This is a genomic window from Colwellia sp. BRX8-4 (assembly GCF_014077345.1).
Classification (GTDB): domain Bacteria; phylum Pseudomonadota; class Gammaproteobacteria; order Enterobacterales; family Alteromonadaceae; genus Colwellia_A.
The window spans coordinates 1-57,671 of sequence record NZ_JACGVS010000016.1 but is presented as its reverse complement, the minus strand read 5'-3'; the positions used below and the strand labels follow the sequence as shown (position 1 = coordinate 57,671).

At 38.0% G+C, this 57,671-nt stretch carries 53 protein-coding genes and 1 other RNA gene (1 of these 54 running past the window's edge); 36 read left to right on the top strand and 18 right to left on the bottom strand.

Features of this window, described 5'->3' with window-relative positions; genetic code table 11:
* Positions 1 to 1,078: the 3' portion of a hypothetical protein gene (locus H4J56_RS13895; protein WP_182259496.1), read on the top strand. The gene continues 680 nt to the left of window position 1, outside the view; 1,078 of the gene's 1,758 nt are visible here — the last part of the coding sequence; its start codon lies beyond the left edge, outside the window; its stop codon occupies positions 1,076 to 1,078.
* Between the two features lie 291 nt (positions 1,079 to 1,369).
* Here the strand turns inward: H4J56_RS13895 and H4J56_RS13890 are convergent, their stop codons facing one another.
* Together H4J56_RS13890 and H4J56_RS13885 are read right to left on the bottom strand one after the other, a co-directional pair.
* On the bottom strand, positions 1,370 to 2,308 hold the full coding sequence (locus H4J56_RS13890) for a DMT family transporter (protein WP_182214069.1): 939 nt from the start codon (positions 2,306 to 2,308) through the stop codon (positions 1,370 to 1,372).
* Positions 2,309 to 2,529: 221 nt separating this feature from the next.
* The gene (locus H4J56_RS13885; RefSeq protein ID WP_182259495.1) at positions 2,530 to 2,985 is read right to left on the bottom strand and encodes an Lrp/AsnC family transcriptional regulator; all 456 of its coding nucleotides are present in this window, start codon (positions 2,983 to 2,985) and stop codon (positions 2,530 to 2,532) included.
* A gap of 207 nt (positions 2,986 to 3,192) precedes the next feature.
* Here H4J56_RS13885 and ctlX point away from each other — a divergent pair, with 207 nt between their 5' ends.
* The 4 genes from ctlX to H4J56_RS13865 all read left to right on the top strand — a co-directional run bounded on the left by ctlX (position 3,193) and on the right by H4J56_RS13865 (position 10,040).
* On the top strand, positions 3,193 to 4,113 hold the full coding sequence (gene ctlX / locus H4J56_RS13880) for a citrulline utilization hydrolase CtlX (protein ID WP_182259494.1): 921 nt from the start codon (positions 3,193 to 3,195) through the stop codon (positions 4,111 to 4,113).
* Between the two features lie 94 nt (positions 4,114 to 4,207).
* On the top strand, positions 4,208 to 5,638 hold the full coding sequence (locus H4J56_RS13875; protein WP_182259493.1) for a sodium:alanine symporter family protein: 1,431 nt from the start codon (positions 4,208 to 4,210) through the stop codon (positions 5,636 to 5,638).
* Between the two features lie 1,208 nt (positions 5,639 to 6,846).
* Positions 6,847 to 7,725, top strand: coding sequence for a hypothetical protein (locus H4J56_RS13870; protein ID WP_182259492.1), 879 nt, complete (start codon positions 6,847 to 6,849; stop codon positions 7,723 to 7,725).
* Between the two features lie 623 nt (positions 7,726 to 8,348).
* Positions 8,349 to 10,040, top strand: coding sequence for a GIY-YIG nuclease family protein (locus H4J56_RS13865; protein WP_182259491.1), 1,692 nt, complete (start codon positions 8,349 to 8,351; stop codon positions 10,038 to 10,040).
* Between the two features lie 160 nt (positions 10,041 to 10,200).
* Here the strand turns inward: H4J56_RS13865 and H4J56_RS13860 are convergent, their stop codons facing one another.
* On the bottom strand, positions 10,201 to 10,389 hold the full coding sequence (locus tag H4J56_RS13860; protein ID WP_182259490.1) for a hypothetical protein: 189 nt from the start codon (positions 10,387 to 10,389) through the stop codon (positions 10,201 to 10,203).
* Positions 10,390 to 10,890: 501 nt separating this feature from the next.
* Between H4J56_RS13860 and H4J56_RS13855 the strand changes: the two genes are divergently transcribed.
* The 4 genes from H4J56_RS13855 (at position 10,891) to H4J56_RS13840 (ending at position 14,070) form a co-directional block, all read left to right on the top strand.
* Positions 10,891 to 11,760 carry a hypothetical protein gene (locus tag H4J56_RS13855; RefSeq protein WP_182259489.1) on the top strand — a complete coding sequence of 290 codons (870 nt, stop codon included), beginning with the start codon at positions 10,891 to 10,893 and terminating at the stop codon, positions 11,758 to 11,760.
* Between the two features lie 114 nt (positions 11,761 to 11,874).
* Complete coding sequence (locus H4J56_RS13850) at positions 11,875 to 12,861, top strand: HNH endonuclease (protein ID WP_182259488.1); 987 nt, start codon at positions 11,875 to 11,877, stop codon at positions 12,859 to 12,861.
* Positions 12,862 to 13,113: 252 nt separating this feature from the next.
* Positions 13,114 to 13,263 carry a hypothetical protein gene (locus tag H4J56_RS13845; RefSeq protein ID WP_182259487.1) on the top strand — a complete coding sequence of 50 codons (150 nt, stop codon included), beginning with the start codon at positions 13,114 to 13,116 and terminating at the stop codon, positions 13,261 to 13,263.
* A gap of 318 nt (positions 13,264 to 13,581) precedes the next feature.
* Positions 13,582 to 14,070, top strand: coding sequence for a hypothetical protein (locus tag H4J56_RS13840; protein ID WP_182259486.1), 489 nt, complete (start codon positions 13,582 to 13,584; stop codon positions 14,068 to 14,070).
* Positions 14,071 to 14,331: 261 nt separating this feature from the next.
* Here H4J56_RS13840 and H4J56_RS13835 read toward each other — a convergent pair whose 3' ends face one another.
* The 7 genes from H4J56_RS13835 to smpB all read right to left on the bottom strand — a co-directional run bounded on the left by H4J56_RS13835 (position 14,332) and on the right by smpB (position 20,305).
* Positions 14,332 to 15,669: a DUF5906 domain-containing protein gene (locus tag H4J56_RS13835; RefSeq protein WP_182259485.1), complete on the bottom strand. Its 1,338-nt coding sequence runs from the start codon at positions 15,667 to 15,669 to the stop codon at positions 14,332 to 14,334.
* Complete coding sequence (locus H4J56_RS13830; RefSeq protein ID WP_182259484.1) at positions 15,666 to 16,556, bottom strand: toprim domain-containing protein; 891 nt, start codon at positions 16,554 to 16,556, stop codon at positions 15,666 to 15,668. Before H4J56_RS13830 ends, H4J56_RS13835 begins: the two co-directional genes overlap by 4 nt.
* Positions 16,553 to 17,308: a phage antirepressor KilAC domain-containing protein gene (locus H4J56_RS13825; RefSeq protein ID WP_182259483.1), complete on the bottom strand. Its 756-nt coding sequence runs from the start codon at positions 17,306 to 17,308 to the stop codon at positions 16,553 to 16,555. The genes H4J56_RS13830 and H4J56_RS13825 overlap by 4 nt, the downstream gene beginning before the upstream one ends.
* A 66-nt stretch (positions 17,309 to 17,374) precedes the next feature.
* Entirely contained in the window at positions 17,375 to 17,632 is a 258-nt protein-coding gene (locus H4J56_RS13820) for an AlpA family transcriptional regulator (RefSeq protein ID WP_182259482.1), read from the bottom strand.
* Between the two features lie 320 nt (positions 17,633 to 17,952).
* Positions 17,953 to 19,200 carry an integrase domain-containing protein gene (locus H4J56_RS13815; protein WP_182259481.1) on the bottom strand — a complete coding sequence of 416 codons (1,248 nt, stop codon included), beginning with the start codon at positions 19,198 to 19,200 and terminating at the stop codon, positions 17,953 to 17,955.
* A gap of 178 nt (positions 19,201 to 19,378) precedes the next feature.
* Positions 19,379 to 19,728, bottom strand: a transfer-messenger RNA (tmRNA) gene (gene ssrA / locus H4J56_RS13810).
* A 94-nt stretch (positions 19,729 to 19,822) separates the two neighbouring features.
* Positions 19,823 to 20,305, bottom strand: a complete 483-nt coding sequence (gene smpB / locus H4J56_RS13805) for an SsrA-binding protein SmpB (protein ID WP_070377008.1) — start codon at positions 20,303 to 20,305, stop codon at positions 19,823 to 19,825.
* Between the two features lie 150 nt (positions 20,306 to 20,455).
* On the opposite strand from smpB, the gene H4J56_RS13800 reads away from it, so the two are divergent.
* Entirely contained in the window at positions 20,456 to 20,896 is a 441-nt protein-coding gene (locus tag H4J56_RS13800) for an SRPBCC family protein (protein WP_070374314.1), read from the top strand.
* On the top strand, positions 20,889 to 21,269 hold the full coding sequence (locus H4J56_RS13795; protein WP_182259480.1) for an RnfH family protein: 381 nt from the start codon (positions 20,889 to 20,891) through the stop codon (positions 21,267 to 21,269). Before H4J56_RS13800 ends, H4J56_RS13795 begins: the two co-directional genes overlap by 8 nt.
* Before the next feature lie 69 nt (positions 21,270 to 21,338).
* Here H4J56_RS13795 and H4J56_RS13790 read toward each other — a convergent pair whose 3' ends face one another.
* The 3 genes from H4J56_RS13790 to nadK form a co-directional block, all read right to left on the bottom strand.
* A complete protein-coding gene (locus H4J56_RS13790) occupies positions 21,339 to 21,686 on the bottom strand; it encodes an outer membrane protein assembly factor BamE (protein WP_070374311.1) in 348 nt (115 codons plus the stop codon).
* A 134-nt stretch (positions 21,687 to 21,820) separates the two neighbouring features.
* Entirely contained in the window at positions 21,821 to 23,509 is a 1,689-nt protein-coding gene (recN, locus tag H4J56_RS13785) for a DNA repair protein RecN (protein WP_182259479.1), read from the bottom strand.
* Positions 23,510 to 23,618: 109 nt separating this feature from the next.
* On the bottom strand, positions 23,619 to 24,500 hold the full coding sequence (gene nadK, locus H4J56_RS13780) for an NAD(+) kinase (RefSeq protein WP_070374309.1): 882 nt from the start codon (positions 24,498 to 24,500) through the stop codon (positions 23,619 to 23,621).
* 455 nt (positions 24,501 to 24,955) lie between these two features.
* Between nadK and grpE the strand changes: the two genes are divergently transcribed.
* The 3 genes from grpE (at position 24,956) to dnaJ (ending at position 29,097) form a co-directional block, all read left to right on the top strand.
* Positions 24,956 to 25,609 (top strand): nucleotide exchange factor GrpE, encoded by a 654-nt coding sequence (gene grpE, locus H4J56_RS13775; protein WP_182175999.1) that lies wholly within the window; start codon positions 24,956 to 24,958, stop codon positions 25,607 to 25,609.
* Positions 25,610 to 25,890: 281 nt separating this feature from the next.
* Positions 25,891 to 27,804 carry a molecular chaperone DnaK gene (gene dnaK / locus H4J56_RS13770; RefSeq protein WP_070374307.1) on the top strand — a complete coding sequence of 638 codons (1,914 nt, stop codon included), beginning with the start codon at positions 25,891 to 25,893 and terminating at the stop codon, positions 27,802 to 27,804.
* A 156-nt stretch (positions 27,805 to 27,960) separates the two neighbouring features.
* Positions 27,961 to 29,097, top strand: coding sequence for a molecular chaperone DnaJ (gene dnaJ, locus H4J56_RS13765; protein ID WP_070374306.1), 1,137 nt, complete (start codon positions 27,961 to 27,963; stop codon positions 29,095 to 29,097).
* 95 nt (positions 29,098 to 29,192) lie between these two features.
* Here the strand turns inward: dnaJ and H4J56_RS13760 are convergent, their stop codons facing one another.
* Positions 29,193 to 30,041 (bottom strand): choice-of-anchor H family protein, encoded by an 849-nt coding sequence (locus tag H4J56_RS13760; protein WP_182259478.1) that lies wholly within the window; start codon positions 30,039 to 30,041, stop codon positions 29,193 to 29,195.
* Between the two features lie 256 nt (positions 30,042 to 30,297).
* On the opposite strand from H4J56_RS13760, the gene H4J56_RS13755 reads away from it, so the two are divergent.
* The 5 genes from H4J56_RS13755 to H4J56_RS13735 all read left to right on the top strand — a co-directional run bounded on the left by H4J56_RS13755 (position 30,298) and on the right by H4J56_RS13735 (position 34,902).
* The gene (locus H4J56_RS13755; protein WP_182214025.1) at positions 30,298 to 30,585 is read left to right on the top strand and encodes a PepSY domain-containing protein; all 288 of its coding nucleotides are present in this window, start codon (positions 30,298 to 30,300) and stop codon (positions 30,583 to 30,585) included.
* A gap of 5 nt (positions 30,586 to 30,590) precedes the next feature.
* On the top strand, positions 30,591 to 31,265 hold the full coding sequence (locus tag H4J56_RS13750; RefSeq protein WP_070374303.1) for a response regulator transcription factor: 675 nt from the start codon (positions 30,591 to 30,593) through the stop codon (positions 31,263 to 31,265).
* A gap of 26 nt (positions 31,266 to 31,291) precedes the next feature.
* The gene (locus tag H4J56_RS13745; RefSeq protein ID WP_182259477.1) at positions 31,292 to 32,629 is read left to right on the top strand and encodes an ATP-binding protein; all 1,338 of its coding nucleotides are present in this window, start codon (positions 31,292 to 31,294) and stop codon (positions 32,627 to 32,629) included.
* Between the two features lie 105 nt (positions 32,630 to 32,734).
* On the top strand, positions 32,735 to 34,069 hold the full coding sequence (locus H4J56_RS13740; RefSeq protein WP_182259476.1) for a DUF3300 domain-containing protein: 1,335 nt from the start codon (positions 32,735 to 32,737) through the stop codon (positions 34,067 to 34,069).
* Positions 34,070 to 34,233: 164 nt separating this feature from the next.
* Complete coding sequence (locus H4J56_RS13735; protein ID WP_182259475.1) at positions 34,234 to 34,902, top strand: hypothetical protein; 669 nt, start codon at positions 34,234 to 34,236, stop codon at positions 34,900 to 34,902.
* 74 nt (positions 34,903 to 34,976) lie between these two features.
* Here the strand turns inward: H4J56_RS13735 and H4J56_RS13730 are convergent, their stop codons facing one another.
* Complete coding sequence (locus tag H4J56_RS13730; protein WP_070374299.1) at positions 34,977 to 35,450, bottom strand: Lrp/AsnC family transcriptional regulator; 474 nt, start codon at positions 35,448 to 35,450, stop codon at positions 34,977 to 34,979.
* Between the two features lie 279 nt (positions 35,451 to 35,729).
* On the opposite strand from H4J56_RS13730, the gene H4J56_RS13725 reads away from it, so the two are divergent.
* The 6 genes from H4J56_RS13725 to H4J56_RS13700 are packed head-to-tail and all read left to right on the top strand — an operon-like array spanning position 35,730 to position 41,519.
* Entirely contained in the window at positions 35,730 to 38,519 is a 2,790-nt protein-coding gene (locus H4J56_RS13725; RefSeq protein WP_182259474.1) for a monovalent cation/H+ antiporter subunit A, read from the top strand.
* Positions 38,519 to 38,863: a Na+/H+ antiporter subunit C gene (locus H4J56_RS13720; RefSeq protein ID WP_070374297.1), complete on the top strand. Its 345-nt coding sequence runs from the start codon at positions 38,519 to 38,521 to the stop codon at positions 38,861 to 38,863. The genes H4J56_RS13725 and H4J56_RS13720 overlap by 1 nt, the downstream gene beginning before the upstream one ends.
* Positions 38,860 to 40,377 (top strand): monovalent cation/H+ antiporter subunit D, encoded by a 1,518-nt coding sequence (locus tag H4J56_RS13715; RefSeq protein ID WP_182214016.1) that lies wholly within the window; start codon positions 38,860 to 38,862, stop codon positions 40,375 to 40,377. Before H4J56_RS13720 ends, H4J56_RS13715 begins: the two co-directional genes overlap by 4 nt.
* Complete coding sequence (locus tag H4J56_RS13710) at positions 40,377 to 40,913, top strand: Na+/H+ antiporter subunit E (RefSeq protein WP_070374295.1); 537 nt, start codon at positions 40,377 to 40,379, stop codon at positions 40,911 to 40,913. The genes H4J56_RS13715 and H4J56_RS13710 overlap by 1 nt, the downstream gene beginning before the upstream one ends.
* Complete coding sequence (locus H4J56_RS13705) at positions 40,907 to 41,176, top strand: K+/H+ antiporter subunit F (RefSeq protein WP_182176009.1); 270 nt, start codon at positions 40,907 to 40,909, stop codon at positions 41,174 to 41,176. The genes H4J56_RS13710 and H4J56_RS13705 overlap by 7 nt, the downstream gene beginning before the upstream one ends.
* A 10-nt stretch (positions 41,177 to 41,186) precedes the next feature.
* Positions 41,187 to 41,519 (top strand): Na+/H+ antiporter subunit G, encoded by a 333-nt coding sequence (locus H4J56_RS13700; RefSeq protein ID WP_070374293.1) that lies wholly within the window; start codon positions 41,187 to 41,189, stop codon positions 41,517 to 41,519.
* Positions 41,520 to 41,762: 243 nt separating this feature from the next.
* Here H4J56_RS13700 and H4J56_RS13695 read toward each other — a convergent pair whose 3' ends face one another.
* On the bottom strand, positions 41,763 to 44,258 hold the full coding sequence (locus H4J56_RS13695) for a S8 family serine peptidase (RefSeq protein WP_182259473.1): 2,496 nt from the start codon (positions 44,256 to 44,258) through the stop codon (positions 41,763 to 41,765).
* 765 nt (positions 44,259 to 45,023) lie between these two features.
* Between H4J56_RS13695 and H4J56_RS13690 the strand changes: the two genes are divergently transcribed.
* The 4 genes from H4J56_RS13690 to H4J56_RS13675 are packed head-to-tail and all read left to right on the top strand — an operon-like array spanning position 45,024 to position 48,152.
* Complete coding sequence (locus H4J56_RS13690; RefSeq protein WP_182251589.1) at positions 45,024 to 46,478, top strand: curlin; 1,455 nt, start codon at positions 45,024 to 45,026, stop codon at positions 46,476 to 46,478.
* A 46-nt stretch (positions 46,479 to 46,524) separates the two neighbouring features.
* Positions 46,525 to 46,929, top strand: a complete 405-nt coding sequence (locus tag H4J56_RS13685) for a curli production assembly/transport protein CsgE (protein ID WP_259366432.1) — start codon at positions 46,525 to 46,527, stop codon at positions 46,927 to 46,929.
* Positions 46,930 to 46,946: 17 nt separating this feature from the next.
* Positions 46,947 to 47,363, top strand: coding sequence for a curli assembly protein CsgF (locus H4J56_RS13680; RefSeq protein ID WP_182222895.1), 417 nt, complete (start codon positions 46,947 to 46,949; stop codon positions 47,361 to 47,363).
* A gap of 3 nt (positions 47,364 to 47,366) precedes the next feature.
* Positions 47,367 to 48,152 carry a CsgG/HfaB family protein gene (locus H4J56_RS13675; protein WP_182214008.1) on the top strand — a complete coding sequence of 262 codons (786 nt, stop codon included), beginning with the start codon at positions 47,367 to 47,369 and terminating at the stop codon, positions 48,150 to 48,152.
* 77 nt (positions 48,153 to 48,229) lie between these two features.
* Here the strand turns inward: H4J56_RS13675 and H4J56_RS13670 are convergent, their stop codons facing one another.
* Positions 48,230 to 48,934: a LuxR C-terminal-related transcriptional regulator gene (locus H4J56_RS13670; RefSeq protein WP_182214007.1), complete on the bottom strand. Its 705-nt coding sequence runs from the start codon at positions 48,932 to 48,934 to the stop codon at positions 48,230 to 48,232.
* Between the two features lie 315 nt (positions 48,935 to 49,249).
* Here H4J56_RS13670 and H4J56_RS13665 point away from each other — a divergent pair, with 315 nt between their 5' ends.
* The 3 genes from H4J56_RS13665 (at position 49,250) to H4J56_RS13655 (ending at position 51,303) form a co-directional block, all read left to right on the top strand.
* Positions 49,250 to 49,816: an elongation factor P hydroxylase gene (locus H4J56_RS13665; RefSeq protein ID WP_182230841.1), complete on the top strand. Its 567-nt coding sequence runs from the start codon at positions 49,250 to 49,252 to the stop codon at positions 49,814 to 49,816.
* Positions 49,809 to 50,945, top strand: coding sequence for an ATP-NAD kinase family protein (locus H4J56_RS13660; protein WP_182214003.1), 1,137 nt, complete (start codon positions 49,809 to 49,811; stop codon positions 50,943 to 50,945). Before H4J56_RS13665 ends, H4J56_RS13660 begins: the two co-directional genes overlap by 8 nt.
* Before the next feature lie 64 nt (positions 50,946 to 51,009).
* Positions 51,010 to 51,303, top strand: coding sequence for a YfcL family protein (locus H4J56_RS13655; RefSeq protein WP_070374290.1), 294 nt, complete (start codon positions 51,010 to 51,012; stop codon positions 51,301 to 51,303).
* Between the two features lie 22 nt (positions 51,304 to 51,325).
* Here the strand turns inward: H4J56_RS13655 and mnmC are convergent, their stop codons facing one another.
* A complete protein-coding gene (gene mnmC / locus H4J56_RS13650; protein ID WP_310733840.1) occupies positions 51,326 to 52,618 on the bottom strand; it encodes an FAD-dependent 5-carboxymethylaminomethyl-2-thiouridine(34) oxidoreductase MnmC in 1,293 nt (430 codons plus the stop codon).
* A 176-nt stretch (positions 52,619 to 52,794) separates the two neighbouring features.
* Here mnmC and fabB point away from each other — a divergent pair, with 176 nt between their 5' ends.
* From fabB to H4J56_RS13630, 4 genes are all read left to right on the top strand, one after another.
* Positions 52,795 to 54,006, top strand: coding sequence for a beta-ketoacyl-ACP synthase I (gene fabB, locus H4J56_RS13645; protein ID WP_070374288.1), 1,212 nt, complete (start codon positions 52,795 to 52,797; stop codon positions 54,004 to 54,006).
* Between the two features lie 203 nt (positions 54,007 to 54,209).
* The gene (locus tag H4J56_RS13640) at positions 54,210 to 55,343 is read left to right on the top strand and encodes a 4-phosphoerythronate dehydrogenase (RefSeq protein WP_182213998.1); all 1,134 of its coding nucleotides are present in this window, start codon (positions 54,210 to 54,212) and stop codon (positions 55,341 to 55,343) included.
* A gap of 50 nt (positions 55,344 to 55,393) precedes the next feature.
* Positions 55,394 to 56,413, top strand: a complete 1,020-nt coding sequence (locus tag H4J56_RS13635; RefSeq protein WP_070374286.1) for an aspartate-semialdehyde dehydrogenase — start codon at positions 55,394 to 55,396, stop codon at positions 56,411 to 56,413.
* A gap of 241 nt (positions 56,414 to 56,654) precedes the next feature.
* Positions 56,655 to 57,671: FimV/HubP family polar landmark protein (locus tag H4J56_RS13630; RefSeq protein WP_182259472.1), on the top strand; the 1,017-nt coding region annotated here is incomplete at its 3' end.

Below are 57,671 nucleotides of genomic sequence, written 5' to 3'. Positions count from 1 at the left end.
GCAGGAGCTCACTTTTAGTGAACAATTTTTAATTGATGATAAATCTTTAGGTTGTTTAAATGTCAATGCTAAATACAGTCAAGGTTCATATCTCGTTGTATATGGCGCTGATTATAATGATCGACACCTTGTTGCTAAAAGAGTCTCAAAAACGGGAGTGGTTTTAGATGATGTTCGTATTCCAGTATCATTTTATAGTAAATACATAGATTTATATTTAGAACGAGAGTTTTCACTTAGTAATAACAACAAAGAAATAAACATTCTTTTTGATGATGATAAATATTTAGTTACTTGGCGCTGGAAAACAGGAAATAGCAGTGAACATATCATGGGGCGTTACATTGATACTTCGGGTGTCACTTCAGAGATATTTTCTATTCATGAATATGTAGACGGTCTTATTGATAATACGATTAAAGCGGCTATTAGTAACAATCAAATTTTAGTTTCTTGGTCAACTAAAGAGTCGAATAATGATGATTTCCCTATAGTTACCTATGGAAAATTTATTAATGATATTGATATTGATATTGATATTGACGTTGTCAGGAAAATTGAACCTTCAATCATAGATGAAAATAATGTAAATACTGCACGATTCCAAGATTTAACCCCCATCGATAATGGCTTTGTTTTCTCATGGGTACAAGGGGGATATTGTAGTACATGTGAAGGTTTGAGTGACGAGGCAATTAAAGCCAGAATAATTAGCCGTGATGGTTTGCTAACAGATGTAAAGGTATCTTCTAACGTCATAACTGTCGCAGAGCAAACTACTTCTGGAGGCTCTAGCATTGGTGAAGCAGGAGATAGAAGTTATTTTAATATTCAAAACTTAGATAATAAGTTACTTTTCTCTTGGATCACCGGGGGAGCATTTGAAGAAACTATTTATTACATGGTTAGTGATCAAAGCCTAACTGAAATGTCAGATATTACGATCAGAAATAAAAAAATAGGTTACATGCCTAGCTTAGCTGAAATAAAAGTCACTTATTCTGAAGATAGGTTGTTTATCTTTCAGACTGCCTATAAAGGTACGGCTGTTTGGGCTGAAAATAAACCAAGTCAGTAGATTAAATAAAAATAGACAGTTGAATCGTTTCGGTTGCAATATCGGTCGTTTATTGTCAAATAGTTCACTGACAATAGCCTTTAAAACCTGTGGTTATAGTACTTAATCGATACGATATAGCTAGGTTATTTTAAGACGTTGTTGGGGATTGTTGAATTTAAAACTGCCCGATACGGGCAGTTTTATTTAGTTAGTAAAGGTTAAAAACTGATAGTTAATGACTGGGCTATCAGGTAAATATCTATAATTAATGGCTTCAAAGAGTCGGTTTGCTTGCCGACATCTAAACCATTAGGTTAATACTATTTTAGTTTTATTTTTACTTAACGCCGTAACACCAGAACCAATAACTAAGATCACTGCACCGACAATACTGGTAGTATTGAGTGGTTCGTTTGTAATCGCTCCTGGAGAAATATAATTAATGATCTGCATAAAAATTAAGGTCAATAACGGCGTTATGGCTAATGTTGCGCTAACACGAGACGCTTCCCAATGTTCAAGAGCTTCTGCAAAAGCGCCATAAGCCAAAAGCGTATTTGCCCCACAAAAAATCAACAGTAACCAGCCTATAGTATCTAGTTCAAACACTAAAGACGGGGCCGACAACGGTAAAAACACCAAGGTTCCCGCTAAATAAATCAGTATCATAATTTCTTCAGAGGCAAAATTTTTCAACAGTTGCTTTTGTGCTAAGGCATAAATAGCCCAAAGAATTGCCGCAAGAATAATAAAGAAAAGGCCAAGAGCATAGTTACCCTGAAAACTAAATAATTGTTCAAATCGCTGATTAAAAAATAATACCAGTCCTAAGATAAAGGTTAACAAGCCCACTTTTTGTTTGGTATTAAACGACTCTTTAAAAACACAAACACCACCAATAAGTAATAACATCGGTGCTATTTGAATCATGACCTGTGTGCTTTCTGGTGATGTTAAGGCCAAGCCCATCATATAGAGAATGTAGTTTGCTAATAAACCAAAGACGGTAAGTATCATTAACACCAGGACTCTATTGTTCTTAAGTGATGATAATGAAGGTAAGCGTTTGGTGATAACTAAGTATCCGCCCAAAAATACGGCCGCAATAAGAAAACGAAACCAAGTAATGGTATTTACGTCCATATATTGCAATAGCTCTTTGAGCGCAATCGGTAAAACGCCCCATAATATTGCCGTAGTAAGGGATAAAAACAACCCCAGTTGCCATCGACCACTAATTTCATGCATAGGAAAAGCTCAGCTTAAAATGCCACATTGAGCATTTCTTTAAAAGTGAGATATTATCCATAAACTGTTTGAAAAATACTATCGTTATTAACGCTAGTATTGTGTTTTATCAGAGATAAAAGCGAAAGTTATCTTATAAGCAGCAATTAAAGCCATCAGCTTTAACAAAGAGGGCGTTTGAGTGGAATTACCCATAAATATCATAGATGAATTGAAAATGGTTAAACTGAGCTTAAAAGAATACTGGTCTCACTGTTAAGTACACCTTCTATTGTTCTAACATCTCGCAGTACGTGGTCAAACTCGAGTAAATTTGATGTTTTAACCTCAGCCACTAAATCCCAAGTACCGTTAGTTGTGTGAATCTTATCAAGTTGGGCAATACCACGCAGTTTATTAATCACTTGTGTGGTCGACCTACCGACAACTTCTATCATCATTATAGCTTTAACGACTTCAGTTTCTAACTCATCATGAGCTCGAATCGTGAATCCTAAAATAGCGCCAGAATTAATCAGTCGATCCATTCTATTTTGTACTGTGCCACGCGAGACGTGGAGTGACTTTGCCAACTTAGAAATAGAGGCCCTAGCATCAAGGCGTAAAATAGCGATGAGCTCTTTATCAATAGCATCGTAAAGAAATATCCGCTTCTTCAGGTTCTTGTTATCGGTCATACTCGGCTCCAAATTATCATTTTGACAATAAAACTAAACAATATGATAAATATTTACTCAATAATTGCAACATATTGCCATTTTGATTGGCACCTTCAGCAGATAGTATAGGGTTCAGTTAAATAACAGCTTTGTATAGCGCTCTGCTTTATCTGCCAAGAGAGAAATTATGATAAAGCATAAAATACAAGGTAACAGAGAGAAATTATGCCAGTATTTCCACAAGCACCAAATGCGGTCGTGATGATCCGCCCACATCACTTTTTTCCTAACGAAGAAACAAAGCAAGACAATAGCTTTCAGTCAACAGAGCTTGTAAACCAAGAGCAAATTAAAACCCTCGCTTTTGATCAAGTAACTAGCGCAGCAACCATACTTGCAGCAGAAGGGGTTGTTGTTCACCTCTTTGAAGATGAAGGACTTGAAACACCCGATTCAGTATTTCCTAATAATTGGTTTTCAACACATAGTGGTGGTCAAGTCGCAATTTACCCTATGTATGCAAAAAATCGCCGCAAGGAACGCCGCACAGACATTATCGCCATGCTTAAACAACAATATCGTGTGCAAGTCGTTTTTGATTATTCTGGATTAGAATATGATGATATTTACTTAGAGGGTACTGGTGCTATGGTGCTAGACCATATTGAACGCATTGCTTATGCGGTTAGTTCAAAAAGAACAGATTCACATGTCCTTGAACGCTTTTGCGCTCACTTTAATTTTGAACCTATGGTTTTCGATGCTCAAGACAAAAAGGGCACTCGTGTTTACCATACCAATGTATTAATGTGTATTGGCAGTGATTTTGTCATGGCCGGCTTTGAAATGATGACCAACCCTAAACGCCGAGATGAAATTATTAAGCGCTTTGAAAATGCAGGTAAAAAAATTATTTATTTAACTGAGCAGCAAATCAATCAATTTTGCGGTAATGCACTCGAATTGCAAGGGACTTCAGGGCGCATACTTGCGCTTTCGTTAACTGCCTATAACGCATTAACACCACAGCAAATAACCTTGCTAGAAGAAACAGTGAAATTGGTTCCTCTGAATGTCTCTGCCATTGAAATGGCTGGTGGCTCAGTACGTTGCATGTTGGCAGGGGTTCACTTGTCAAAAAGATAATTTATTGATTAACGCTTGAGTCAAAAAAATTAAGCATATAATTTAAAAAAGTATCGTACTATACTGAAAATTAAAGAGTAAATAAGGCAAGTAAATGGTTAATGAGATTGTAAGCGCTATCAACAATATCCTTTGGGGCCAAGGCCAAATATTAATTTACTTGTTACTTTTTGCCGGATTTTGGTTTTCGTTCAAACTTCGCTGGATACAGATACTGCAATTCAAATATATGTTTACGGTGATGAAAGGCAGTACGCAATCTGACAAGTCAGGTATTAGTTCTTTTCAAGCTTTATGTACGGGGCTTTCGGCGCGAGTTGGTACGGGTAATTTAGCGGGTGTTGCCATGGCTATTTCGCTGGGTGGCAGTGGCGCGGTATTTTGGATGTGGGTCATTGCATTATTGGGTATGGCGACCGGCTTTGCTGAAAGTGTTCTTGGCCAGTTATATAAAGTGCGAGATGAACATAAAGAATTCAGGGGCGGCCCAGCTTATTATATTCGGGCAGGACTCAACAAACCTTGGCTGGCTATTCTTTTTTCGCTTTGTCTCTTTTTAGGCTACGGTCTTACTTTTAGTGCAATGCAAGCCAACACCATCGCAGATGCATTAAACAATACTTTTACTATTCCTCGTGAATATTCAGGCGTAGTTATTGCGGTACTCGCCGGCAGTATCGTTGTAGGTGGTATGCGCAGTATTGCTCGATTTGCCGAACTTACTGTACCTTTTATGGGGTTAGCCTTTGTCGGGACAGCGGTCGTTATTACCTTGATGAACATTCAACTTTTACCCTCAATGTTTGTCGATATATTTTATTCAGCTTTTGGTTTAAATGAAGCGGGTGCCGGCGCTTTAGGTGCAGCTATTAAGAATGGCATTCAACGAGGCTTATATTCAAATGAGGCTGGAGCAGGTAGTGTGCCTCATGCAGCCGCAGGCGCTTCACCTGTTCCTAATCATCCTGTTGCTCAGGGTTATGTACAAATGCTAGGGGTTTTCTTAGATACCATGGTGCTTTGTAGTTGCACAGCAGTAGTTATTTTGTTGTCAGATATTAATATCAGTGGCGAAATGGAAGGTATTCGAATGACACAAGATGCGATGACGAGCCATTTTGGTAGTGGTGGAAACTATTTTGTTGCCGCCGCGATTACCTTATTCGCTTTCACCTCTGTGGTTGCTAATTATGCTTATGCAGAGAGTAATTTACATTTATTTAAACTAGACAATAAAGTAGGGCGACTCTTTTATACCAGCATTTATTTATTTATGGTGTTTTGGGGAGCAACGGCTTCGTTGAAAGAAGTGTGGGGATTAGCAGATATGGCACTAGGATTAATGACGTTGGTGAATATCTACGCCATTATTTTACTGACCCCAACCGTATTGAATTTAACTAAAGACTTTCGCGAGAAACTCAAAGAAAATGGTAAGCCTACTTTTTTACTTGATGATGTCGAAATACAAGGCAAAACAGAGCCCGGTGTCTGGACAGCGAATAAAGCCAAAGAAACGTTATAAGTGCTTTGATATATAAAAAGCCGCTAAAAGATTTTAGGCGCTTGTTTTATGGCGCTATAGGTTATAGACAATAGGGATTCATTGACGGCTTATTATGAACACCATGGATTTAAACGACGACAAAATATAACATACTGCAAAAAACTATTAGCATAGTTATTTTGAGCTTAGTTACTTTGTGAAATAATATGTAATAAGCGATGGACTCAAAACGTCTATCGTTAAGTGTGCTTTAAATCCCCATAAACAGTAATTCTCGTCATATGTAGACTTTTTCAATAATATTATAAGTTTTATTCAAGTACTCGATAGGTTTGCGTATAACTTCTGGAAGCATTTAGATGTTTGTATCCAATAATTTTCTTAAATTTTTATAATGGATGTCCAAGTTATGAAAGCTAAAATCTAGGGGAAGGGAATTTTAGACATAAAAAAACCGCAATTAAGCGGTTTCTTATCATAAACGGTGGTTTGTTTATCGCCAAATCTAAAAGTTACTAGGTATAACTAATGGATTAAAAAGGTCTTTATTTGGTGGGCGGGGGTCATCTGTATTTGTATTGTAATATACTGTTATTGTTCGTTTTACTTCATTCTTGTTGTTCTTCTTGGTACTAATCAAGGTACTAAAAACAAATGTCAAAAATTATTTATAGAGACAGCCATAACAACCTTACTTTAATCTACTACATCTTTAACCTTACTAAATGTTCTTCGTATTTCTTTAGCACTTGACCACATAACTCTGATTTCTCTGGATTATTCCAAATACCTTTGTTCTATCATTTATAATACCTATGATGCTAATACCTGCGCACTTTTTTCGTTGTAAGGTTAAGGGTAACTTCAGCATTAATAGGCTTTAGATTGATTATTTATTATTGCGCATTTGTTTTTTGCGCAATTTTTTTGAACAGTTAAGCCTTAACAAGAGGAACGATGACTTTCTCATAAAACTATTCTTACAATATTTTAGAGAAGAAATCTTAAGGCTCCCCCATTGGTGTATTTTGTACACAACGCATCATTATTGCTTTATTGAAGGGACTTTAACTCAATACGTAATTTCTTTAGTTCGTTGATTGATAAAAAAGAAACGGATATATTGATCAAATTTGATGAAGGGAAGGTGTTTGATGAGGAAGTCTTTATTATTTTTAATGTTGGTAATAATTAGTACAAACATTTATGCAAAGTCAGGATTTGAAATGCCTAACGTTTTAGAGTCTGCAAATGAAAAGGATTACATAAATATTGAATCAAAATATACAACATCTAAGAATAGGCAGGTTATTTTGTTTAAAATGTTTGCTAACAAAAAGGCTCTTTATATTGACGCGCCTATTGACTCGGAACTAGTTGAGATAGTTAGTAATTTACTTAGATTTGAAAAAATAGAATATGTATATTTAAATAGCTTTGGCGGCATGGTTAACGATGGGATCGATCTTGGAATGCTTTTTAGAACAAATAATATTACGACCGTCATTGACCGTAATAAGGATTGCCATAGCTCTTGCTTCATCTCTTATTTAGGAGGGGTTAAAAGGTTAATTCATACGTCAGGTGTGTCTTCTATAAGGCTGACTTCTCATACTCCTTTTATATTAAATGGTACCATTAAAGAATACGCGAGTTTAGAAAGTGATTTTGGTCGTAAAGTATGCGATTACATTGAAAGAGTTTCTAATAATGGGAAGCGTATATGCTTTGATATGTTTTCTGCTAAAGGTGAAGCTACTTACTCTATCAGTAAATTAAAGAATGTAGGTATAGTTACTGATTTTATGGCGTATCATATTCAATCTCAAATCGCCGAATTTGAAGTACCAAAAGACAAAAAGAGTCAATGGTTTTCATCATGTTTTAAAGCCAAGAAAGATTTTTCTAGCTCTTACGGAGCCTGTGATGCCCAATATCAACCTTGTATGCTTCAATGGTATCAAGACTATAGTTGGCCTGAATATCAAAAATGTATTGAGCCTTATGGCATTCCATATAGCGAGGGTAGCTTCATTGGCACACCTTCAGGTTGGGTAGAGATTAAGCTTAAGAAGAAACTAGAGATAGTTGGTCATATATTCTAAAAGAGCATGTACGTTAAAACTTGATTGGAATATGTGATTTAAATTGAAATATGGTGTGGCAATTTATTTGTTCTCGTAAAATATCGTGGTTTTGCTATCCCACCACTACCATTTAGCAATGTAGCCATATATACCAAAGGCTACATCTGGTACACGTTCTAAAAATAGCTATACCATTTCAATTTATTACCCTTACCACCACTACCTTATTATTATGTATTATTCATTTATTGGTATAGGTTGGGGTACAGGTTTGGTATAGGTAATATAAAAGGCAGTACCATCAATAGCCCTTATATATGGGGTTCTCAGAGTGTTGGTATAGATGGTATAGCAAATAGACACATTAGATATATTAGCTCAAACTTGAACTATCACTTTGGCTTTATAGGTTTTGATCAAGATTGACAGTCGGGAAGCAAAAAAATAACGGTCGTTCGTCATAAAACTGCTAATGCTAACTTTGTGCGCATTGTAGACGTTAGTTATTGTTATGTTAACGTCAGTTGTTCCGACATTACAGACGTTAGAGTTAACAATTGCTATAGAGTTTATACTTCCTTAAGTAGCGATATCCCTCTTACTTGAGTATATTGAAGGTCGGTTATATAGATGGGTAAAATATGAAGCGAAAACCAAATGGATATTGGACACTGGAAAAGTGCAATGAGGAGGCTCAAAAATATAATCATAAAGTACATTTTCTTAAATCTTCTGCCAGCGCATATCGGATAGCCCAAAGAAATGGTTGGCTAGATGATATTTGCCGTCATATGTTTCGGCTTATAAAGCCCAACTTCTTCTGGACAAAAGAGCGCTGTAGCAAAGAGGCACTTAAGTATACATCACGAAACGAATTCCACTTGAAATTAGATGCAGCTTATAGAACCGCCCAGAAAAAGGGGTGGCTAGAAGAAATATGCGCCCATATGGAGTATGTGACATTACCTAGGAATTATTGGAACAAAGAGCGCTGCGCCATCGAGGCCGGAAAATATGAGAGTCGTTCTCAGTTTGAAAAAGGCTGTAGTAGCGCTTATGCGTCTGCACAGTTAAACAACTGGATCGACGAAGTGTGCTCTCATATGAAAATACAGGAGCATGGGTGGCTTCATTGCATATACGTAATTGAAAATAAAAGACTAAACAAAGCATACGTTGGTCTCACCCGTCAACAATTTGAAACTAGAGCCAAACAACACAAAAGTGACAAGAATACGACAAACTCGGCATTAATTACTCTTGAAAAAGACACAGAGTATATACAGTTAACTCCATATATTTATGATGCAAAAACAATTGCGCTTAAAGAGCAAGAGTTTGTAGATGACTATAATGCTAGAGGCTTTATAGTTCTCAATAGCGAAATACAAATAGGAAAAATTGGCTCTAGAAATACTTGGAACAAAAAAAAATGTCGAAAAGAGGCTCTGAAATTCACGACAACCACAGATTTTATAAAAGGTTCAAACGGGGCATATATCTCTGCAAAAAAATATGGTTGGTTTGATGAAATTACAGAGCATTTAGAGGTAACAAATACACCTAATGGCTATTGGACAAAAGAACGTTGTCATTTAGAGGCTCTTAAGTTTGAGACTAGAGGTGAGTTTAGATCCAATTCAAATGCTTACCAAAGAGCAAGAGAACGCGGGTGGCTTGATGAAATTTGTTTGCACATGAAAGATACGAGGAAGCCTTTGTCGTTTTGGACTGATGAGCAGTGTGCTATGGAAGCAATGAAATATACAAGTAGAGGTGATTTTGAAAAAGGTTCGAGTAGTGCTTATTCTGTCGCTAGAGAAAACGGTTGGATGGATATTATTTGTGCTCATATGACATCAACCAAAAAATCAAAAGGATACTGGACAATAGATCGTTGCCATGAAGAAGCTCTTAAATACAAAGTTAAGGTAGATTTTAAAAATAAATCGGGAGGGGCATATACTGCGGCTAGAAAAAAAGGTTGGATGGATGAAGTTTGTTCACACATGATGTCGCTTCAAAAACCAAGCGGGTATTGGACAAAAGAACGCTGTCAGCAAGAAGCCCTTAGATACAAAGTTAAGGAAGATTTTAGAAAAGAATCAGGTGGAGCTTATAGTGCGGCCATAAAAAATGGTTGGCTAGAAGAGGTCTGCTCACACATAAAGTCTCAACGAGTTCCTCGTGGTTATTGGGGGAGTAAAGAAAGATGTGCTGAAGAAGCATTAAAGTATCCATCAAAATATCAGTTCAAAGCTGGTAATCGAGGTGCATACTCGTCGGCTCGTAAAAATGGTTGGCTAGATGAAATATGTCAGCATATGAACTGAATAAGATTTTATTCTTGGTACTGCATTTATCTTTAATATCAATGTTTATAGTGGTCAACCAACTTTGGCTACGGATTTGTATACAAGCCATCTCATTTCTATGACTCATTTTTTTCTAGCAAAGAATTAAAGGCAAAAATAAAGGCGACTTAACGCTATACTAAACTTTAATGTTTTTGTTCTTAACAAATTCAATTACTGATTCCAAATCACCGAAAGTGCCTAAAAGCATTTTCATGGCATGCATCCTCACTTGCTCGTCTTCATCTCTATCCAGAGTGCACCAAGTTTTAATTAATACGTTAGGGGGATTTAACTGCTGTTTTTTAACCTCTTTATGATTACTCATAATAATTCCATTTATTGAGACTCCACACATAAAAAATAGTAAAAATTTATCGTTTCTGCAATGGTGTTCAACCAAAAAGCCCTCTAGGAATGAACATTGAACTTATTCTATTTTCTTGTATTGCTAACAACTTTATTAATTAGCTCGGCGGATGCTCATAAAGTCCCTAGTTCATGGACTAAGACTAAGCAGACCCTAAGGGATAAAGTGTATTTTGACCACTCAGTCACTAAATACTGCAGTTGTCCTTACGAATCTAAAGGTACGATCGGCGGTGTTGTTGATACTGAGTCCTGCGAGTATGAAGGTTCTCATGAAAAATATAACAATGCTATTAACGTGCTTGATTGAGAGCATGTAGTACCCATGAAAAACACCTGTAATAATACGATAAGGATTTGAAAATAAAGAGTATTGTGTTACTTTATTCAACAATCAAGTAGATGGGAGTTAGTGAAACGTCTACATAACAAGCTGTTGCATTACAAAAAATGGAGATGTATGTTGCCACTTCTTTTATTATCTGGGCCTGCAAGTATCGTACAAGCTAATAACATTGGTTCATTAGATTTAGGCCCAACTAAGGATGGTGAATTGTATGTTCATCAAGAAAGTGAAGATCATCGTTTATTCATTCATGGAAATTTTGAGGGATTCCATGCTTACGCATTGGTTACTCATACAAAATTTAAAATCAATAAAGACAGTGTAAAACTTCTAAGTGAGTCTTCATTTAATGCTGAATTGATTTTTGAGAATGATAGTGGTGAAGAATTATCACAAATAGTTGAATTCAACTCACCTTTGGTACCATTATCCGGTGTGTCTGCTTGTAAATATGGTAGAGATTTTGACAGTTTTGAATTTTCATTTTCTAATGGTGCAGCAAATCAAAAATTCCCATGTGATTTGGTTTATGTAACACACTACTCAAGAAACCTAGATTATTCTATTCCGCTCTGTATTGAATACATTGGTATGGCAGCGAAAAATGGTAGGACTGCACAAGACAGATTAGGTGAGGGGCATGACAAGCTCCAAACCATATTAGCTAAACTCAATGCACGAGATCAGTTTAAAAGTGCCTCAATTATTCTTTATAAGCCAGGTGAACTTGAGAGTGAAGGCATAACTTTTGAGCAAGTTGTTGAAACGTTAGAAGCTAGCATTATTCAGCACTTTAAACCTAAACCACTTAATGTCGAGCATTTAAATTTCCCTAATAATAAGACCAAATTAACGTCTATCTTAAAAAAAATAGGTGCAAACGAAATTGGTGTTAAATTGGAAAGCCCAGAAAATACATTATTGTATTCGAAGCACAAACCAGACAAATTAGAAGAGCATTTTATTCATATTAAAGTACCGTAATGCTATCAAGCCAATTAAGCAGGACTAAAAATAGTTTGCTCGGTTTCGCTTCGATACACAATTTAGCAAAAAAATTTTAGACACCTATTGGGTCTAAGCCTCAGGGGATTTACCGTGGCAATAAGTTTAAAAACTCAAAAAATGTTATGGGGTAGAGCTGCGAGTCGCTGTGCTTTTGCTAGCTGCAAGACTGAACTAGTAATGGATGCAACAGAAACAGACGATGAATCGTTAGTCGGTGAGGCTTGTCATATAATTGCGCGAAGTGTTGATGGCCCTAGGGGTGAGTCAGATTTATCGTCAGAACAAAGAGACAAATACGGTAATCTACTTTTGCTTTGTAATGTTCACCATAAGGTTATTGATGATCAACCAGGCGAGTATACGGTTGAAAAGCTGAAAGCCATCAAGCAAGAGCATGAAAGCTGGGTTAAGCAACAGCTTAAAATATTTGATGCAAGCAAGCAGAGAGATGATGAGATATACGCCACTTATATAGATAAGTTTGAGTCTTTGATAGACACCGAAAACTGGAATGCATGGACCAGTTATTTGTTATCAAACGGTCAGCCATCGATTTGGAAAACCAATAAAGACAATCTAGAAGAGCTAAGGCTTTGGTTACTAAATAGAGTTTGGCCCAAAAGGTATAAAACGATTGAATTAGCCTTTGAGAACTTTAGGAGAGTATTGCAGGACTTCTTAAATAAGTTTGACCAGCATGCTATCGAATGGGGAGATGACCAATATTTAACTGAAAAATTTTATAAAAATTATTCTGGTCCATTTGATCAAAGCCGTTATGACTCCATTTTTATTGATTGGGAGTATCATTGCTATTTAGTGGAAGATCTGACTTTAGAGCTAAATAGAGCTGCGAACTATATATTTGATAAAGTTCGAGATGAGCTTTCTCACAGCTACCGTCTGAGCGAAGGGATACTTTTAGTCACATCAGGTCCACACATGGATTTGTCATTTAAAACACATAGAGTAGAGTATCGAGGGACGGAACGTACAGAAATTCCCTATGGAGGTCTAAAAGATTTTGAAGAACATTTGAGATTTCAAAGAGACCTTTATTTTGGTGAAAAGGCTTAACAAGGCCTTTAAACGGAACAAAAGTAGCTGGCTTTGTGTCGTACATCAACAAGTGTAGCAAACTATTTTTTTCCGCATAAGGCGGCTTTATGTGTAAAGAATGCTTGGGAGTTGAGTAACCTCCTTCCAACAACCGTCCGGTCGGGTTGCTACCACCAGAATGACCGGTTTTAAACCTAAATCTGGTAGCAAAGTCTGAGCCGTCTCTTTCCCGATCCATCATGAGACTGAGGCATTGTTAAAGGAGTGTCTATGACAAATACTACTTTGGCGGGTTCAGCAAACTTGCATCTAAACCTAGGTGCATTTGGTGTATTATTTGGAGTTCTTGCAACTTCATTTAGTCCTATCGCTGCATTCGTGTTAGCGCTAGTTGCATCTTATGTCTTAGCTAAGTTGTAATGTTTAGGTGTGTATTCAGTTAGGCTGGCACACCGCCCTTATTTACACTATAAGCTGTTTGAAAAGGACAAAATACAGTTGGCTTTTGCTCCTGTGTCGCTAATTTTAACCAACTATTTTTGCCTCTTATTGAGGCGTTGAGGTTGTAGAATAACTATTTTAGCCAAAACAGCTGATTTTTTGTGCTCCTATATCGCACTGTAGAGAATTAACTCGATATAGGTAATGCATTTAGTATCCCTATTTTATAGGGGAATTCATAATAAACGAGTTATTCTACAGCCTCGTTAAGTTACTTAATCTTTGTTGGAGTATATTTTGGCTGTCGAGAAATTTATTGTATGGGGACTAGAGGCTAAAGATGTAATCTCAATAGGTGCTTTAGCTGTAGCATTTTTAGCTCTATTTATTACCCCATTTATAAATAGTAAAAACTCTAAGAGGCAAACAATTGCACCAATGAGACAGGCATGGATAAATAGCCTTCGAGATAAGATTTCGGGTGTATTAGCAATCATTTCAATAGACAGGCTGAATTATTGCCCATCAACACACTGGGATGGAGATAAAAAAGAAAAAGCAAACAAAAGAGATTTAGAAAACTATGAAAAGTTAATGCTCTTAGAGTCATCCATTAGTTTGCATATTAACTCTAATGAACCTGAACATATCAAACTTGTGGACTTAATATCCCTTGTTATTAAAGAGTACCACGACTCTTCTGTATCAGACAAAAACAAGTCTAACTTGCTTGAATTAAGCCAAAAAGTACTAAAGGATGAATGGGAAGCTACTAAGAACACTTAACTATAAGTAGTTCAAAAAGACTAAAAACAGTTGGCTATTGCTCGTGCATCGCTGATTTAAGCCTCTTAATGAGGCATTGGTACAAAATCTAATCTAAACGCAACAATTCAAGTTTCTGCATAATGTCGGCTTTGTGGCAAAAGTGAATGCTTAAATCCGATTGACCCCACAGCTTATCGCTTCCTGTCAGGTTTAGTTAACTTTGATATTAATAAGCGTCAAAGCAAGTTTTGAGCTACTACACACTAGAATGTTAACACATTAGAAAATATCATCGCTCTTATGGCCTAGATAGTTAGAGAAAGCCGCTTTAAAATCTTCGTTGTTTGGCAAGTCGTAGTATATGCCTTTCCCTCGACCAGCTCGTCCTATCTTTTGGATGTTAAAATTTGATAGTGTTTTCCCAACTTGGCTACGGGCTGTAGCTGGCGTAAGAGTTATGTTATTACTTTCAGCCCATAACGTGTATGTTGATATCAATTTACTTGCGTAAAGCCTAACAGCGCCATTGAACGGGTTTTCTTTATATAATTCCTCCCTAAAAAAGGAAAGTATTGGTGGCAGGCTTGAAAGTTTCTCCTCTATTAGTCCTTTAGTTGTCGGTGCTTTATAAGGGTTAAATGAGTTTATATCTATATTAAGTAGATGTTCTAGGAAGTAAGATGCTCCATCACCATCAATTAAATCATTTAATGCTTTGAAGTACTCTTTATCATCAACTTTATGTGATGAAGGTTCTAGCACTAGAAAGCGCCTCTCTCTTGTTCCTGCTCTTAATATTTGTCCATGGTTGCCAGCAAATATAAATCGTGCAAAATTTGGTACTGGTTCAGCATCAATGCCTTTTAACTCTAGACTAATCGTCGGCTCTGAAATGATACCTTTTGCTTTATCAAATACCGCCTTGCTAGTTAAGTCTACTTCATCACCAAAGATAAGCAGTTTACCTGCGATTACTGAATTAAAACGCCCGGTTAATTGGTAATGGCCATTGACTTGGTTAGAATTTGAACCAAGCATTTTTTTTAGTAACTTATATAGCGTACCTTTACCTGTTCCTTCTGCTGATTTCATTAAAATAGCAACAGAAGGTTTATCTGCCGGCTTCTGAAATATATGGGCTAGCCATTGAATAAAGTAGAGTGATGCGACACTATCACCGCCACACAAAACATCATGGATATGATTAAGTATTAGCGTCACGTTTCCTGGTAATGGGTCACAACCATACCCTTGGAATGTGTTGAAAAGTTTAGCCGGTGCTTTTGACTGATCAGGGTAATAGCCAATACCATCTGAATAAAATGATTTTTCAGCCCACTTAAACCAAGCTCGTCCTTGGTTCTTCCCTGCTATTTGAGCTGTATGCTCGAAGTAATTATAAAAGTCTTTGGGACTCTCAAAGGTCATTCTTTTACCATCAACAGAACAAGGCTTAAATATCATGATGCGATGTTTAGCGCCAATAACAATATGAGCATACTTCTCATTCATTTCAGTAAGCGTTTTAAGTTCACTTTCCGTAACAATTTGGCCATTTATTGTTGTAAGTTCAATTGGCGCCTCAATGATGGAAAGGTCAATTACATTATTCGTCATGATACTTCCTTGATATAGCAATTCTGTTCGTAATCATTCCAATCAGTTAACCCAGATAACTTTTCTTCAAAAGAGAATGGAGGGAATGATGCTTTAGCCTTGATAATGGATGCTGCTTGAATTGCTTTATCTTTGCCTGGGTTAATGCCCGTTTTACGCTCAGTTAAATAATCATCATCACCAGTGATTATAATTTCTATATCTGGCCAACGTTGGCGTGCAATTTTAGCAACGGACGCTAAGTTATTAGCATTCATAGCGGCAAGAACCGAACAACCTGTTATTTGATGGACGCTCATCGCGGTTGAAAACCCCTCAGCAATATATATCCTTGTTATTGGTTCGTTGTTCGATAGTTCGATCGGGCAGCACAGACCAGTAATCCTGCCACCAGTCATAAATCGCTTACTCCCATGTTGATTGATGGTTTGAATATTTATTAATGTTGCATTATCCAAAGAGTAATCAATAAGCGGGATAACCAGCAAACCATCATGGCAACGTATAACAGCAGGGGGGAAAATCCCCTTAGTGCTTAGGTAATTATGCTCGGTTACCTGTTTAGCATTCTTATACAATGCCAAAGCCTTTTTTGTTGCTTCAGTTTGTTTGACAGCTCGCACTTTTTTAGCTGCTTCGATCGACTTTTGAATGTCTATTCGATCTTGTTTATTTTGAGTGTGGCCATCAGGTTTCCATGTTTCAGTTATGCCAGTTTGCCAATCTCCCATGACTATTATAGGGCTCTCAGTAAAAGCTATATACCAACCATTTTTACCCTTGGGCTTTAGTTGTGTGCTAACACGATGAAGTTGCCCGTCACATTCTAAGCTACCAATTAACAAGCCAAAGCTTAGGGCAGCGCTTAACTGTTCTGAGTAACTCATGCTGCCTCCTTGTTTATTGCATATGCTAGTTTAGCTAAGCCTTTGCTAGTAACTCTTACTTGTGAGGTGGTTTTTATGCGGCTATAAGGTAACGGGATTTGTGTAACTTTATGTTCTAGTAACCCTTGGTTTATTTTATTTTGGAAAGCACTCCTGTCTTTATTGCCATTACGCTTATAAATCCATCTATTATCCTCAAGCCATGTAAATAAGTCTTTGGGCCTTAGTTGTAAGTATTTAGCTGTATCAGTAATGCATATGCTGCCATCTGAACTCGCGATTCTATCTAACGCTTCAGCTTTAGGACTTATTTCTTCGATCTTAGCTAGAAGCTTGATGTTTTCCTCTTCGGCCTGCATAGCTAATTTTAAAATATCAAGACGTGACATCTGTACAGGGTGGGCGGGTTTTAAGTTGCCATTTTTATAATCAGAAAAAACTTGGTTAACTTGTATATGAAATTTAGGGCTAATCCACTTCGCGTAACTGATAGCCAGTAACTCATGGGCGAAAGTGCCTGAGTTATTACCTCCTTTTATCGAGTTGATTGGTTTTTGAGCTAAGCCAGAATTCTGGCTTTGGGACTCAAACTCTTGAATTAACTCAATAGTTAACTGATTGGTTAGCCAAATTGACGGGCGCTTTGTATTACCCAAACCACTAGCTTTGTGCAACGCATTAAGGTTAAAGCGGTTTTGATCGTCAGTAATTATTTCTACGCCTGCTATAACAGGAAATTTAATAATATTCATGCTTCCACCTCGACATTATTGTGTGGCTTGTAAGTAGTGTTATTTATTTTGTTCATCACTTCCGCCTTATGCTGCAGATTGTTGGCGTTGAGTAACTAAGCTGATTACTAGTGCCTGTATGTCCCTTTTGTTTTTCCCTGCGACCATAGCTGACAGCACTGCTTGAATTTCAAATTCTATAAAACCTACTGCTCGTTCTCCTAAACTTATGCTTGGCACCATAGTTCCGTCATTAATTCGTAAATGAAGCGAGCTTTTCGATAATCCCGTTAATTCAAGGACTTCTGTTTTTCTAATAATTTTAATTGTTTGGCCAGTAATCATGATTTCACCCTTTGAAGATATATAATTGATACATTACTTTTCAGCCTTTTTTTAAGCGCAATAGTTCGCAACCCAATGGCTGGGTTGTATAAATTGAATGATTTAATTTATTAAAGGCAAAAAAAAGCCCCGTACAGAGACGGGGCTTAGGCTTGAAAAGGAATGTTAGAAACGAAAAAATCCGCGTAGCGTGAGCCAAGCGGATTTCTTCAACATGGGAAATATAGCACTAATTTTGGGGGGTCTGCAATACCTTATTGATCGTTATAGTATGATAAAAGACTAAAATAGAAATATAGTAAGTGCCTTTAGAGGTAAAATCAGCTATTAACAGCCCTTAAACCTCGGATGGAACTTGATAGACTAAAGTTCCCCGTGGCACTATTTTCAATATGCTCAGACCACCAAGTCATCATTGTGGCTCGACGCTTCAAGTAGTCAGCTCTGTTATAAGCACGCCTTACTTCATTATCATCAACATGAGCTAAAGCTGCCTCAATAACGTCACCGTCAAAGCCTTGCTCATTAAGCGTAGTACTAGCCAAAGAACGTAAACCGTGAGCAACTAGCTTACCTTTATAGCCCATTCTTTTAATAGCAGCGTTTGCTGTTGATTCGTTTGCGTGACTTCTAGGATCTCTATCTGCAGGAAAAATAAATTCTCGATGTCCGCTTATTGGCTTAATTGATTCGAGTAAATTTAGCACCTGTTCTGAAAGAGGTACGGAATGAGGGCGTTTCTTCTTCATTGTTTCTGCAGGTATATTCCAAAGTTGATTGTCAAAATCAATTTCTGACCATCGCGCTTTCACGGCCTCACCAGGTCTAACCATCGTATGTAATTGCCATTCAATTAAGTACCTTGTAACGATCTTTATACTGGCAACACTTAGCGATTGCATAAGATTTGGGAGTTCGTTAGGTTTGATTGATGGCATGTTTTGCTTTTTAGGTTTTTCAAATGCGGCTTTAATACCAATCAAAGGGTTTGAATAGATGAGGCCTGTATTTACTGCGTAGTTCATTATTTCGTTTAAACGTTGGTTAAGTCTTTTTACAGTTTCAAGGGTACCTTTTTCAGCAATAGGCGTGACAGCCTTGATAGCAATAGGTGCTGTTATTTCAGAAATAGGGTACTTGCCAAGTGAAGGTAATACATGTAATTCGAGTGACCGCCATATATCAGTTGCATAATCTGGTGTAACTTCACCTCTTTTGATCTCGAACCATCTAGTTGCAACACTAACTAAGGTGTTTTCTAAGCGTTCTTTCTGCTGAAGTGAAACCTTGTTTTTATGGTCTTTAGGATCAATATCCTTGGCTAGCAGTTCTTTTGATTTGGCTCTTAGCTTTCTAGCATCTGCCAAAGAAATGTCAGGATAAACACCAAGTGTTAGATTAGTTCGCTTTTTAGTAAATGGCTTGTAGTACTTAAAAATCCATTTTTTAGTACCACTTGGGTTTATCTTTAACTCTAAACCTTCACCGTCAAACAAACTGCTTACTTTAGCTTGAGGCTTAGCTTTGTCTACTTCAGTATTAGTTAGGGGTCTAGTTATTCTAGCCATTGAAAAATCTCCTTTTAGTACTACAAGTAAACAAGTTAGTACTTCGTAGTACTTAACATAGTACTAAACGATTAGGATATTATCAAACAGCACAGGACGCTATAAACCTCTGGTTCATTGTAATCACTTGTTTTTAGGCATAAAAAAAGACGCTAGGACGCGTCTTAATCTTCATAATTGGTGGAGCGGGGGGGAATCGAACCCCCGTCCAAAAAGCCTACATCCTTGGTACTACATGCTTAGTCGATTATTTGTTTAACCAATTAGACGCCAATCGACAGGCTTCGTCATGGTGAGCTTAATACTATTTCGCGGTTCAGCCTTAAGCGTGCTTCCCTCGCTATCCTATTTGGGGTGACCATCGATCCTCTAAACAATAGGAGAATTTTTGAGGCGATGGCTAGCCTAAGCGGCTAGTGCGAACGTATCGTCGTTTGCAATTATAGTTTTGCGGCTTTTTACCAGGCAAACCGCCCCTGGGCATGCACCTCGGGTTTCATGAATCTTGTCGAATCCTAGATCCGCCCCAAAGTTTTTTCATCTTAATTATAAACTTATTCAGTCTATAAAGCGCATTGTACAGCGCTTCTTTTAAATAAACAACGTGTTAATTGTTAACTTGTTATCGATCTAAATTCTTATTTTTCATTAATCGGCCTTTATCAACAGCCCATTCTCTGTCTTTGATATCAGAACGCTTATCATGGTCTTTCTTACCTTTACCCAAATAAAATTCGAGTTTGACCCAATTTGCTTTCCAATACATCGCCGTGGCAATTAATGAATAACCATCACGCTCTACAGCTGCGGTTATTTTCTCTAATTCACGTCGATTCAACAGTAACTTTCGGTCACGATTAGGTTCGCATACTACGTGACTAGAAGCAGCATTGAGCGGCATTATTTCAGCACCCAATAAATAAGCTTCACCGTTTTTTACGTGTACATAACAATCAGAAATATTAACTTTTCCGCTACGGATACTTTTAATTTCCCAACCCTGCAGGCTCATCCCACCTTCAAACTTATCAGTTAAAGAATAGTTATGACGAGCTTTTTTGTTTAACGCAATAGTATTGCTGTTTGATTTTTTTTTCTGTGCCATTATATTTCCATTTTGTTTGCCATCAAAAATAGCAATCGCAAACATTATACGGAGAATTATTGATATTTGAATGATTAATTTCAATTTTTCTGTTTAATGCCTTTTGCTCACGGCTTTGTTATCATTACCCTTTAAAGTTGAGGAAAATAAATGCCCGTAATTAGTCGCAGCGCTTTAGTGATGTATAGCGTTGACCAAATGTATCAATTAATTAATGATATTGTTGCTTATCCTCAATTTATTCCCAATTGTGGTGACAGTAAGATAATTTCTCAGCAAGGTAATGAAGTTACAGCTGCTTTGATGGTTTCGAAGGGGGTTCTAAAAAAATGGTTTACCACCAAGAATACCTTGATTGGTAATAATAAAGTGCAACTCGATTTAGTTGACGGTCCTTTTAAAAAGCTAACGGGTTACTGGCAACTTACTGAATTATCTGAAGAAGCTTGTAAGATTAGTTTGCATTTAGAGTATGAGTTTTCGAGTAAAGTATTCGATTTGGCATTTGGCCGTGTTTTTACAAGTTTGACCAATAATATGGTACAAGCTTTTACACAAAGAGCTAAAGAGGTTTATCATTCTAATGGTTGATAGCATAGAGATAGAGCAAGAACTTGCTCAACGTAAAATACAAATTGAAGTTGTTTATGGACTACCCGATAGACAAGAGCTATTAACGCTTTTAGTCGATGAAGGCACCTTGTTAGAGCAAGGTATTATCGTTTCAGGTATTTTATCTGTTTTTGAAGAAATAGACTTAACCGTAAATAATGTTGGTATTTGGAATCGAGCCGCTAAGTTAACAGATACTTTACGAGATTTAGATCGTATTGAAATATATCGACCTTTAATTGCTGACCCAAAAGAGGTTAGAAAGCGCCGAGCTGAAAAAGCAAAAGATGAAGGGCGTGCCGATAAAGTTACCGGTGGTCGTGTTGACCCGCGTCGAAATAAAGCAAGCTAAAAAAATCGCAAAGTTTAAAGTAAAAAAAACGGCTATTAAGGCCGTTTTTTTATGGGACTAAAATATTTATTAGTTAACCATAGGAACGTAAAAGTTGTCACCTAAGACAAAGTCACCTTCTGCGCTGGCTAATAATTCATTATCAAAATAGAGGATAAATTTCTTCTTAACGTTAAACTCTTCACTTCGACCTGATTTTAATAAGTAAACATAGTGCAATGTATCATTGCCAAAGGCATCGTTAACAACAGGGCTACCAAGTACAAATTTTACTTGTTCTTTAGTCATGCCAATTTGAAGCTTGTCGATATCTTTTTGTTCTAAAAAGTTTCCCTGAGGAATGTCAAAACGATAGACCCAGCTTGAGCAGGCAGAAAGAGATAGGGCAATAGTAATGGCTAAAATGCGAAATAACATGTTTTTTCATTTATCCTAATAAGTTCGAATGGGGATGATAACTAAGCCCGCGAAGAGATACAAAACTATTTTCAATTTATTTTGCACCTTTGTGCTTCAACTCAGGTTATTTACTTAACGCTAAAATTAATTTATTAACCGGCAAGTAACTCTTGAGCATTAGCCAAGCTGTTATCTGTTATTTTATTTCCCGCTAATAAGCGAGCAATTTCTTGGACTCTGCCATTAGCACTTAGTTCCGTTACTTTTGTTTCTGTAAACTCGCCATCGGTTAATTTACTGACAAATAACTGCTGATGCCCTTTGCAAGCGACCTGTGGTAGATGTGTTACACAGATAACTTGGGTGTTTTGTGCTAATTCTTGTAGCTTGCTACCGACCATTGCCGCTGTTGGGCCACTAATACCGACATCAACTTCATCAAATATTAAGGTCGGTGTGATCACCTTGTCAGCCAAAATAACCTGCATGGCTAAACTAATACGTGATAATTCGCCACCAGAAGCAACTTTGTTCATCGCTTCTAATTTTTGCCCTGGGTTAAGGCTAATGAGAAAGTTTATTTCATCAAGGCCAAACGGCGATAAAGCTTCAACATTAACTTGCTGTACTGATACGTCAAATATGCCGTTGTTCATATTGAGCTCTTTCATGCTCTGCGTGATTTTTTTACTGAGTTTTTTAGCCGATTTTACTCTTGATGTTGATAATGCCTGAGCAGATTGTAGGTAATGTACTTTAGCTTTTTCAATGTCTACGTATGCTGTATCCAGTCTTGAACCGTCAGAATTTATGACATGTAAGGCTTGTTTTATCTCTAAGTGTAACGTTGGCAAATGCTCGGGTGCCACTTGATGTTTTTTAGCCAGTTGAATGGCGAGCGAGTAGCGGTCTTCAATCATTTGATAAGCTTCTGGATCGAGTTCAAGCTTATCGTAGTAGTGCTTTAGTTCATCATTAGCATCTTCTACAAGAATAAGTGCTTCGCTCAAGGTGTTAGCAATATTTGCTAACTTAGGATCCATATGAACTAAATCATTCAATTGTTCGCAGTTGTTTCTTAAGCTGTCTGAAATATTGTGATTTTCGTTTTCAGATAAAGTTTGCAATGCTTTCAAAGTGCCGGTCAATAATGACTGACCGTTACTATGACGTTTGTAATCACTTTCTAGAATTTGAAACTCACCCGTTTGTAGTGAAAATTCGTCTAGCTCAGTCACTTGGTATTGTAATAACTGCAGTTTTGCTTCGCGTTGCTCTTTACTTTCTTGTAACTGTTTTAGTTCTGTATTGAGATTTCGCCATTGCTGATAGTAATATTGAACGTCGTCTAATAAGTGCTGATGATCGGCATACTCATCAAGTATTTTACGCTGTTGAGCTGGCTTAACAATGAGTTGGTGATCGTGTTGGCCATGAATACTTATTAAAAATTGTGCAATATCTTTAAGTTGGGCAAGCGGAACTTGGCTACCGTTAATGTAAGCCTTTGAGCGTCCTTCAGCTGATATTACTCGGCGTAAAATACATTCACAATCTAACTCAGCATCGAGTTCGTCTGTTAGAGATAGGCCATTTTTTTTAAGCCATTTTTGTGCGGAAATGTTTTTGTTTATATCAAAGGTTGCGGCTAACTCTGCTTTTTTAGTATTGGGTCTTACAACATTAGTGAGCGCTCTATCGCCTAAACATAAACCTAAGGCATCAATAGCTATCGATTTACCCGCACCTGTTTCTCCGGTGATGGTTGTCATACCTTTGCGCCAATCTATATCTAGGGAGCGCACAATGGCGAAGTTTTGAATGTTAAGATGTAAAAGCATGAGAAACCAATTTACTGTATAAATATGTATACCTGTTAATTTATACAGTAAAGTGGTTTTGTGCAAGTGTTAATCGAATAAAAATTCAACAGCTTGAATTTGTTAAAAATTAATAAAGCTTATTGCCCCAACTTAATTTACTTCGCAGTACATTAAAGTAGTCATGGTCTAGTGGATGAACTAATCGCAGCGTATATTCACTTTTTCTGATAATAACTTCATCACCTGGTAATACCGCTAAAATAACATGGCCATCACAACTTACTTGTAAGCTTTCATAGTTCTCATTGGCGAGTAATAATTTTATTTCACTATTGCCGTCGACGACTATGGGTCTACTGGTTAGGGTGTGTGGAAACATTGGTACTAAAGATAAGGCATTTAAATTGGGTGTTAAAATTGGACCACCTGCCGACATTGAATAGGCGGTTGAGCCAGTAGGTGTTGACACGATTAAGCCATCAGAGCGTTGGCTGAACATAAAGCTACCATCAATGTAAACTTCAAATTCAATCATGCTGGCTACTTTTCCTGCGTGTAGCACTGCTTCATTGACCGCACTGTTAGAGCTTTTTAATTTTCCGTGGCGATAAACTTCTGCTTCAATAATAAAACGTTGCTCAGCGCGCGACTCGCCACGTAAAATTTTCTCAAGTGGTTCAATTAATTCATCGGGCGATAAATCGGTAAGAAAGCCTAAGTTCCCTCTGTTTACACCAATAACACCGATATCAAAACATGATAAAACCCTCGCGGCACCTAACATATAACCATCACCGCCCACGACTATAGCCAGGTCAGCTTGTTCACCAATTTCTACTAGGGTACTAATCGTTAGATTATCGATATCGATTGATGGGGCAACTGAGCTTTCAATTAATACCTGATAACCTTGTCCGGTAAGAAATTGATAGAGCGCTGTTATTGTTGCGCCGGCTCCTTCGTGATTTGGTTTGCCTATTAAACCTATGGTGTTATAAATTTTGCTCATGTCTACGCAGTAAGTTGTTTGTATCTTAGGATTAATAATAGTTTCGCTGTATTTTCATGGCTTGTAAAGTTGACTTTTTTATAAATCATTTACTGACTACCATTTTGATTAAATTTTTCGCTTTCATCGAGATTTAAAAGATTTAGGGTTAAGACATTAATTGAAGAGAATGCTTATTCATTCGAAATTGATAATATAGGCTATAAGCCTTTTAAAGTGGAGCTTTAAGCGTTTTTAAACGATGGGATAACTGCAGGTAATTGCTTTTAAATAGAATGACTATATATAAAAAAATAATATTTGTTCTCAAAACGCTGACAAGCGCTCAGTAACAACAAACTTAATTAAATTGTATTTAAGCTTGAATCGTAGCAAGAAGTCCCCATAATTACCGTTATCAGATTTATATAACCTTTATATTGTTAAATATATTATTAGTTTATTTTGGAGCTTTCATGACTAATGAGTCAACAGAAAACAAAAATACAGCTGAAGCATCAACAGAAGCTTTAACGCCCGAAGAAATTATGGCGCAAGAAATTATCGACCAAGCTGAAGAGCAAGTCGAAGTTCAACATATTCATGCCCATGAAGTGATTAGTGCCGAGCAAGAAAAGATTAACGAACTTGAGTTAAGCCTTTCTTCAGCGCAAACCACTATCGCAGATCAAAAAGATTCTGTGGTTCGTGCTAAAGCAGAAGTTGATAATATTCGCCGCCGTAGCGCACAAGACGTCGATAAAGCACGTAAATTTGCTTTAGAAAAATTTGCTGCTGAAATGTTAGTGTCAGTAGACAATTTAGAACGTGCTTTGCAGAATATAGATAAAGAAGATGAAAACAACACCGGCATTATTGAAGGTCTTGAATTAACCCTACAAGGTTTAATTGCTTCGTTAGAAAAATTTGGCGTTAAAGGTGTTGATCCACAAGACCAACCTTTTAATCCTGAATTGCATCAAGCGATGTCTATGCAAGAAGTTCCGGGCGTTGCGCCAAATACCGTTATTGCTGTGATGCAAAAAGGTTATGAACTCAATGGCCGTTTAATTCGTCCAGCGATGGTAATGGTTTCTAAATCTGCTCCGGTAGTTGATACCACAGCATAAAAAATATCATTAAAAAAAGCGGTAAGAAGTTTCTATAAAACTTCTTACCGCTTTTTTGTTTTTAGCAGGCAAATAAGTTTTATTAGGGCGTTTTATCGTTATCGGTGAGAAACAACAAAAAAATCTTCACAAATAGCTAAATAATGAAATAAATTTACTTTTTTTCTTGGAAATTAGTTGAAAAGGATTTTACTGCCCCCACTATTTGTTTCATCAACAGGTTTATTAAAAAATCTTACTTTAATAAGCTTTATTTTAATTAGTATTCGGAGATCCTCAAGATGGGCAAAATAATCGGTATTGACCTAGGGACAACAAACTCTTGTGTTGCTGTACTAGATGGCGGCAAAGCACGTGTAATTGAAAATGCAGAAGGCGATCGTACAACTCCTTCAATTATTGCATACACAGAAGATGGCGAAACGTTAGTAGGTCAACCTGCTAAACGCCAATCTGTTACAAACCCAAAAAATACATTATACGCGATTAAGCGTTTAATTGGTCGTCGCTTTGAAGACGAAGAAGTTCAGCGTGATATTAAAATTATGCCTTTTGGTATTGTTAAAGCTGACAACGGTGATGCTTGGGTTACAACACGTGATAAGAACGTTGCACCACCACAAGTTTCAGCTGAAGTTTTAAAGAAAATGAAAAAAACTGCTGAAGACTTTTTAGGCGAAGCAGTAACAGAAGCAGTAATCACAGTTCCTGCTTACTTCAATGATTCACAACGCCAAGCAACTAAAGATGCGGGTCGTATTGCTGGTCTTGAAGTTAAACGTATTATCAATGAGCCAACTGCTGCTGCTCTTGCTTACGGCATGGACAAGCAAGAAGGCGATAAAGTTATTGCTGTTTACGACTTAGGTGGTGGTACTTTCGATATTTCAATTATTGAAATTGATGAAGTTGAAGGCGAGCACACGTTTGAAGTATTAGCGACTAACGGTGATACTCACTTAGGTGGTGAAGATTTTGATAACCGTTTAATCAACTATCTTGTTGCTGAATTTAAGAAAGACCAAGGTATGGATTTAACGACTGATCCTCTTGCAATGCAGCGTTTGAAAGAAGCAGCAGAAAAAGCTAAATGTGAACTTTCTTCAGCACAACAAACCGATGTTAACTTACCTTACATCACAGCTGACGGCAGCGGCCCTAAGCACATGAACATTAAAGTAACGCGTGCTAAATTAGAGTCTTTAGTTGAAGACATGGTTAAAGCAACGTTAATACCATTAGCACAAGCGCTTAAAGACGCAGACTTATCAGTAAGTGATATCAATGATGTTATCTTAGTTGGTGGTCAGTCACGTATGCCAATGGTACAAAAAGCAGTAACAGAATTTTTCGGTAAAGAACCTCGTAAAGATGTTAACCCTGATGAAGCCGTTGCCGCTGGTGCAGCAATACAAGCAGGTGTTCTTTCTGGTGATGTAACTGACGTACTTTTATTAGACGTTACGCCATTATCATTAGGTATCGAAACAATGGGCGGCGTGATGACGAAAGTTATCGATAAAAACACCACTATCCCAACTAAACAGTCACAAACCTTTTCTACAGCTGACGATAATCAAGCTGCGGTAACGGTTCATGTTGTTCAAGGTGAGCGTAAGCAAGCGTCTGCAAACAAATCTTTAGGTCAATTTAACCTTGAAGGTATCGATGCAGCACCACGTGGAACACCACAGATTGAAGTAACTTTCGATATTGATGCTGATGGTATTTTACACGTAACAGCCAAAGATAAGAACACAGGTAAAGAACAGAAGATTACTATTAAAGCTTCTTCTGGTTTATCTGATGAAGAAGTAGAACAAATGGTACGTGACGCAGAAGCTAACGCTGATGAAGATGCTAAGTTTGAAGAATTAGTTAAAGCACGTAACCAAGCTGACGGTCTAGTTCATACCACTCGCAAGCAAATTGTAGAAGCGGGCGATGACTTACCAAGCGAAGACAAAGAAAAAATTGAAACAGCATTAACTGAACTTGAAACTGAGATCAAAGGCGACGATAAAGAAGCGATTGAAGCTAAATCTCAAGCCGTTATCGAAGCATCAGCTAAGTTAATGGAAATTGCTCAAGCGAAAGCCGGTGCTCAAGAAGGCGCTCCTGAATCAGACGGCGCTGCGCCAGCTGATGACGATGTTGTTGACGCTGAATTTGAAGAAGTTAAAGAAGACAAATAGTCTTCAATAACGGAAAATATATAAGCGCTGGTTTAAACACCAGCGCTTCTTACGTTAAAAATCGTTATAAAATGCCATTGAAAATAGCTAACTATTTATAATGTCATTTTACTTAATTAATATCTAAAATTTCAACACCAGTTAAAAGAAGTCACTATGTCAAAACGCGATTATTATGAAGTGCTAGAAGTATCAAAAGATGCGTCTGAGCGTGATATCAAAAAAGCCTACAAACGTTTAGCGATGAAGCTTCATCCTGACCGTAATGCCGGTGATAAAGACAAAGAAGAGCTATTTAAAGAAGTTAAAGAAGCTTATGAAATTCTAAATGACGACCAAAAGCGTGCGGCGTTTGACCAATATGGTCATGCTGCATTTGAACAAGGTGGTCATGGCGGTGGCGGTGGTCATGGTGGCGGAGGCTTCGGTCAAGATTTTGGTGATATTTTTGGTGATATTTTTGGTGGTGGCCGCGGTGGCGGACGTCAGCAACGTCAACAACGAGGTTCAGATCTTCGCTACAACCTAGAGTTAAGTCTTGAAGATGCTGTTCGGGGTAAAACCTTAGAAATTAAAGTACCAACTTTTGTTAGTTGTGAGCCTTGTGATGGTTCTGGCGCTAAAAAAGGTACCAGTGCAAAATCTTGTACAACTTGTCATGGTCATGGCCAGGTACAAATGCGTCAAGGTTTGTTTGCTGTTCAACAGACTTGTCCAACATGTAGTGGTAAAGGTAAAGTTATTGCTAGCCCTTGTACCTCATGTCGCGGTCAAGGCCGAGTTGAAAAAACCAAAACACTTTCAGTGAAAATACCGCCAGGTGTAGATACAGGTGACAGAATTCGCTTGTCAGGCGAAGGTGAAGCTGGTGAACATGGTGCACCTGCAGGTGATTTATATGTACAAGCAAATGTACGTGATCATAAAATATTTGTCCGTGATGAAAACAACCTTTATTGTGAAGTGCCTATTAGCTTTACCACAGCAGCATTGGGTGGCGAAATAGAAGTACCAACACTTGAAGGTAAAGTGAAGCTGAAAATACCTAAAGAAACGCAAACGGGTAAAATGTTCCGTTTACGTGGTAAAGGTGTTAAATCAGTACGCAGCCACTCAATAGGCGACTTGATGTGTAAAGTTGTTCTAGAAACACCGGTTAACTTGTCTGGCGATCAAGCAGATTTATTACGTCAGTTAGACGAAAAGATGGGTAAAAGCACCATAAAGCATAGCCCTAAAGAGACCGGTTTCTTTGATGGCGTTAAAAAGTTTTTTGATGACCTGAAAAGCTAAAGTACTGCCATTCGATGAGCTAAAAGTTTGTTGAAATATAGACATTAAAAAAGCCACAAACTTGTTTGTGGCTTTTTTGTTTTTCTGGCTAATGATTAATGGCGCTTTACTCGCATAAGTAGACCACTGAGTAATACCAATAATAAGCCAAACAGACTGCCGCCATGAGTTTGTCTGATCTCGACGACTTCTATTACTTCGATGACTTCAGTATAAGCCTGGTCATACTCAGCACTTTCTAACGGCAGTGCGTATAACGCGTTACTGTCATCCGCACTGTAACTCGCAGCAATACCCTGATAACCGACTTGATATAAGTCGATTAACACATCGTAGTGATCACTTTCATAGCCAGACATAAATGTAGAAATAACTTCGTATTCATCGGCATCAGTGTCGCCTTCTATAAGAAAATTATCTGTGGTGAAATAGTGCTGCCAAGGGCCACCATTTTTACTGAGGTAGAGTAAAGCATACACTTCGGCGAGATGATTTTCGCTATAGCTATATACGTCTGCATCAAAAGTCACACTGAAAGTTTGATAATAGCCATCTCTGTCATAATCTTCTTGCAGAAAACTCGCCGCACTATAAATAGTGAACTGTTGATCATAGTGGTTACTCACTTTTTGTGTGGCTTCACCACTTTTTGCTTGTGCCGTGCTCTTGGCTTGATTATTAAGTGTAGAGCCTCTGATGTGAGCATTCGCTTTGCCGCTGACTTGATCGGATAGCTCGGCTAGCTTATTCGTTGCAATTATTTTTTTTCGCTGTGACTCAGTGATACTGTGTTTAAGTGCTCCTTGAGAAACACTAGCGGGTAAAACCTTTAATTCGCTGGCAGTGACATGAGTTAAAGGTAATATGCTAAAGGTTATCAATAACATTATTTTTTTAAGTGAATTCGCGCGAACTGACTTCGCTGCTTTATTATTTATTAACATAATATATCCTACCGGCTTTGTTTAGTGTTGCTATTAAAGCGCAGTAAAGATGAATGTAAGCTGAACACTTTATTGGTAAGCTTTGATATATCTGTTGATTTATCAGCGGGAACTCCAGTTAGCCCCACGTTATAAAATCTATATAGCGGCTTTAAAGGAATGTTCAGCTGATATTCAGTTGCCAAGGTTTATAATTTTAAATAAGCTATGGCTATGTATAGTTAGACTCACTTTTAACTTTGTCTTTGGAATAACCATGAAATTTGCTTTACCGTTAGTTTTTCTTTTTATCGCTACACTTTCTATTGATGCAATGGCTCAAGGAACGGGTGTATCAGCAAGTAATATGCAAAAAAATAATCAGCAACAGTTGAAAGTGAAAAGTAGTAAAGATGCCGCAAAATTAGCTAAAAGTCGTTTTGGTGGAAAAGTGTTAAAAGTTGAGAATAAAAAGTCGGGTTATCGGGTAAAATTAATTAAAACTGATGGTCATATCATTTCTATTTATGTTGATGCTAAGACAGGGAAGATTAATGGAGGGTGATCACTATGCGGTTGTTATTTATTGAAGACGATATTGCTTTACAGCAAAACCTATATGCCCATTTAACTGCCGCTCATTATCTAGTCGATGTGGCGAGTGATGGCGAAACAGGCTTATTTCAAGGGCAAGAATATCCATACGACGCTGCTATTATAGATGTTGGTTTACCTATAATAGACGGTATCAGTGTGATTAGATCTCTGCGTGAAAAAAATATCGACTTTCCCATTTTGGTGTTAACTGCAAGAGATAGTTGGCAGGATAAAGTGGCTGGCTTAGATGCTGGAGCCGATGATTATTTAACCAAACCTTTTCAAGCTGAAGAATTACTCGCCCGCTTAAATGCACTGATCAGACGTTCTGCAGGGCAAGCAAGTCCGTTAATAAAGAATGGCCCGTTAAGTCTTAATACCAAAAGTTTGCAGGTTGAAGTCGATAATAAGGCAATAAAGTTAAGTAGTTCAGAATATAAGTTACTTGAGTATATGATGCTTCACCTTGACGAAGTGACTTCAAAGGCAACACTGACTGAACATATTTATGACCAAGACTTCGATCTCGATTCAAATGTTATTGAAGTATTTATCAGGCGCTTAAGAAAAAAACTCGACCCAGATAATAGCTATGGTTTTATCGAAACGTTGCGCGGCCATGGCTATAAATTAAAGCGGTTAGATTAATGAGGTCACGTGGATATACCAAGTAAATGAACTCCTTAAAAGTTCGATTATTATTAAGTACGTTAGCGATGACGGTAGTGATGCTGCCTATTATTGGCTTAACCTTATCGAATGCCTTTGAACGGCAATTAAATGTAGCGTTGAAAAACGAGTTAAAAGCCTATAGTTATTCTATTTTTACTGTGGCAGAAGTTGAAAATAATCTCTTGTTAATGCCGGAGCTCTTGCTAGAAAACCAATTCAATATTAACCAATCAGGCTTGTATGCCTTAATTACCAAACGGTCAAAAGAAACGCAAATAGGCGCGATAAAAAACAAAATACTTTGGCAATCACAATCTCTGCTGACCTTGTCTCTAACGGCGGTATTGCCATCGCCTGATGTTGGGCAAACACTGATTTCAAAAATAAGCCTAGCGGACAGTCCTCATCTACTTTATAGCTTTAGTGCGAGTTTTTCTGATAACGGCCAAGACTTTGAAATAACACTGCATCTGATAAAAGACCAACAAGCCTTATTAAGCGCTCTCAATGACTTTGAAAAAACATTATGGGCATGGCTGCTGGCATTAATGGTTGTCTTTGTTTTTGTACAAATTGCCTGGTTATTATGGACCTTAAAACCATTAACTGTATTATCTCAAGAGCTTGAGCATATAGAAAAAGGCCAAAAGAAAGCCCTAGACGCCAACTATCCTCTTGAATTACAACCGGTGACTCAGCAATTAAACGCCTTATTGGCACTGGAAGAGAACCAACGAAAACGCTATCGTAATGCCTTGTCAGATTTAGCGCATAGCCTTAAAAATCCCCTGGCAGTTATTCAAAGCCAACAGAATATTTCAGCAAGCGCCAGTGAACAATTAACATTAATTAATAACATTATTGAACATCAACTTAAAAGAGCTCAAAGTGCCGGGCAGTCTTCATGGCACTTAGGTGTAAAAATTAAGCCCGTTGTTGACAAGCTAATCAGCACGTTAGCGAAAATATATCATGATAAGAATTTATCATTTGCCGTCAATGTTGATGCAAGTGCTATATTTAAGGGGGATGAAGCCGATTTAATGGAAATTTTAGGAAACCTTCTCGATAACGCCTGTAAAGCGGCTAAGCATAAAATTGCCATTAGCGTGATTAGTTCTGCAAAAATATTAACGATTGAAATTGCCGATGATGGCGCGGGTATTGAAGCGTCTCAACGGGATATTATTTTATCGCGTGGTGGCAGAGCAGACACCTATCAAGCGGGTCATGGTATTGGTTTAGCTATTGTTAATGATTTAGTCAGTAGTTATCAAGGCCAATTAACCATCAGTAACTCAACAATACTTAATGGTGCTGTTTTTACACTTATCTTTTAAACCCTTGTAGGCTTTGTTAACAAATAGCCGAGAAAGCTGTTCAGGTTACGTTCAGTTTAGTGTTGTTATCTTTGTGTTCTAGAATTAGTCATAAGGATTATAACGATGAAAAAAGTCACGTTTTTATTCAGCTTTGCTGCCTTAGTTAGCTTTAACTTGTACGCTGAGTACCAGCCTTCACAGCCTTCACAGTCAGCGCTTCAGCAACAAGTGCAACAAGAGCAGCCGCTATTTAGTGAAGCTGAATTAGCACAAATGCTAGCACCCATTGCACTTTATCCCGACAGCTTATTAACTCATATCTTAATTGCTGCTACCTATCCTATTGAAATAATCGAAGCCCATCGCTGGCTAAAGAAAAACACAAGACTAAATACTGAGCAAGTGGCTCAAGCGGTAAAAGATTTTAATTGGGATGCCAGTGTTAAAGCATTAGTGGCTTTTGAGCGTATTCTTAGCCGACTTAGTGAAGATTTAACCTGGACTCAACAGCTCGGTGATGCTTTTTTACAAGATGAGTCGATATTATTAGAAAGTATTCAACGGTTAAGAAAGCAAGCTCAACTTGCTGGAAACCTGGGTGAAATGGATAATATGGAGGTTAGCTATCAAGACAGTAATATTGTTATTGAAGCAAGAGAGAAGGAGATTGTTTATGTGCCGTATTATGATACACGCATGGTTTATGGTGCTTGGCATTGGTCATCTTATCCTCCTGTTTACTGGCAACCTCAGCGTAGTGTTTATGTAAGTCGCTCCAATCCCTTTTATTGGCATGCTGGCGTTCATATTTCGTTTGATTATTTTTTTAGTGCTTTTCATTGGCATAATCGCCAGGTGGTTGTAGCGAATACTCGTCGTTCTTCATATCGCTACTATGAACAGCGTCCTCGTCACTTAATTGCTAATGGTGGCTATGCTAAACGTTGGAGACACCAGCCCGTTCACCGTAAAGGTGTGGCTTATCGAAACAAGCATACTCGCGTTAAGTATAAGGACAAGCGAGTAAGGAGCAGCGAATCTAGCAATAGAAATCATGCTGTCGTGCACAATAAGCTACAAGGTAATACCAAGCGAGCGGTATCTACCATAAGGCACAAGCCCAATGAAAGCGCTCGACGAGTAAACCGTATCACTGACAATGCGACAAATACTTTTTCAAAACCTGTATCAAAACATGTATCAAAGCCAACAACAAGACAGCACAGATCTTATGATCAGTCTAAAAAAACTAAAGCCGAAAAGGTTTACCGAGCGAGCCGAACTGTAAAGAAAGAAAGGCCCAAACAGCTTGCCACTAAAATCGATAAGAAAAGTGCCAAGCAGCATACTTATCGTTCTGCTGATACTTCAATTAGTTCTAAAAGACAAGGTTCAAACAAAAAGCATGATAACCAAAGTAGGGTCGTTAAAACAAAGCGTTCAAAGACTGACAAGTAACGATATTAGTCACTTTATATTTATAGCGCTGTATTTTTATAACAAATTGGTTGAATGTTAATTCATTTAGCCTTTTTTTATAGATGGTTTATAATCACTTTTTATAATTAGACCAATCACTCGTGTTGGCCTAACGTCAAACACATTTTATCGAGCGAACTTTAATGAAAAGACTTTTACTTGTTTTACTTTCAATTATATTAAATTCAACCAGCTTTGCTAATGAAGAAGTTAAAGAGTTGCCACCAATAGACCCTTCATTTATGGGCGAACATAATATGGTCCTCTTTGTTCAGCGTTCTGCTATATATGCTTCGGTGATGACAACATATAATAGGCCGAGTAATGTACAGTTATTATATAAAATTGAGAATAAAGATTTAGCACTTTTGCAAACCGTACGTGATGGGCAATTAACGACGATAAAAGCCAAGCCTTTTAATTTGCAACGTTTGATGCGAGGCGAGGAAATGGTCATTATGGCTGATGTATACGCAGGGCATTTTTCTCGAGGGGGAATATTGGTTTATGAAAATATACCTTTGACCTTTGCTAAAAAATTATACGTTCGTGAACTTGACGATATAAAGGATTCTAGTAATCAGCAAGAGTATGACGTTGTCGATTTGAAAAAGAATTATAAAATTTATATTCATAAAATTCAAAAAGCACCTAGCTTTTCACATTTACTAAATATTGACGTAGAAGCAGGGTGCTTGCCACGTTTTCGTACTTCAGCAGCTGTGCCAAAAGAAACTGAGCTGCTGTATAAGTTCCTCAATTGTGGCACAATAAGTCCACTTTATTTTGAAAGCAAAGACTTTGAAAAATAATTATTATAAATAGAAGCCTTCTTTAAAACGAGGCTTCTAGCGTTAAAGCACTATCGCATAATTACTCAGACTGATTAGTCCTCATCATCAAAGTTGGGCAATACCCCACTGCGACTGTGTTCAAAAATAAGAGAGGTTTCTACGGTGGTTACTTCATCTCTTGAGGTAATTGCATTGAAGACAAACTGTCGTAAATGTTCACTGTCTTTAACTGACATATGAATAAAGTAATCATAGCTGCCGCCCATGTGATATAAGCTAACAATTTCAGGAAGTTTAAGTAAATCGTCGCGAAGGTTGTTAACAATATCTTCAGAATAGGGCTGCAAGCGAATAGCGGCAATGGCTTCTATATTTCCACCTAAACTTTTGAAATCAATCTCGATACAAGCGCCGGTAATTATATTTTTATGTTTCATACGCTTTACACGCTCTAAACACGTAGAAGGTGCCACCCCTATTTGAGAAGCTAACTCTTTATTAGTGATATCAGCATCGCGATATAAAATAGTTAAAATGCGTAAATCTATATCATCTAATTTTTTCATTATGGTAAGTCTTCTATTTATATAGTAAATTAACACTATACCGACTATTCTCTTATTAACCAATGCACTGTGGTTGATAATCAAACAATCGTCGAAAAAAACAATGCTTTTCCGAATATTCGTCGCTTAACTTTTATTCAGTTTATACTTAAGTGCTTTTAAATTAATTTCAATTACACTTTTATAAGGAGATAATGTTGTTAAATTTAGTTTAGCGACATATTATGTCTATGTTCCGATGTCATTACTTATAATTATAAAAATAAAAAGGCTTACTCTATGACTTTGCTTTGGATACCCTTGCTATCGTTACTTGGCAGTATTATTTCCTCAAGAACGGGAAAATTAACACGTAATCAATCAACTGCTTTGACGTTGTTAATGCCTATCATTGCATTATTGATGACGATTAGCTTAGCGCCAGCTATTTTTGCTGGCAAGGTTATTAGGGAAACAATCTCTTGGATCCCTTTACTGGGTATAGATATCGCCTTTCGTTTAGATGGCTTAGCGCTGTTGTTTGTATTTATGATCTTAGGAATAGGCATATTAGTTATCTTTTATGCCCGTTATTACCTCAGTAGTAAAGACTCTATGCCCAAGCTTTATGCTTATTTGATGTTATTTATGACAGCGATGCTTGGTATTGTCATGTCGAATAATATCATTCAGCTCTGGTTCTTTTGGGAGCTAACCAGTATTAGTTCGTTTTTGTTAATTAGCTATTGGTGGCATAAACCCGAGGCACGAAAGGGCGCAATCATGGCCTTAATCGTAACCGGTGGTGGTGGTTTAGCATTGCTGGCGGGTTTGCTTTTACTAGGTAATATCGTTGGTAGTTACAATTTAGATGCGATCTTAGCGAGCAGAGAAATTATTCAAGCGCATGCTTGGTATGAAATCACTCTAATTTTAGTCTTACTGGGCGCTTTCACTAAATCGGCACAGTTTCCTTTTCACTTTTGGCTACCTCATGCTATGGCTGCGCCAACGCCGGTAAGTGCTTATCTACATTCTGCTACTATGGTAAAGGCTGGGATTTTCTTATTAGCGCGTTTTTATCCTGCATTAGCGGGTACCGATATATGGTTTATTCTGGTGAGTTTAACCGGATTGACTACCATGTTACTCGGCGCTTATATTGCGTTATTTAAACATGATTTAAAAGGGCTGTTAGCCTATTCAACGATCAGTCATTTAGGGTTAATCACTTTATTATTTGGTTTGGACACTAAGCTTGCCGCTGTTGCTGCCATTTTTCATATAATCAATCATGCCATATTTAAAGCTTCATTATTTATGGCAACGGGTATTATTGATCATGAAACGGGTACGCGTGACATGCGGAAACTCAACGGTATGTGGCGATTTATGCCTTATACCGCGACGTTAGCCATGGTTGCTGCGGCTGCGATGGCGGGTGTACCGCTGTTAAATGGTTTCTTGTCTAAAGAAATGTTTTTTGCTGAAACACTGCATCAACAATTACTTGGGTCTATGTCTTGGCTTATACCTGTACTTGCTACCGTTGCAGGAGCATTAGCTGTGGCTTACTCAGCTCGCTTTATCCACGATGTTTTCTTTAATGGTGACCCTATAGATTTACCTAAACAACCCAGTGAGCCACCGCGTTATATGCGAGTGCCTATCGAAATACTGGTCGCTTTATGTTTAATCGTCGGGGTATTCCCTAACTTTATTATTGATGACATTTTAAAAGCAGCGTCTTTTGCCGTACTCGGTGGATATGTTCCTGAATTTAAAGTTGCGTTATGGCACGGTTTTAATTTGCCACTCTTGATGAGTGCTATAGCCGTAATCGGTGGTTTATTTCTGTATACCCAGCGACGTTATCTGTTTCAATTTCAGGCATCTATGCCTAACTTGAACGCCAAGAAGGCTTTTGATGACAGTATATATCTCATCACAAAGTGGAGTCAGCGAAAAATAAACGACATAGAAAATGGTTCTTTACAACGTTATCTAATGCTAATGTTTGTTTTTGTTTTAATCTTTGCTGGTTGGCCATTATTTGAAATGCACCAACTAAGCGGGGAAAAAGAATTGACGCCAATTGATCTTCATAACGCGATTGGCGCAGCATTATTAATGATTGGCGCAATAAGTACGGTGATTTGGTACCGCGCAAGAGTGGTGTCGTTATTAATGATATCAGTTGTTGGTTTAATGGTGTCTGTCGTGTTTACTCGCTTCTCAGCACCTGATTTAGCATTAACGCAATTAACGGTTGAAGTCGTCACTATTGTTTTACTGATGCTGGCCTTGTTTTTCTTGCCACAGCATTCACCCAAAGAGTCTAGCTCTTTACGTGTGGTACGCGATTTAGGGATCTCTGCTGCTTTAGGGGTTGTCGTCGCGAGTATTTGCTATGCATTAATTACCCGCCCACTTGAGTCAATATCAGAATTCTTTTTAGCCAATGCTAAAACAGGTGGCGGCGGTACCAACGTTGTTAATGTTATTTTGGTTGATTTTCGCGGCTTTGACACCTTAGGTGAAATTTGCGTATTAGGTATTGCTGCGCTGGGTATTTATAAGCTTTTAATCAACCTACCGTTACTTCTTCCTGTTAGGGATAGTGAAGGGCGACTATGGGCGAAAGAGCGTTACCCTATTTTATTAGCCAGTATTTCTCAGTCATTACTCCCCTTGGCATTAATGATCTCGTTTTATATTTTCTTACGTGGTCATAATCTTCCCGGTGGTGGATTTATTGCAGGCTTAGTGACCTCAGTTGCCTTTATTTTACAGTATATTGCACACGGCTCAGCCTGGATATCTACTCGTTTAACGATTAATTATCGGAAAATTATTGCCTCAGGAATTGCTATTGCGACATTTACTGGTGTGGGTAGTTGGTTCTTTGGTAGGCCGTTCATGACTACTTGGTTTGACTATTTCGATATTCCCATTATTGGTAAAATTGAACTTGCCAGTGCACTGATCTTTGATCTGGGTGTTTATATTACAGTTGTAGGCGCGACATTAATGATTTTGGCAAGTCTTGGTCAATTAGCTAGCGGGCCTAAAGAAGAGGTGAAAATTTAATGGAATTACTTTACGCATCCTGCGTTGGGCTTTTAGTGTCTTGTGGCGTGTTTCTAATCTTACGTTCTAGAACGTTCCCTATCGTATTAGGGCTAACGATGTTTTCTTACGCGGTTAATTTATTTCTGTTTTCATCTGGGCGGCTTAGCATCAATAATGCTGCGGTGCTTGGAACCTCTTCAGAATATACCGATCCATTGCCACAAGCTTTAGTGTTAACCGCGATAGTTATTGGTTTTGCAATGACTGCCTTTGTGGTTATTTTAGCTATCAGAGGGCGAGCAGATCTAGGCAGTGACCATGTAGATGGCCAGCCAGAAAAAGATAAAAAGGTAAACGTATGATCCAGAATTTGACCTTTTTACCGATTTTATTGCCGATACTCGCGGGTGTTATTTTATTGATGCCTCCCTTTGGCTCCAATAAAAGTACCCGAAGAGTGGCTTCTGTCGTACTCAGCGTTTTTACATTTGCCGTCTCATTGGCTTTACTACTCAAAGTCCAAGCTGATGGTACTCAGGTTTATGCTATCGGCGATTGGAGTGCACCCTTTGGTATTGTACTCGTTGCTGATCCCCTCTCGACATTATTAGTGTGTTTAACGACATTGCTCGGTGTTGTCTGTGTGTTATATGCGAGTGCAGGAGATGATGATAAAGGGAGTTTTTTTCATCCACTTGTACATTTTTTAATTTTAGGGGTCAACGGCGCATTCTTAACCGGCGATGCTTTTAATCTATTCGTCTTTTTTGAAGTATTACTTATCGCCTCGTATTCGTTGCTAATGCATGGTGGAGATAAAAAAAATACCCGAGTTGCTTTGCAGTACGTGATCCTTAATCTAGTTGGCTCAGCGATTTTCTTGATTGCTTTAGGGATTTTATATGGTGTATTAGGTACACTAAATATGGCTGATATGGCTCAGAAAGTAGCACTTTTACAAGGTGATGATGTTTACTTAGCCAAAATTGGTGGGATGTTATTATTGGTGGTATTTGCTTTAAAAGGCGCTTTGCTACCACTACATTTATGGTTACCTAATACTTATGCAACAGCAATACCTGTTGTCGCGGCATTATTTGCCATTATGACCAAAGTGGGTGTCTATTCAATGATGCGTGTTTATACACTTATATTTGGTGATGAAGCGGGCGAATTAACTCATATGGCGCAAAGTTGGTTGTGGTGGTTAGGGCTTGCTACAATTGCTATGGGCGCGGTAGGTGTTTTAGCCAGTAAAGATTTAAGAAAGTTAATCGCTAATTTGGTGATTGTGTCGGTGGGTACCTTGGTTGCATTAGTTGCGGTACAAACTATTGAAGCAACTTCCGCAGCTATCTATTACTTAGTGCACTCAACGTTGGTTACAGCAGCACTCTTTATTTTAGCTGACTTAATTGGTCGCCAACGTGGTGATGTTGCCGACCGTATTTCTGCAGGCTCTGCTGTTTCTCAGCCAAAGTTGCTTGGCGCTTGTTTTTTGATTGCTGCGATTGCGGTGATAGGCATGCCACCTTTGTCTGGTTTCATTGGAAAAGTATGGCTGCTTAAAGCAACTTTAAATGCTGAATATACCTTGGTGTTTTGGCCAATATATCTTTTTGCAAGTTTAGCTATATTATTTGCTGTGTCTAAAGCAGGTAGCACTTTGTTTTGGCATCATCATGCTAAAATAACCACTGATACAAAGCAAGAACGTGTTCATCCAGCGCAATTAGTCGCCTTGCTTATTCTCATCTCTGGTGCGCCATTAATGACTATTTTTGCTGGACCATTAAGTGAGTATGCCATTGGTGCAGCTACCCAGTTACATGATTTTAATAACAACATTAAACTTATCCTTTCAGGAGGACAGTAATGCGATTAGAAACACGATTTAAATGGCTACCCGCTCCTTTAATGAGCCTGGTACTGTTTACTGTCTGGTTGGTGTTAAATAACAGCTTGTCAGCAGGGCATATTTTCTTAGCCACTACTTTAGCGATAGTCATTCCTTTGGTGACTAGCCCGTTTAGAACAAAGCAACCCATCATTATTAAGCCTGGTTTAGCGTTGCGCCATTTAGCGTTGGTTTTATATGACATTATTACGGCCAATGTTCAGGTTGCTATTTTAATATTAGGGCCCACTAAAAAACTAACACCTGGGTTTGTTAAAGTACCATTAGACTTAACACACAGTTTGCCCATTACTATTTTGGCAAGTACTGTGTCATTAACGCCAGGCACTGTCAGTGCGGAAGTGTACCCTTGGAGAGAAAGCTTAAGTGAAGGTGAAAAGCTTGAACAACAGTTTTTGCTAATACACGTTTTAGATCTAAAAGATGAACAGGCCTTAATAAAAATGATTAAACAACGTTATGAAGCGCCTCTTAAGGAGATGTTTCAATGTTAGAAACTGTAATTTCAATTGTTTTTGCTATGATAGGTTTGTCGTTATTATTAAATGTATGGCGCTTATTAATGGGACCTTCTATACCCGATAGAATACTTGCACTCGATACGATGTATATCAATACAATCGCATTGATCATTTTATACGGTATGAGTATGGGCACTGCATTATATTTTGAAGCAGCGCTGTTAATCGCTATGTTAGGATTTGTTAGTACTGTTGCGGTATGTAAGTATTTGCTGCGTGGCGATATTATAGAGTAAGGGGTAAGTTATGGCAGAATGGATTATTTCAATATTATTATTAATTGGCGGCTCTTTTGTACTCGTTGGCTCTATTGGCTTAGTAAAAATGCCAGATTTTTTTATGCGACTTCATGGACCCACTAAAGCTACAACACTTGGCATGGCATCCTTGTTAACTGCTGCGATGATCTTTTTTAGTACCACTCATACAGGGTTTAGTGTAAAAGAAATACTGATCTCGCTATTTTTATTACTTACTGCACCCATCAGTGCCTATATGATGATTAAAGCGGCGATTCATCACAAGCTTGAGAGTATAGAACGCACAAAAGGCATAGATAACATTGAAGATGATGTTTAATCTTTTCTAGCGTTAACTCAATAAAGTATCTGTTAAATATAAAACACTGACCGTCTTGATGCTCAGTGTTTTTTTACATTATTTAACTGAATATCAACACCTTATTAAAATAAAAAATCCCTAACTGTTTTAATTGTTAGGGATTTTTAGCTAGCTAGAACATCAGTATCTACTACTTAATATATCGGTGTTATAACTATTATCTGGCGTTTTATTGCCTAGTCATCTTCTGTTAAATGAAGCTTAGAAGTTAACGGTTACTTCATTTGAACATGCTGTTGACGCATCACAAATTTGATACACGAATTGGCTACCTGTTGTGCGACGTTCACGGTCACGGTAAATACCCGCATTTTCTACCGTATCAATTTTTACACCATTACGGAAAATATCTACACTATCTGCTGAAGTACCTTCCCAAGTAATATCAACACGTAAGCGACCTAAACGAGACTTGTATGCACGTTTAACCGCGGCTTCAATACTTACTGATGAAACAGTGACCAGCATATTTTCTGTAGTGTTTAAACCTTCGCTATCTGTAACGGTAAGTGTAACTTCATAGTTACCCGTTGCAGCGAAAGTATGTACAGGGTTTTGTGCGCTCGATATAGCACCGTCACCGAAGCTCCAATCCCAGCTAACCATATCGTCATTTCTATCAGTGCTGCTATCCGTAAACGTAGCGGTTAGACCGTCTGCTTGATAAGTAAAGCTCGCTTGTGGTGCGCTAGGAAGTGTTTCACCAATACCAGTAATAGTCAGTGCCCAGTTGTTTAATGTACCGGTATCTGCCGCTGCATTATCAGCAACACTTAATATCCAGTCACCCGTGGCTACTTCGCCGTTGAAAGCTGAAGAGCTAAAGGTACTATCAATGTTATCGTCGCCGCCACCTGATGCACTGTGCAGTGGTGCAGTAGTCCCTGAAGGAGATGTTAACATGACGGTTAAGTCGCCAATCCACGTATGAGTAATATTTACATAAATATCAGAAGCAAAAACGGTAAGTTCATCTGCAACATTAATGGTTGAAGAAATACCTTCTGCATTGTTATCAGGAATACTAATAACCTCATCATTCGTGTAAGTAAACTCGTTCAACCCTTGTGGATTAACCATTAAGCGAACAGTAGATGCTTTAACTAAATCATCACTTGTTCCCGTTACCACAAAAGTATATTCACCCCACTGTGTTTCCGCTGTTGTTGGTACACTCAGTTCAAATGTTGCACCTGGCGTTGCAGTATCTGTTGATAATGTTGCACCAGCAAGTGAGCCATCTAAAGTTAAGCTAACTTCACCGTTCCAATCGGCAACAGAACCAACATTAAAGCTGTAAGTTGCTGTTTCGCCAGCTTCAATAGTGTTTGAACCTGGTGTTGCTGCAAGCGTAAAACCAGGTGTTGGATCCGCATCGTTTAGTGCATTATTAACGTTCAAGCGTTTTCCTGATACTGTTTTACCTGCAAGTGCAGCGTTATCATCACCAGAGCTCATTAAGAGTGCTTTCATTTCAATCGCATTCAGTTCAGGGTTTACTGACCAGGCTAATGCTGCCGCACCGGTAACATGTGGCGTCGCCATCGAAGTGCCTGAATATGATGCGTAGCCACCACCGGGTACTGTTGATAAAATATCAGAGCCTGGAGCACCTAAATCAACAGTGGTTAAGCCCCACTGTGAAAAACTAGACATACTATCAGTACGCGTTGTACTTGCTACGGCTAAGACTGAATCATGCGGGTAGCCAGAAGGATAGCTGCTTTGCGCATCGTTGTCGTATGCATCGTTACCTGCGGCGGCAACAAACAAAATGTTAGCTTCTTCAGACGAAGTAATTGCATCAGAAAGTGCTTGGCTAAATCCGCCTCCGCCCCAACTGTTATTAGTAGCACGCACGTTTATGCCATTATTTTTTAAATCAACGAAGTAATCAATACAGGTTAATGCGTCAGAAAGGCTACCAGAACCAGATGCACTAAGGAATTTACAACCTATAATAGATACATTGTGGTTAACACCAACTACACCTAGCCCATTGTTGCCTGTTGCTCCAATCGTACCTGAAACATGACTACCATGACCTGCGTCATCCATAGGATCACCCACACCGGTAATCGCATTGATACCATGCATATCATCGATAAAACCATTGCCATCGTTATCAATACCGTCACCCGATATTTCTGCCGGGTTAGTCCAAACATTCGCCATTAAATCAGGGTGTGTATGATCAACACCGGTATCAATAACACCAATGATCACATCATGACTACCCGTAGATATATCCCATGCTTCAGGAGCATCGATATCTGCATCGGCAACACCACCACCTTGACCGGTATTATTCATGCCCCAAAGGTCAGCGAAGCTACTATCGTCAGGTGTTACGCTTGCATGAACAATATAATCAGGTTCAGCATATAAGACAGCTGGGTTTTTACGGAGTTTTTCAAGTGCACTTTTGACTGAAATATTATCAAGGGTAAATTTCGCGATACGGCCTTTTTTCAAGTTGCGATATTTATCATCAATTTCGTCATTGTTTAAATCAGAAATTTTAGCTCGCACTATGCTGCGGGCAGCACGACGGTCAAATTTAGATGCGCTATCTTTATAGACAACAATCACTGAGTCTGATTTATAAGTAAGACCTTCTTTCGAGCTAAGGTCTAGTGATGCATTAGCGAACAAAGGCAGTAACGCCAATGTTAAAGCTGATAATTTTGCTTTCATGTTTTGCTCCATGTTTATTTTTAATCGTTAATTAAATTATGTGTAGCCTACAGATAATTATTAGGCTGAATTCCTTTCTTTCTAAATATTTCTAGCTATGGGTTTACGCAACCTTATTACTTTAATCATAAAAATAGAGGTGTGACTATTAAAATGTAACAAACACGACTTTTTCATTACTTTAGCTAGATTTTTTTGAGATTTTTTACGACTTTTTTACTACTTTTTCTGTATTTAATCTGAGAAGTTATTAACTAGTCCTTTTTTGTTAGTACTTATGTTTTAACAAAGTTTTAACGTATATTTAACTTGGGGTTGTTGTTTATCTTATTGTTTTTTAATGTTTTTATTGGAATGGTAAAATAGGGTGATATATATTTGTTACTAAACAACGTACAGTTTTTAATGCAACGAAGTAAAACGAATAGAGTTTTTGTTTGGGTTTCTTATGGTTTTAATTAGAAACGTATTCAAAGTGCTTATTTACCATTTTTTATCGTTTTAAACGCTAAGGTGATATTTATCAAATTAGCGATTATGTCAATAAGCCAGGCTGGTTAAATACTGTAAGGTATATAACTTTTTTTAGGGTTAACTTATTGAAATTAAGTTTAAAATTATTATTTTGGTACTGTTCGTTATTATTGTTAAACAGTTATGGGAATACAAAACGCCAATACAGGTAAGACAACAAGCTTCTTATCCATTAAAAACATTGTGAGTAAATTGTGTACTCAAATAAAAAATAAAAAATAGGGATATATTTTGAAACTTAATAAATCATTAATCACTTGCGCCATTGTTATGGCACTAGGTTTAAATCAAACGGCTTTTGCCGGTGAAGATACCAAGGAAGTTACAAGTACGGTTGTTATTCAATCCGATCTGATGGTCAATGCACTAGGGAATGTGATTATGTTGTCACAAAGCTCTACGGTAGGTACTGATTTAGGTAATGAAACGACTATTTTTCAAGAGGGTGATGTCAATGGTACTGGCTTTACTGTGATCGGTGAAGGCAACATCGCAGAGATCATGCAAATAGGCGCCGAGAACTTAGCTGTTGGTACCTTTATTGGTAACAATAATGAACTGTACGTTGATCAAGATGGTGATATCAACGAAACAGAAAATAACGTTACCGGTGATAATAACCTTGTTGAAGTAAGTCAGCTGGGCGCTGGTTATTTGGGTATTGGTAATCGTGTTGTTAATGAGGTTGTGGGTGACGGCAACGAAATCACTGTAGATCAAGGTGACGGCGGTCATTGGGCTATCAATAGTGAACTAACCGGAGCCGATAACACTATCGATATTGTCCAAGATGGCGAATGGAATGAAACTTACCTCACCACTATTACCGGTGACAGCAATACTGTTGAAAGCACTCAAGATGGTTATTGGAATGTGACAAGGGTATCAGCGATTGAAGGTGATGCAAACGAACTTGAAATAGAGCAAGACGGCGCTCGAAATCAGGTTACTATCGCATCAGTTGCTGGTGATGAAAACGAAATTGCTATCGATCAAGAAGGTGATAACAATATCGCTGAGTCAGGACTTTATATCGGTAATGCTAACACCACTGACATCATGCAAAACGGTGATGGAAATACGGCTAGCTTTGATGTTATTGGTGATGAAAACGACTTTAACTATATACAAGTAGGCGATAGTAACAGCAGTTATATTGGCGCTATTGGTACTAATAATGAATACACTTCTGTTCAAATGGGTAACTTAAATGAAAGCCACGTTGTTAACTTTAATGGTAATAACAATAACATTGACGTGATGCAATCTGGCGACGAAAATGTTGCTGTTTTAGAAGCTTCAGCTGATGACAATGTCTTGACCACAAGCGAAAATGAAATTTCAATCGCTCAAACGGGTTTTGCTAATGACGCGGTAGTGGTGTTAAGTACTATTCTTAGTAGTAATGCGAATACCATAGATATTGCTCAAAACGGCGAATTAAACTCATTAGATATTCTAGTTGAAGGCAGTAACCACGAAATTGGTATCGAACAAATAGGTGATGAAAACTTAATCTATGGAACTGATGGCGGCGCTATGCTTATTGGCGGCGACAATATTGCATTTAACATAAGCCAAGTGGGTAATGGCAACGTTGTTGAGGGATCTTTTATTAGTGATTCTGGCGTAGTTTCTATCACGCAAATGGGTGATTGGAATTCTGCGGTCATTGTACAGCAGTAATGACTTGTTAATCTAAATTTGGATAAGGGGCCACAGGCCCCTTTTTATGTCTCTTAATATGCTTAAATATATATCTTTAATCTTGATCATCCTTTTATCGTTATTTTCGCCTTCTAGCCATGCGTCTAGTGAAGTCGAAATAGGGGGGTTACTCCTTGATAATACCAAGAGTCGTTTAGGACATGATTTTTACTTTAAATTTAGTCAGTTATGGCATGACGTACCAAACACGCAAGGTATAAATGTTCAAATAATAGAACAAATTGTACCCAGAGCAGGCACTAAGCTTAGTTTAGTGCTTAACCGTCGTATTATTTATGTCACTTACTTTGGGCGACGCCAATCACCGGTCAAAGAAAAAGTAGAGCAAGCGATATTTATATTAATCGATGCAATGTCGCAGCCTCAATATAGTCGAAATAATATTGATATGGCTGGGAATGGTTTTTAGTCATAAGGAAAGTAGCGATGAAAAAATTAATATTAGCTTTAGCGATTCACCTTAGCTTAAGCGCTTACGCAATGAGCTCAGAATTAGTTTATACACCCATTAATCCAAGCTTTGGTGGTAGTGCATTAAACGGCAGCTTTTTGTTAAGTAAAGCACAAGCACAAAATAAACATAAAGCCGAACAGAGTAAAAAAAGCTTTGAAGAAAAAGTATCAGATGCTATTGAACGGGCAACAATTAGCGATATTGTCAGTCAATATAAAGACACTGTTTTAGGTGAAAGTGCGGTATTTAATAATGAAGGCGATACCACTTTTTTTAGTGGCGATTATCAAATTGATATTTTATCTGCTAACAGTGACAGCATTACTATCGAAATCACTGATTTATTAACAGGTAAAATAACTATAATTGAAATACCGAAGTTTGGATAAACCATGAAAAAAATTATAATCGTGACCCTAGTTGGCCTGTTATCGGCCTGTAGTGTATTGGATTCAGCGAGTAATTTATTTCCTCCTAAGCAGTCATTAGCAACAAAAATGATGCCGTTAGAAAGTTTTAAAGAACTAAAGGCTTTACCTAAACCTAAAGGACCAATAGCCGTTTCAGTGTATGCTTATCGAGACCAAACAGGACAATACAAACCGCAAGCTAATGTCAGTTCATTCTCTACTGCGGTAACTCAAGGCGCTACCTCTATTTTGATGCAGGCGTTAAGTGACTCTGATTGGTTTTTACCGGTAGAGCGTGAAGGTTTACAAAATGTATTAACTGAACGAAAAATTACCCGCGCAGCTAATCAAGCAAACAAAGCGACAGAAAATATAGAATTACCCCCATTGACCACCGCTAAAATACTGCTTGAAGGCGGTATTATCAGTTATGACTCCAATACTAAAACTGGAGGCTTTGGTGCTGAATATTTTGGCATTGGTGCTTCAGAGCTATATCGTGAAGATCAGATCACCGTTTATATGCGTGCGGTTGATGTGCGCACTGGGCAAGTGCTTGTGTCGGTATCTACCAGTAAAAAAGTGCTGAGCCAAGAAGTACGCGCTGGATTTTTCCGTTATATCAGTTTTAAACGTTTAGCTGAAATGGAAGGCGGTTATAGTGATAACGAACCTATGCATGTTTGTGTGCAACAAGCGATTGAAAAAGCGATCACTGAATTAGTCATTAAAGGCATCGCACGAAATGTATGGCGTGCTGACGTTTAATCGTTGTTCGCAACAACTAAAAGGCCAGTGATTAATCACTGGCCTTTTAGTTTGTATCATATTTAGGGCTGATGATATTAATTCGCAGTAAAGAGATAATCCTGTGTCCGACTGATCAGTTCAATACGATTTCTTGATTGGGTTTTTCTAAAAATACTATAAAGATGCGTTTTTACTGTATTGGGACTAATGTGAAGCTGATCAGCAATTTCTTGATTTTTTGCACCACGAGAAACTAAACCAATGATGGTATTCTCACGTCGTGTCAGGCTGGGTAAGCTTATTGATTGTTGCTGTTGATTTGCAGGGAGTTGATTTAATTTACTCACTTTAACAAGTAACTCACTGAGCGCACTATTCATGGTTTTTCGTTTAAACCATCGCTCATTTTTTTGTAATCTTGTAATACCACGCAAAATAATGTCAATGCGTTCACCTTGATAAAATATCCCAGCAATGCTCGATATCAACAGTTGCTTTTCATCACATAAATTATCGGTAGCATTAAAAAAAACAACCCGTACTCTAGAGGTAAGTTGCTGTATTTCCATTGGAATATTATCTGTCAAAATATAGAATTGTAAATCAATAAAAATCAAATCAAAAACTGTTATTAGCTCATTATTAGGTAAGGTTTCTGCTAACGTGATATCAATACCACAGGTTTTAACTAGGTCGGTAAACTGTAGGGTAGAGTGGTGAACTTCATTTTTTGCAATATTACTTACTACACTATTTGTTAAAAAGAAGGCTTTGAGCTTAAGTCCATTTATTGGATCCATAGTTAACTAATTCCCTATCCATGTAATATTCAATCCTTTTTATGCTTATTTAACCGATAAGAAATTACACAGATACCTTGTGTCTACTTAACAATAATTTTGCATTTGTTACATCAACATAACAAATAAAAAGCGCAATGTCGTTATAAAAGAATAAACATTTATAATTAAAAAATTACCCTTGAAAAGTATCCAATTACCGTCATTTAATTTCATTATCTAAATGCTTTATTTAGCTAAAATAGCCAGTGCAAGCCGAATGACTTTTGGTTAGAATACCTCGTCTATTTTTTACCTATATGCCAGAATATAAAAATGCCAGAACCCTACCAAGATTTAATTCAAATCTTTAATGACACATTTAGTTCCAGCACCAATACTCGTTTGATCAAAGGCGACGACGAACCTTTGTATAGTCCGGCAAGTAATGCCTGTGACTATCATCAAATTATTTTTGCTCATGGTTTTTATGCCAGTGCTTTACATGAAGTATCACATTGGTGTGTGGCTGGAAAAGCACGTCGGTTATTAGAAGATTTTGGTTATTGGTATATGCCTGATGGTAGAGATGCGGAGCAACAGAAAACATTTGAACGGGTTGAAATTAAACCACAAGCAATTGAGTGGGCTTTTAGTGTGGCAGCAGGGAAAAAATTTAATGTTTCAGCTGACAACCTCAATGGTGCGGCTGCCGATACTATTACTTTTAAAGAAAATGTTTTTCAGCAAGTGCAACAATATTTGCATCAAGGGTTTCCTGTTCGCGCTCAAGCATTTATTGACGCACTGGCTAATTTTTATAACGTATCGTTGCCTTTGAATATCACCCAATTTTCTGCCAACGCAACATTTAATCACTCAGAGACTGTTACTCATGTTTAAACTTGGTTTTATTATCAATCCTATTGCTGGCATTGGCGGCAGTGTTGCTTTGAAAGGAAGCGATGGAGATGGCATTGCAGAACAAGCCCTAGCGCTTGGAGCTACCGCAAAAGCAAATCAGCGAGCAAGCTTAGCACTGTCAATACTTCTACCTTATCGAGATGACATTATCGTTTATTGTGCTAATGATCTTATGGGAGAGATGGCCGCTCAGGCACTTGGTTTTAAAACCCAAGTTGTTTTTCAAACCGATAAGCCTGAACATACCACGGCAGAAGACACTGAAAATACTGTAAAAGCCTTGTTAGCAGAGCACGTAGATATATTATTATTTGCTGGTGGTGATGGCACTGCCCGCAATGTTTGTAAAATTGTTGGCGACAAATTTCCTGTGCTAGGTATTCCTGCGGGCTGTAAAATTCACTCAGGTGTCTATGCCGTTACGCCAAAAGCTGCGGGGCGGGTAGTAGAGATGATGCTGACTAATCAGTTAGTTACCCTTACCGAAGCTGATGTTATGGATATCGACGAATCGTTATTTCGAGAAGGTATTGTTAAAGCAAAACGCTATGGCGAAATGCAAATTCCGGCTGAGTTACGCTATGTTCAAGCGGTTAAATCTGGTGGCAAAGAACTTGATGAGCTAGTGCTGCAAGACATTGCTGCTCATGTTATTAATGAAATGGATGATGAGCTTTTTGTGATTGGCTCAGGCTCAACCACCGCTTTTTTAATGGAAGAGTTGGCGCTAGATAATACTTTACTGGGCGTTGATCTGGTTGAACAGCAACACTTAATTGCCAGTGATGTAACCGAGCCGCAATTATGGCAAGCGATAACCTTAGCGAAAGCCGATAATAAAACAATTAAGTTGGTGATCACGTTAATTGGTGGACAAGGTCATATATTTGGTCGAGGTAATCAACAGCTCAGTCCACGAGTGGTCCGCGCCATCGGCAAAGATAATATTTTAATTATAGCGACAAAAGCGAAATTAACAGCATTAGCATCAAGACCCTTAATTGCTGATACCGGTGATAGTGATTTAGATATCGAGCTTTCAGGGTATTTACCGGTAATAACAGGATACAATGATCAAGTATTATACCCGGTAGCAAGTCCACAATAATGGGCTTTCAATCTATGTTTACAACTAATCATAAATTTTTTAAAACTTAACAGTAAGTAGAATTATGTCAATTGAAGAAAAAAAATCGTTTGAAAATATTGCTGCCCTTTATCTATATTTAGATAATTTATTTGATCAAGATAACAGTGATGACCAATTATTTGCCAGCAGCTATTTACGCGGCTTTATCAGTTTATCTGTTATTGAATTTGGTGATGAGTCGCAAGCACTCTCTCAAGAACTTGCGCTAAGTATCGATGAAAAATTGCAAGCAGCCCGTACCGAATTGAGCCCGCAAGATAGAAAAATAGTACAAGACTATTGGCTAGACCTTAAACAATCATTTGTATCGGTTTAGTCATAACAGCCTTTATTAAAGACTATAAATATTTACGACGAATAATATCGCGAATAACAAACCTGTTGGGTGATAAGTTAAAAAGTTCTTGTCTGCCAACAGGATATTCGCCACCCGTTAAATCAGCAGTCAAAATATCGGCTAATAGCGGCGCTGTACATAAGCCCCTAGCACCCAAGCCGGTAAGTACGTATAGATTTTTAATCACAGGTGCAGGTTCTTGATAACGCCAGTTTTTATCTTTTGCTAAATGGGCATAGTTGCTTTTATGCTGGGCTATATCAGGCATAGCGCCCACAACAGGTAAGTGATCTGGTGTCATACAGCGTAAACGAGCTTTACTCGAGGTAACGTCTTGTTCGCGCCATGATACTAATTTAGGCAGGCACTTTTCTAACATGGTTAAATTATATTGATCGCCAGCATCTGTTGCCACAATATCGAAACTGTCCTTTTCAAATGTCGCGCCGATGCAATGTTGTTGCTGGTGTGCAGGTGTTAGATAACCTTTGTGGCAAATAACGGTAGATAAGTTTTTGATCTGCTCGTTCGTTGCCATATTCGTTATTTGACCACGCACAGAACTCAGTGGTAATTCATCAATAATATTGAGTTTAATAGATTCAGCACCGCCGCAAAAAATAACAACTTTTTCATTTATTGTGCCTTTGCTTGTTGTTAGCTGCCAACTCTTGTCGTCTTGCTGGTTAAGTGCGGTAATATTTACTTGATTTTTTATCGACAACTGCTGAGTTTGCTGTGCTGCATTAAATAGCTGTTGAACTAATTCACCGGGCGCTATCCAGCCAGCGCTGGGCATAAACAACCCCCCGTGTTCAAGTGTAATACCGGCTAATAGTGATGCTTGCTCTGCATTTATACTGGTAATTAATTCTTTTGACCAAGGGTTGGTTTGCTCGAAAATTTTTTGTCTTTTTTCTAAAGCTGTTTTGTAGGAAATTTCAAGTAAGCCACACCAATCATGACTAAAAACAAACCCTTTGCTGTGTAAGTCTTTATAGCATTTTAGTGCATGCCAAAATGCCTGTTGGTAAAACAAGCTAATGTCATCAACTTGTTGATGAATGAGTGGAAATAACGCACCGACATGATTACTCGAAGCGCCTTGGGCAATTTCTTTATCTTTACAATAAAGTGTTACTTTTATATTTTTTTGAGTCAATGCATAAGCAACACAGGCAGCAGCAATGCCACCACCAATAATGGCAACACTTTCGGGTTGCTTAATAATGGGTCTAATTTGATAGCCTTTTCTTTCAAGCGGCGTATTTAAATTTTTTTGTTGTTTAATCACAAGTATTTATTAAATCCATTGGTTTTCAAGCGCTAAAGATAGTATTTTAACGTGAATTAAATGTGTCTGTCATAAAATTGTAAAAACCAGTGTACACGTGTACACTGAGCAGACCAGTTTGTGGGCAAATTTCTGTATGATATGCCTGATTTTTCAATTTTTAAATGGTTATTCAAATGAAACGTGTAGTGATCACCGGATTAGGCATTGTATCGAGTATCGGTAACAATGCGGAAGAAGTTTTATCATCTCTTAAAGCAGGCCGTTCAGGTATTAGTAAATCTGAAAGCTTTGCAGAAGCTGGTTTAAAAAGTCATGTTTGGGGTAAGCCCACGATTGAGCCTAAAGATCATATTGATCGCAAAGCATTTCGTTTTATGGGTGATGCAGCAGGTTATGCTTACATCGCTATGGAACAAGCCATTAATGATGCCAAACTAACTGAAGACCAAGTATCAAATGTTCGTACCGGTATTGTTGCTGGCTCAGGCGGCGCGTCTTCAGAAAATATTGTTATTACCACGGATACACTCCGTAATCGCGGTATTCGCCGTGTTGGCCCTTATGCTGTGCCTAAAACTATGGGCAGTACCGTTTCAGCTTGTTTAGCAACACCTTTTAAAATTAAAGGTGTTAACTATTCAATCAGCTCTGCGTGTGCAACGAGTGCACACTGTATTGGTAACGCCATGGAACTTATTCAACTGGGCAAGCAAGACATTGTTTTTGCTGGCGGTGGTGAAGAAGTTCATTGGTCTCTAGCGATGATGTTTGACGGTATGGGCGCTTTATCTGCGGGTCGTAATGATACGCCAGAACTTGCTTCACGTACTTATGACGCTGACCGTGACGGTTTCGTTATTTCAGGCGGCGGCGGTATGGTTGTTGTTGAAGAACTTGAACACGCTTTGGCTCGTGGTGCACATATCTATGCTGAAATTGTTGGCTATGGCGCAACTTCTGACGGTTACGATATGGTCGCTCCAAGTGGTGAAGGCGCAGTACGTTGTATGCAACAAGCCATGCAAGGTGTTGAAGGCAAAGTTGATTATTTAAATACTCACGGTACTTCTACACCTGTTGGTGATGTTAAAGAGCTTGGCGCAATTCAAGAATTGTTTGGTAAAGATTCACCGGCAATTAGTGCAACCAAAGCAATGACGGGTCATGCACTCGGCGCGGCGGGTGTTCATGAAGCTATTTATTCATTACTGATGATGGAAAACAGTTTTGTTGCTCCGTCTATCAATGTTGATAACTTAGATGAAAAAGCGCAAGGCCTAGATATTGTTACTGAAAAACGTGATGTTGAACTTAATTTGATTATGTCTAACAGCTTTGGCTTTGGTGGCACTAACGCTACTTTAGTGATGAAAAAATATAAATAATGACAAACAACGATACCTTGTCATTTAGTGTTTAACTAAATCAGAAATACGCTTTGAATATAATTAACCGCGTTTTTCTGTTTGGTTACATCTAAAAGACTCAGTATTATTTTGTTATTTAAAAAGCCACTTTATAGTGGCTTTTTTGCATTTAAGATACAATAACCCTCATCAGATCAATAATGACTTTAGGTTTATAAACCATGAAGATTTTTTACGATGAAAACATGCCTTTTGCTGAAGAGTTCTTTGGCGACCTAGGTGAATTACACCCATTTGTTGGTCGTGAGTTAACCGCTCAACAGGTCAAAAGTGCGGATGTTTTATTAGTGCGCTCGATTACTAAGGTTAACCAAGCGCTATTAGCAAGCAATTCAACTTGTCAGTTTGTTGGTACGGCAACAATCGGTGTTGACCATATTGATCAGAGTTATTTAACTGAACGGGGCATTACTTTTACCGCAGCGCCAGGCTGTAACGCTATTTCTGTTGCAGAATATGTGATCAGTGCCTTGGTTGTCTTAGCCGAACGTTACTTAATTGATTTGTTCTCGTTAACCGTAGGTATTGTTGGTGGGGGTAATACCGGTACTCGTTTAAGTGAAAAATTATCGGCACTGGGTATTAAGTATTTAATTTGCGATCCACTACTCGCCGCAAAACAGACAAATAATACTAAAGACCAACGCCATTACTCATCACTTGATGATGTTTTAGCTTGTGATGTCATTTCACTGCATGTTCCCATCATTGAAAATGGCGAACAGCCAACTTTTCACTTACTCAATGAAAAACGTTTAAAGCAACTGCACGAAAAGCAAATTCTTATTAACGCCTGTCGCGGTGAAGTTATCGATAATAAATCGTTACTGGCGCTTAAAAAACAAGGGCATGGTTTGAAAGTTGTTTTAGATGTTTGGGAAAATGAACCTAATATATTACATGAACTTATTGCCTACACTGAAATATCTTCTGCGCACATTGCAGGTTATAGCTTAGAAGGAAAAGCACGTGGTACAGAAATGCTCTATCAGGCATTATGTCAACAACTGAATATACCGATAGAAAAGCACCTAAGTGATTTTTTACCACGCGCCTCAATAACCGAAGTTGAAATTAATCAACCGTTCGAGCAAATACTACTAAACCAGCTCGTAAAAATGGTTTACGATGTACGTCGTGATGATGGAATTTTCAGAGAAACAATTTTAAGTCATGGCTTTGACCACATTCGGAAAACTTATCCGGCTCGCAGGGAGTTTTCTGCGGTTAAAGTAAGCATGACAAATCAAGCCAAGAGTGATGTGCCACATCATCTTGGTTTTCTTAAAAAGTAACTTATTTAACGTATATAAAGTACTAATCTTCAAAGCAAAGAGAGAGTGACATGGCACAGAAATTTGATGTCTGCGTATTAGGCGCTACAGGTTTGGTGGGTAAAACCATCATTGAAATATTAGAAGAACGTGATTTTCCAATCAATAAATTATACCCGTTGGCGAGTGCTCGTTCAGCAGGTGAATTTATTGACTTTAATGGTCAAAGTATTGAAGTACTCGATGCTGACCATTTTGATTTTAGTCAAGCGCAAATTGGCTTTTTCTCTGCGGGTGGCTCAATTTCAGCTAAGTTTGCTCCTATTGCTGGTGAAGCAGGGTGTATTGTTATAGACAATACTTCTGAGTTTAGATACGACGCAGATATTCCGCTAATCGTTCCTGAAGTTAACCCAAGTGCATTAGCTGATTATAGAAACCGTAATATTATTGCTAACCCTAATTGTTCAACTATTCAAATGATGGTCGCGCTAAAACCTATCTATGATGCTGTTGGTATTAATCGTATTAATGTTTCTACTTATCAATCAGTTTCTGGTGGTGGTAAAGCAGCAATGGACGAATTAGCTAAGCAGACTGCAGACTTGTTAAGCGGAAAACCTGTTGAGACTAAACATTTTCCTCGTCAAATCGCTTTTAATGTTATCCCGCAAATTGATGTCTTTATGGATAATGGTTATACCAAAGAAGAAATGAAAATGGTCTGGGAAACGAAAAAAATTCTAGGCGATGAAAACGTTCTTGTTAATCCAACCGCGGTTCGTGTGCCGGTATTCTTTGGTCACGGTGAAGCCTTACATATTGAAACGGGATCACCGATTTCAGCAGAAGAAGTTAAAGATTTGCTTGAGCAAGCTGAAGGTATTGTTGTTTGTCGTAATGACGAAGACTTCCCAACACAGATAGGCGATGCAAGCGGAAAAGATGCCACTTATGTTGGTCGTATTCGTGAAGATATTAGTCATAGTTGTGGGATCAATATGTGGGTTGTTGCTGACAATGTACGTAAAGGTGCGGCAACAAACAGTGTACAAATTGCTGAATTATTGGTTAAAGACTACCTTTCATAACATCCCTTTAATAAATGAGTTAGCGTTAAAGTTGAGTTAACCTTAAGATTTATTAAAGAAAAATCAAAACTCGTCGTTATAGTTAACGACGAGTTTTTTGTTTCATTATTACTAAAAAAATGTGTATTAACTTGCTATGATATAAACAGCAGGTGTAGGGTTGGAATAAAATTTGCTTTACTTTCTCTAGGCTTGAAGTGCCAAACAATTGGCAGTAAATAAAAATAATTAGGAAAACTTGATGCATCGATTATTACGCCTGTGCCTGTGGCAGGTAATATTTATAAGCATTACCACGTATAGTGTTTCTTTGTTCGCCTTTGAAGAAGGCGGTATTCGTATTCGGGGCCCCAAGGCGACGGATATGTTTCCGTACGATCAATACGGGCCTATTACCTCAAAAGATACCCTGTGGAACATTGCTTTAAAAGTTCGTCCAGACCCTACTTTGTCTGTTTATCAAGTAATGCAGGCGTTATATCAAAAAAATCCGCAAGCATTTAAAGAAAATAACTTAAACCATCTTAACAATGGCCAGTACTTAAAATTGCCGTCTGTTAGTGAGATGCGTGCCATAAATCCTCTTGCGGCAAAAAGTAAGTCAACCTCTGATGATAAAACATGGCAAAAGAAAGTTGCTAAAACTGTTAAGAAAAAAATTGTTCCTCCTGCTGAACTTGCCATTAAAAAGGAAGATTTAGACGCGACTAAAAAAGAAATCAATGCACAGCTTGAAGAAATAAACTCTAAGCAAACCGTTCGTTTAGAAACTATCCAAAATGATGTTTTAGATTCAATTGATGGCTTGCAGGCTATTCTTAAAGAAAATGCAGTTGTTGATGAAAAAATATCAACGGTGAATCAGCAGCTGAATGTTTTTAAAGAAGCTTCAACTATAGAAGATGAAAAACAAAACGCTCAATTAGCACTGATCATGTCACTTCAGCAAGAACTATTGAAAATGGCAGAAGCGAGTGAGCAAGCGTTATTATTAGAGAAGCAAAAAGCTGAACTTGAAAATGAAGGCATAACCTCGCAGCTTTGGTTTCAGATCTTAATGTCAACGCTACCAGCATTTTTTGTCTTGAGTCTTGTATTTTGGTTCTTGCGCCGTCAAAAAGGTGGAGAAACTGAAGCTGTAGCTAAGCCTAAAAAATCAAAAGCTGTTGCTCAAGAAAAAGCCAAACCAGCAGACACAGCTGAAGCACCTCTTGCTGCTTTAGATAACGAACTTTCACTTGATGATGAATTATCGCTT

Bases quoted from the DNA above. Each gene is read 5' to 3' on its own strand.
- H4J56_RS13890 (WP_182214069.1), bottom strand. From the start codon at position 2,308: ATGCATGAAATTAGTGGTCGATGGCAACTGGGGTTGTTTTTATCCCTT.
- H4J56_RS13885 (WP_182259495.1), bottom strand. From the start codon at position 2,985: ATGACCGATAACAAGAACCTGAAGAAGCGGATATTTCTTTACGATGCT.
- ctlX (WP_182259494.1), top strand. From the start codon at position 3,193: ATGCCAGTATTTCCACAAGCACCAAATGCGGTCGTGATGATCCGCCCA.
- H4J56_RS13875 (WP_182259493.1), top strand. From the start codon at position 4,208: ATGGTTAATGAGATTGTAAGCGCTATCAACAATATCCTTTGGGGCCAA.
- H4J56_RS13870 (WP_182259492.1), top strand. From the start codon at position 6,847: ATGCCTAACGTTTTAGAGTCTGCAAATGAAAAGGATTACATAAATATT.
- H4J56_RS13865 (WP_182259491.1), top strand. From the start codon at position 8,349: ATGAAGCGAAAACCAAATGGATATTGGACACTGGAAAAGTGCAATGAG.
- H4J56_RS13860 (WP_182259490.1), bottom strand. From the start codon at position 10,389: ATGAGTAATCATAAAGAGGTTAAAAAACAGCAGTTAAATCCCCCTAAC.
- H4J56_RS13855 (WP_182259489.1), top strand. From the start codon at position 10,891: ATGTTGCCACTTCTTTTATTATCTGGGCCTGCAAGTATCGTACAAGCT.
- H4J56_RS13845 (WP_182259487.1), top strand. From the start codon at position 13,114: ATGACAAATACTACTTTGGCGGGTTCAGCAAACTTGCATCTAAACCTA.
- H4J56_RS13835 (WP_182259485.1), bottom strand. From the start codon at position 15,669: ATGACGAATAATGTAATTGACCTTTCCATCATTGAGGCGCCAATTGAA.
- H4J56_RS13830 (WP_182259484.1), bottom strand. From the start codon at position 16,556: ATGAGTTACTCAGAACAGTTAAGCGCTGCCCTAAGCTTTGGCTTGTTA.
- H4J56_RS13825 (WP_182259483.1), bottom strand. From the start codon at position 17,308: ATGAATATTATTAAATTTCCTGTTATAGCAGGCGTAGAAATAATTACT.
- H4J56_RS13820 (WP_182259482.1), bottom strand. From the start codon at position 17,632: ATGATTACTGGCCAAACAATTAAAATTATTAGAAAAACAGAAGTCCTT.
- H4J56_RS13815 (WP_182259481.1), bottom strand. From the start codon at position 19,200: ATGGCTAGAATAACTAGACCCCTAACTAATACTGAAGTAGACAAAGCT.
- smpB (WP_070377008.1), bottom strand. From the start codon at position 20,305: ATGGCACAGAAAAAAAAATCAAACAGCAATACTATTGCGTTAAACAAA.
- H4J56_RS13800 (WP_070374314.1), top strand. From the start codon at position 20,456: ATGCCCGTAATTAGTCGCAGCGCTTTAGTGATGTATAGCGTTGACCAA.
- H4J56_RS13795 (WP_182259480.1), top strand. From the start codon at position 20,889: ATGGTTGATAGCATAGAGATAGAGCAAGAACTTGCTCAACGTAAAATA.
- H4J56_RS13790 (WP_070374311.1), bottom strand. From the start codon at position 21,686: ATGTTATTTCGCATTTTAGCCATTACTATTGCCCTATCTCTTTCTGCC.
- recN (WP_182259479.1), bottom strand. From the start codon at position 23,509: ATGCTTTTACATCTTAACATTCAAAACTTCGCCATTGTGCGCTCCCTA.
- nadK (WP_070374309.1), bottom strand. From the start codon at position 24,500: ATGAGCAAAATTTATAACACCATAGGTTTAATAGGCAAACCAAATCAC.
- grpE (WP_182175999.1), top strand. From the start codon at position 24,956: ATGACTAATGAGTCAACAGAAAACAAAAATACAGCTGAAGCATCAACA.
- dnaK (WP_070374307.1), top strand. From the start codon at position 25,891: ATGGGCAAAATAATCGGTATTGACCTAGGGACAACAAACTCTTGTGTT.
- dnaJ (WP_070374306.1), top strand. From the start codon at position 27,961: ATGTCAAAACGCGATTATTATGAAGTGCTAGAAGTATCAAAAGATGCG.
- H4J56_RS13760 (WP_182259478.1), bottom strand. From the start codon at position 30,041: ATGTTAATAAATAATAAAGCAGCGAAGTCAGTTCGCGCGAATTCACTT.
- H4J56_RS13755 (WP_182214025.1), top strand. From the start codon at position 30,298: ATGAAATTTGCTTTACCGTTAGTTTTTCTTTTTATCGCTACACTTTCT.
- H4J56_RS13750 (WP_070374303.1), top strand. From the start codon at position 30,591: ATGCGGTTGTTATTTATTGAAGACGATATTGCTTTACAGCAAAACCTA.
- H4J56_RS13745 (WP_182259477.1), top strand. From the start codon at position 31,292: ATGAACTCCTTAAAAGTTCGATTATTATTAAGTACGTTAGCGATGACG.
- H4J56_RS13740 (WP_182259476.1), top strand. From the start codon at position 32,735: ATGAAAAAAGTCACGTTTTTATTCAGCTTTGCTGCCTTAGTTAGCTTT.
- H4J56_RS13735 (WP_182259475.1), top strand. From the start codon at position 34,234: ATGAAAAGACTTTTACTTGTTTTACTTTCAATTATATTAAATTCAACC.
- H4J56_RS13730 (WP_070374299.1), bottom strand. From the start codon at position 35,450: ATGAAAAAATTAGATGATATAGATTTACGCATTTTAACTATTTTATAT.
- H4J56_RS13725 (WP_182259474.1), top strand. From the start codon at position 35,730: ATGACTTTGCTTTGGATACCCTTGCTATCGTTACTTGGCAGTATTATT.
- H4J56_RS13720 (WP_070374297.1), top strand. From the start codon at position 38,519: ATGGAATTACTTTACGCATCCTGCGTTGGGCTTTTAGTGTCTTGTGGC.
- H4J56_RS13715 (WP_182214016.1), top strand. From the start codon at position 38,860: ATGATCCAGAATTTGACCTTTTTACCGATTTTATTGCCGATACTCGCG.
- H4J56_RS13710 (WP_070374295.1), top strand. From the start codon at position 40,377: ATGCGATTAGAAACACGATTTAAATGGCTACCCGCTCCTTTAATGAGC.
- H4J56_RS13705 (WP_182176009.1), top strand. From the start codon at position 40,907: ATGTTAGAAACTGTAATTTCAATTGTTTTTGCTATGATAGGTTTGTCG.
- H4J56_RS13700 (WP_070374293.1), top strand. From the start codon at position 41,187: ATGGCAGAATGGATTATTTCAATATTATTATTAATTGGCGGCTCTTTT.
- H4J56_RS13695 (WP_182259473.1), bottom strand. From the start codon at position 44,258: ATGAAAGCAAAATTATCAGCTTTAACATTGGCGTTACTGCCTTTGTTC.
- H4J56_RS13685 (WP_259366432.1), top strand. From the start codon at position 46,525: ATGTCTCTTAATATGCTTAAATATATATCTTTAATCTTGATCATCCTT.
- H4J56_RS13680 (WP_182222895.1), top strand. From the start codon at position 46,947: ATGAAAAAATTAATATTAGCTTTAGCGATTCACCTTAGCTTAAGCGCT.
- H4J56_RS13675 (WP_182214008.1), top strand. From the start codon at position 47,367: ATGAAAAAAATTATAATCGTGACCCTAGTTGGCCTGTTATCGGCCTGT.
- H4J56_RS13670 (WP_182214007.1), bottom strand. From the start codon at position 48,934: ATGGATCCAATAAATGGACTTAAGCTCAAAGCCTTCTTTTTAACAAAT.
- H4J56_RS13665 (WP_182230841.1), top strand. From the start codon at position 49,250: ATGCCAGAACCCTACCAAGATTTAATTCAAATCTTTAATGACACATTT.
- H4J56_RS13660 (WP_182214003.1), top strand. From the start codon at position 49,809: ATGTTTAAACTTGGTTTTATTATCAATCCTATTGCTGGCATTGGCGGC.
- H4J56_RS13655 (WP_070374290.1), top strand. From the start codon at position 51,010: ATGTCAATTGAAGAAAAAAAATCGTTTGAAAATATTGCTGCCCTTTAT.
- fabB (WP_070374288.1), top strand. From the start codon at position 52,795: ATGAAACGTGTAGTGATCACCGGATTAGGCATTGTATCGAGTATCGGT.
- H4J56_RS13640 (WP_182213998.1), top strand. From the start codon at position 54,210: ATGAAGATTTTTTACGATGAAAACATGCCTTTTGCTGAAGAGTTCTTT.
- H4J56_RS13635 (WP_070374286.1), top strand. From the start codon at position 55,394: ATGGCACAGAAATTTGATGTCTGCGTATTAGGCGCTACAGGTTTGGTG.